This window comes from Pradoshia sp. Z5_111 (assembly GCF_058267535.1).
The window spans coordinates 1-57,671 of record NZ_JBZCPQ010000012.1 but is presented as its reverse complement, the minus strand read 5'-3'; the positions used below and the strand labels follow the sequence as shown (position 1 = coordinate 57,671).

Sequence of the window (57,671 nt, the reverse complement as noted above, 5' to 3'; positions counted from 1 at the left end):
GCTGAAATGATTTACGGGCACACCGCGCAATCCAAAGAAGAGTTTGCTTCCATGATTGAGAAGGGCGAGTGGAATCATTTACTGCGTCGCGTTTCCATAAAGCCAGGAGATTTCTTCTATGTTCCAAGTGGAACGGTCCATGCATTATGTGAAGGGACGCTTGTACTTGAAACCCAGCAGAGCTCAGATACAACCTACCGAGTCTATGACTATGACCGCACAGACCAAAACGGACAAAAACGTGAGCTGCATATTGAAAAATCAATTGATGTGAGCGTGGTGCCGTATCAGGATGCAGAAGTGCAGGTTTCCAAGACAGTATTACCAGGGGCAGAATTGACTACATTTGTGGAAACGGAGTTTTTCTCAGTTTATAAATGGGATATTAGTGGATTATCTCCATTTGACCAGAATCAGCCCTTTATGCTTTTTAGTGTCATTGATGGAGAAGGGACTCTTAGAATGAATGAGGGGACTTATCCGTTAGAAAAAGGTGCTCACTTTATTCTTCCATCGGGTACTGGTAATTTTGAACTTGAGGGGAATCTTTCCTTGATTGTGTCACATCCATAAAGATAAGCGTAAGGGGAATTCCTCTTACGCTTTCATTTTTTCTGTGAATCGCTTTGTGATTTGCTGAGGTCTTGTTATTGCACCGCCTACAACAACAGAATGGGCACCAATCTCCAAACAGCGCTTAGCCATTTCAGGAGTTAGAATATTTCCTTCTGCAATGACCGGGATTTTGACGGTTGATACAAGATCACGCAATAATTTGAAGTCATCATTATAAATGAATTTTCCCTTTGAATAAGGTGTATAACCAACTAATGTGGTTGATATACAATCAAATCCAATTCGTTCTGCTTCAATGGCTTCGCCCAAAGTGGAGATGTCAGCCATAAGTAATTGATTAGGGAAGTGCAGGCGAAGAGATTGGACAAAAAATTCAAGTTCCACATTAGATGGTCTGGGACGATAAGTTGCATCCATCGCGATCATATCTGCCCCGGCAGATACAATCTCGCTTACCTCTCGAAGCGTCGGAGTGATATAGACAGGTGAATCAGGATATTCACGCTTCACAATTCCTATAACAGGTAAGGGGACCTCCTGTTTGATTGCAATGATGTCATCATGTGAGTTGGCGCGTATTCCGCCAGCACCCCCCTGCATGGCAGCAAGCGCCATTTTCCCCATAATCATTGGGCTGTGCAGTGGTTCATCTTCGAGTGCTTGGCATGAAACGACTAAACGTCCTTTGATAGCCTGTAACATATGTAATCAAGACCTCCTGTAATAAATATACGAGTTACTATCCAATTCTATTTTACACAGTTGAGCTAATCATGTTTAGGATAATTAATTAAATATTATCCTGGTTGTAATCTGTTGCAGAGAGGAGTTGATTTTTCATGAAAAATATTCCACTTTATATGAGTGCTACATTAAGAGATATACCAGAAACTATCTTACCAAGCGGCTTTCATTTTCGGCTGTTCAGAGAAGGTGATGAATAATATTGGGCTGAAATCAATACGGCTACAAAGGAGTTTACCAATATGAAATCAGCTCTGAATCGTTTTGAGTCTGAATTTATGCCATATAGGATAGAGACGAAAAAAAGGGTAATCATTCTTGAGACAGACGAAGGAAAACGGTGGGAACCGCTGCTGCCTGGTTTGGCGATTTTAACGGTAAACAAACTGGCAGGCTACATTGGGTTGAAATTATGAATATCAGGGACGGAAATTAGGTAAACCCCTTGTAATAAAGGCACTCGAAATTCTGAGCTCTTTCCATGATGAAGCCTATTTGAAAACCCAGACAACGAGTCTGATTGCTATCCATATTTATCTTAAACTCGGGTTTAAGCCGGTCATCAGAAACGCTGAGGATCAGGAGGGCTGGAATTTAGTATTTTCTCATTTTCAATGTAAAAGGAGCGGTCCTGTTGACTGCCCCTTTTAGATATGGATAAAAAATGTTTCAAAAAGATGATAAATATCTTTTTCGAATATCACTTGCAATAAGTGTACTTGGAATAAATTATTCATACCTACGAGATAAGCTAATGTACATACTATTTAGTGAAACCGCTGTATGGAAAAGAGTTTTATTTCGTGGAAAAGGGTGGAATTGAGGGGCATTCTTTTTTGTAAGAATAGCAGTGATAGAATTAGATAATAGTGTAAAGGAGGGAACTCGTTGAATCAGGAATTTTTATATATTGTCATCATTATTGCGCTCGGTTACCTTCTAAAAAGGACTGGAATTCTAAAGGAATCTGATGGAGAGGTAATTTCGAGAATCATCTTTAACATCACCTTGCCATCCCTGGTCATTGTATCCCTGCAAACTTCCACTATAACGGTATCTTTATTGGGAATCACTCTTATTGTTATTCTTTACGGGATCCTTTCTACAATAGTGGCCCTTTTTGTGTTCAGGAATGAGACACGTGAGATTAAAGGAACTTTTATGATGCTTGCTTCAGGATATAATGTTGGATTGTTCGCCTTTCCGCTTGTTGAAGCCTTTTGGGGCACAGAGGGATTACTGTATTTTGGTATGTTTGATGTTGGTAATTCTTTTATTGTATTTGGATTGGCCTATATAGTAGGAAGTTATTTTTCTGAAAATGGAATGAAGCTGGAGGGGCGCGCCATCCTTATGAAATTTGGTAAGTCCATTCCTTTAATGACATACATTGTTATGAGTGCTCTAAATTTTGGTCATATCCAGCTTCCATCGGTGCTTTTAGAAGTAGCAACAATCATATCTAAAGCGAATATGCCTCTGGCCTTATTGCTGCTCGGAATATATTTGAAATTTTCATTTGAAAAACAGTATATTCGTCCAATTATAAAATACTTATTATTCCGATATGGCTTTGCATTGCTGGTCGGTATTTCATTATATTTTGTTCTTCCAGTTGATGATATGTTTAAATACACGATACTACTCGGTTTAGTCCTGCCAATTGGCCTCGCTGTTATACCGTATGCCCATGAATTTAAATATCGAACGACAATGATGATAGGTACGGTCTCAAATTTATGTATCCTCATCAGCATGATCTTAATGTATTTATTTTCCCTTTTTATTTTATAAAGATAATAGAAAACCCCTTTTTCAGCTATATGAAAAAGGGGGCCTTTACATCTATATTAATTGATGGGGTTTACCAGTTGGAAGCCATCTTGCTCGATTTTTACCGGATGAGCCTGCTCCTTTGTTTTGTGGATAAGAGAGCGGTCTGCCAGCACGCTTTGAATTCCTCTCAGTATGAGGTTCAGAGAAAACAAGCTAAGTATAAAACCAAGTGATGGGCCAAGGACAATCCATTTATTGTAACGCAGTTCATGATAGGAGAGACCGATCATCCCGGACCATTCATGTGAAAGAGAGGTGGCAACATTATAAGGATCACTCATGGGAGCACTAAGGTCTATTGTTTCATAACCCCCAATCACGCACATAAAAGCGCCTAGCTGAACTAGCAGTACTAATGATTGGGCGATTTGCTGAAGAAAAATGACAATCATCCTTGGTCTTAAATGATGCCTAATATGGACCTTTACAATCCACCATTTAGATCCTCCCAACAGACGGGATGCATCAATGAATTCATTTTTTAAGTAATACCGAAGTTCATCTCCTATTACGGAGGTTAAAGGAAGAAAGGTAATCAATGAAAGCATTAAGCATTGCTGTAAAATCACATCTATTCCACTTTCAGATATAAAAAACATCATGGCAATCAATATGGTTGGAATAAAACGAAATGCTCGAGTCAAAGGTTCTATTACCCAGTTGAAACGCTGATGATACAATCCATATAAGATTCCACTTCCCATTCCTAAAAACATCCGCAAAAGTCCAATTAATACAGCAATGAATAATGTATATTTAGCTCCTTCAATTACGTTCCAAAATGTATCCTGACCAAGTCTGTCTACACCGAAGGGATGCGTTAAGCTTGGTGGATAAGCCGGTTGATCAACAAGTTTTCCATGTTCATAAATAAGCTCAGGCGGAGGCTCGAGATGCGGTTTAATCCAAGCGGGATAGAGAAGGCTGGTTACAATAAGGATGAATAAAAATAGAAAACCAATCATAAAAGAAGGATTTTTAAGTAATTTTTTTATCATCCGTGTTCACCGCCCATAACTCGTTTTACAATCGTTTTCCCCCATATATCCAATAAATAGAAGGGGATAAATAAGAAGGTCAATCCTACAGCTATAAACTTGATGTCCAGCCCGTTTATAAAGGAGAATAGTCCATCCATATTTAATAAGCGCTCCAGAATGAGCAGGCTTGAGATGATGAACCACAGTAGATATTGCAGATTTGAAAAAATAGTGATTGTCGTGTTACGAAGGATATGTTTGAAAAATACCTCTCTTTTGGATAATCCTTTTGCATAAGCATATTGCACATACATCTTTTCTTGCTCTTCACTGACAGATAAATCAATCATTTGGAATAGCATAAAAATCGGCAAGATAGATAGGGCGATAATAGGCAGAAGGTAGACATGATCCTCTCCTAAAGCAACGGGATCCAGAATGAGCAAGCCTGTTTTTTTGAAAATCCATATTGAAAATAATTGAATCGCGAAGATCATGATGACATCTGGAATAGACTGAATAAAGAAGGCAATTTCACGAAAAAAATTCTGCAGGATTCTTGGTGAAAAGTAATGGAATACTTCAAATAATAGAGCGGCAATAAATGTTGCTAGTAAAGTGCCTCCTAAAATAAGAAGTGAGTAAATAAACGGGTCTTTGAGACTGACCCAGAACAGTGAAAATTTCGGTATTCCTTGAGAGAAACTATAGTCTACCATGATTTGAATTTGATCGATAAATAAAAATGCCTCATAAATATCTTTGGCCTGGTTTGAGAAAGCCTTCCACCAGCTAATGGATGGATCTGCATTATTCCATACCCATAAAGAACTAAAGAAAAGAATAATAAGGTTTATAGCCAGAATGGTTAATATAAAATCTAATAAATGGGCAGAAATTTTTTTAAACTGTTTCATATGTATATTCACCTACTCCAACATGCTTTCTATATTGGCAAAATCTGAGACCAACTCCCATGACTTGTGTTGGCTTTTGCCATCTGTTTCTTTATCAAAGGTTGTCAAAATTCCATACATAACGATCCCATCCACTTTTTTTCCGTCATATGTATAAGACCTGTATCCCAGACTGTCTTCTCTGATATACTCTCCAGATTCTCCATATATCTCTTTTACAGAAGCGGGTTGCTTTTCAGGTACAAAGAGGACTTCAAGTTTATACTGCTCTGAAATCTTAGGGCGTTTGAATTCATATTTTATGTAGCCGTCTTCTTTGACTTTTGTTTCACCTTCCCATGTGATTTGGTCACTGCCGTTTTCTTTTAAGGTCACATGGAGAATAGAATTTTCATGAAGTGTACTTGAAAGTGACAAAATAACACTTCTATCACTATATTCCTTTATTGATCCCATAATTAAAACATCCTGTCTCAATTGGCCTCTGCATCCTATTAAACTGCAGAATAGGGAAATTATGAAAACTCCCATAACCCACTTCTTAAGCATGTCAATCTATCCCCCTTTTATCCCGGTATGTTGGCACTATAATGTTCATTCTATCCAAAGATTAATCAATATGTAAACAAAATATTTAGAATTTTAAATTAATCAATTGATTAAAAAAATACAGCTTCCATTTGGAAGCTGCATTCCTTTTATCTATTTAAATCGCTTATCCCTGGAGCGTGTTCGTTTGGCATTTCCGGTAATTGTGGAACAGGGAATCCTTGCGGTGGAGGAGTGACTGACAATGTTCCACCGTTTCTGCTTGGTGTTTGTCCCTGGAAAACTTCGGCAATTCTAGTTGGATCTAGTCGGAAGTTAAACTGAGCATTATGGAAGCCCATATCCACAAACTTTTTGCATTCAGGATATTTATTTATATCATAATTTGGAACAGGGAAAATTTTTCCCCAATCCACACCCAAGGTTTCAAGTGCTTTGGCAAAAGCATTTTGATGAGCATTATCCCGGACAATTAAAAACCCGAGAGTCTCACGAAACGTTTGATTATTGCTCATTTCATATATTCTTGTTTTCTGAAGTACACCAGTTGATTCAAGCATCAAATTATTCAGCAGATTAGCAATTAAATTACCATGGTCATAAACCCATGAGCCATTCCATGGATTGCCGCCTGCATCTACTGGAAGAGATGACTGAGCTCCCATAATATAATGGTGTGGATTGGCATGTTTAATTGCTTCATCTAAAGGAGCTCGATCTGAGCCGCCATCACCAGGCTGTGAAGAAAGACCAGAATCATTTAATAGTTGATTAATTGTGTTCTGAACAAGCTCGACATGACTGATTTCTTCTAAAAAGATCCCTCGAAGCAAATCCTTATACTGAGTGTCTTTACCCCTGAAATTGTTGCTCTGAAAGAAAAATTGCATCATTGTGCGCATTTCGCCAAATTGACCGCCTAAGGTCTCCTGTAAGACTTTAGCAGCAGCAGGGTCTGGTTTATCTGGTTTAATAATATTGATTAGCTCTTCTTTGTAATAATACATGTATGCTTCTCTTCTTTCTTAATGAATTTATTAGTCAGTTGTTGTTACAACATGAAGAGGTGGCGGAACTAACCAGCCTTTTTCTTTGTTTATTTTTAATAATGCGGCCCCGAATTGTGCCTTTTTCATATGGAATTGTCCAAACATTAAGCCGATGTCTTCACGAATACATTGAGCCATTGCCTGAGCACAGGCAACAAGTCCAGCGGCAATATCAGCCGATACAAGTCCAGAAACCTCTTGATCTGTAAACCGTGCACCAGGAGGAATAGCCTCGATTTGGCTTTCCGGTTTTTCAGGTGGTGCAGGCGGCAGTGCAATACCATTATGCTTTAATAATTCCTGCATTTGTTTTACATCTGACCTAGCATTGGCGATCATGTCATCTAATAAATCTTTTAAATCATCATCACCAGTATGGTTTTTGAGGGTTTGAAAGCCCGGTATCATGGCTTGTGCACCCATTAATTGTGACCATACAGCAAATACCTCACCATAATGCATTGGTTCTTTTTGCGGATTTCCACTTAAAATACCCATTAATCAGTCGACTCCTTATATTAAATTTGAAGAACTCATCTGTTAATATGAACCAATTAACTGCCAATTATACGTAAAAAGGCAACCGATTGAACGGCTGCCTCTACAATAAATATTTTAATGATGGTGTCCATGTCCGCCTTTATGAGGGTTTGTTATTTCAAAACCTGGTTCAGGGAGATGGAAGTACTTAATCCACACTCCATCCAGGAATTCTTCTCGCTTATCAAGTAAGACATCAATATCCTTATCAGTCTTAACAATTTCGTCATGCTCAGTTGGTGTACTCAATTCAATATCATAGTGAGCATGGTCGCCATGCATATGGGAAATCACTACACGAATCATTTTCCCGTCGGCTTCCTCTGTACTCAATAATTTTTTTAATTCTTTGGCGGCATTCCGATTTATTTTACAATTCATTCTATCTCCTCCAATCTACCAGATCTTTAACAAGTGTAACTTAAAAATTTCTATTATTAAAATAATGAAGTATAATATAACTATAAAACTAGTTTTATAGTTATGTGAAGAGGAGGGGAATATGATTGTCTTGGGAAATGAAAACGGATCATCGAATGCGCTGTATATGCGAAGAAGGTAAACAACAGCTGCCAGCCGTTCATAATGAACAATCATTACTGGAGCTAGCAGAAATGTTTAAGGCACTTGGTGATTCTACTCGCCTGGAGATTCTGTCATTATTAATAATTGAAGATTTATGTAAATGTGAAATTGTTACAGCTCTTTCGCTTCCTAATTCCACGGTCAGCCACCATCTTAAAATTATGGAAAAGGGCGGAGTTATTAAAGGAAGAAGAGAGGGGAAATATACAATTTATCGATTATGCGAGGAAAGGCTGGAGTCAATTATCAGCTTTTTACGTAAGCAGTAAACTAGATAGGGGGGAACAAGGTGAAGGGTGCTTATAACTTAACTGAAAATGCAATCTCCTCATCTCTTCTGAAGCTTTCCGTTCCTATAATAGCAACAAATTTTATTCAAACCACATATGGAATGGTCGATATGATTTGGGTTGGCAAGCTTGGCAGCGGTCCAGTTGCTGCTATAGGTACGGCAAGTTTCTTCGTTAATTTGGCGCTGGCACTTGCAACAATGGTCTCGATTGGGAGCGGAGTCAAAATCGCTCATTGTATGGGGGCGAACCAAAAAGAGGAAGCGACGGAATACATAAAAAACGGGTTTATCATGTCACTGATCCTGGCTATTTTATATACGCTTGTTGTATTTATCTATAAAGATTCATTTATTGGCTTCTTTGAGCTGGGCGATTCTCAGGTGGAGAGAATGGCTGTGCAATTTTTAGTCATCTCAATGATTGGCGTTATATTTTCTATTATAAATTTACTGTACAGTATGGTTTTAAATAGTATGGGAAACAGTAAAACGCCATTTCGCATCTACACTATAGGTTTTCTCGTTAACATGATCTTGGATCCTTTTTTAATTTTTGGGATCGGATTTATACCTGGAATGGGGGTTGTGGGAGCTGCGCTTGCAACATTAACAGCAAACATTATTGTTACGCTTCTTTTCTGGTTTAATTCTAAACGATTCATATCATTAGGGAGCCATACAAATTGGAATGGACGTAAGATGATAGAAGTAATTAAAATGGGGATTCCAATTACAGTCCAAAGAGTTGTATTCATCGGCATATCCATCATTATTGCAAAGATTATTGTGCAATGGGGAGCAGAGGCAATTGCTGTTCAAAAAGTTGGTATCCAAATTGAGTCGATATCCTATATGACTATTGGGGGGCTGCAAGGTGCGATAGCTGCCTTTATCGGACAAAACTATGGTGCAAACAAAATGGACCGAATCCATGCAGGCTATAAAATAGCTTTGGCTATGACCATAGGGTTCGGTTTACTTACGTCACTACTATTTATCCTGTTGCCAGAGCAGCTTTTTTCTATTTTTATCAGTGAGTCTGGCAGTATAAAACTCGGAGCAGACTATATGAGAATCCTTGGATACTCGCAGGTATTTATGTGTATGGAGCTTTTAACAGTCGGAGCATTTAATGGGTTGGGGAAAACCTATATTCCGCCTATTTTTAGTATCACCTTTACAGTGCTCAGAATTCCGATGGCCATCCTTCTTTCCGGTCCATTTGGATTAAATGGGGTATGGATGAGTATCGCAATCAGCAGTCTTTTGAAGGGTGTTGTATTGGTAATTTGGTTTATGTTTACATTGCGAAAAATAAAAAATAAGACAGCAAGAATACACGCATAAGAACGGTTGGTAAGGAGAGTACATACATGACAAATATAGACCATAGACTTCTAACGCTCATGAAAGAAAAACACCTATCGGAAACATTGTTTAGGGGAAATTTTGGCCTTGAAAAAGAAAATAATAGAGTTCATAAAAATGGGACATTAGCTTTAACGCCGCACCCATCTTCATTCGGTGACAGAGCAAAGCACCCGTACATTACAACCGACTTTTCTGAGTCTCAGATAGAGATGGTGACTCCGGTGTTCCCAACGATTGATGAGGCGTTTGAGTTTCTGGAAAATATACATGATATTGTGAGTTTGGAGCTATCAAAACAAGGAGAATACTTATGGTCAGGCAGTAATCCTCCTATTCTTCCCGATGAATGGATGATTCCAATCGCCAAGCTGGAAAACTATCAGGAGACAGAGTACCGATATGAACTTGCACAGAAATACGGACGAAAGAAGCAATTGATAAGCGGTATCCATTACAATTTCTCGTTCTCTGATGAGCTGTTGCACGTGTTGTATAATGAACAATCCAGCCATAAAACATATAAAGAGTTTAAAAATGATATATATTTAAAAATCAGTCGGAATTTTAACCGCTATAGAGATTTATTGGTTGATGTGACTGGGGCGAGTCCAGTGTTTCATGATACTTATAACCAAGACTGCGTCTTAAAGGCAGTGCAATTAAATCAAGGAAGTTATTATCTTCCTCAAGTCTATTCAGTTAGAAACAGTGTATGCGGTTATAAAAATCGAAAGGACTACCAGGTTTCCTATCGATCAGTTGAAGAATATGTTAAGGATATTCGTACTTTGATTCAGAAACATGAGTTGTTGAGTGCAAAAGAATATTATCATACGCTCCGCTTGAAGGCAGGTGCTGGCGAAGATCCCCTGCAAGGTCTTTTAGATAAAGGGATTAAGTATATTGAGATTCGATTGTTAGATTTGAACCCTCTGTTTAAAATCGGTACAAGTAAAGAGATTCTCTATTTCATTCACTTATTCATCTTGTATATGCTTCTGCTTGAAGAAGAGGAAAAGGGCAATTCAAATTATTTATCCATCATAGCTGGGATGAAGGAGATGGCAAGAGAATTATCTCTAGCTGATAAATACATCCGTATACTGGACGAAGTTGAAAATATGCTTATTGATCCTAAACTTTCATATGCAGCAAGAATAAAGGAAGGTATTAAGCACTCATCCTACGAATTGTTTCATATGAAACATTCTTTTGATTATTTACACGAAAGTGAAAAACATTCATTCACCTTATTGGGATATGAGGATATGGAGCTTTCAACGCAAATTTTAATTAAAGATGCCATTAAAAGAGGAATAGGAATCGAGATTGTTGATCGAGATGAAAATTTTATTGCTTTAACAAATGGGAAGAAAACAGAGTATGTAAAGCAGGCGACCAAAACATCGCTCGATTCATACAGTACCGTTTTAGTTATGGAGAATAAGCTTGTTACGAAGGAGGTCCTTCGAAAGGCTGGGATTAGAGTACCAAATGGAGGGGCCTATCAATCTTTAGAGAAAGCAGTTATGGACTATGAGAAATACAAGGCCAAGCAAATTGTGATCAAACCGAAATCAACTAATTTTGGTTTGGGAATTACGATTTTCAAAGATTCATTTTTAAAAGAGGACTATGAAAAAGCATTAGAGATGGCCTTTCTTCATGATCGTACCGTATTAGTAGAGGAATTCCTGAGCGGTAAGGAATATCGGTTTCTTGTAATGGGGGATGAAGTGACAGGTATCCTTCATCGTGTCCCAGCCAATGTGAAAGGTGATGGACAATCAAGTGTTGCCGAATTGGTTACAGCGAAAAATAAAGATCCTTTACGGGGAAAGGGCTATAAAACACCCTTGGAGAAGATTCAGTTAGGGGAAAGTGAAGCACTTTTCCTAAAGGGACAGGGAAAGGATTTCGATTATATCCCTGCGGAAGGAGAACTTGTTTATTTAAGAGAGAATTCTAATATCAGCACTGGCGGGGATAGTCTGGATTTTACAGATTCTATTTCAGAGAGCTATAAGGAATTGGCCATGCAAGCTGCAAAAGCTGCTGGTGCTACCATCTGTGGAGTTGATATGATGATTGATAATCCTACTATAGATGTTTGTGAAGAAAATTATGGAATCATCGAACTTAATTTTAATCCTGCGATTCATATTCATTGTTATCCTTACAAAGGAGAAAATAGAAGAGCCGGGGAACGAATTCTTCAATTACTTTTTGGAAAATAAAAAGGGACCGCAACAGGTTAGTAATATCTGTTGCGGCCTTTTGCTAAATATAAGAAAATAAACTGCTACCATATTGATTTAGGCAGTCATGCTGAAACAAGCATCAGCACATTTAAAGCAAGCCGCGGCACATTTTTGACAATGGTCATGATCGTGTTTTTGACATTCCTCACCGCAAGCTTTACAAATTACTGCACAAAGATTACAGATTTCCTTCGCAAAAGGACTGTTAGATTGCATTGATTTAACTGCCAATGCACAAATGTCCGCGCATTCTCGATCCAGGCGGATACAATCTGCCATCATCTTCATATGATCCTCTTCTAAGCAAGCATCGAAACATACATTACAAGCATCTATACATTCAATACAGGCATCTATACAGACTTGGTACATGTCTTTATTCATAAAAAAACCTCCTCATTAAAAATGGTTATATCCCTATCTATTCACATTCCCTTGCTGGAAGGGAATAAACTCAATACGAATGAATAGTGACTATCGCTCATCTCATTAAAATATCTAAAATGCTTTGACTCTAACGTTACGTCATCATTTACGATATAGGAAAGGAGGGGTGAGAGAGGTGTATAAGATAAAGGAAGTCTCTGAGCTTGCTGGAGTCAGTGTTAGAACTTTACATTATTATGATGAAATTGATCTGTTAAAACCAGCTCATATTGAGGAGAATGGATATCGTTTATATAATGAGGGAAATTTAGCACGCCTTCAGCAAATATTATTTTTTAAAGAAATGGATTTACCGCTAAATAAGATCAAAGCTATTCTGGATGATCCCCAATTTGATCACTTGGATTCCTTGATGAAACATAAAAAGGTTCTGGAGGAAAAGCAGAAGCGGCTGAAGAAGATTATTCAATCCATCGATCAGACCGCCCAGGCAATTAAAGGAGGAAGGGAAATGTCAAAGCAGGATATGTTTGAGCCATTTGATATGAGTAGAGTTGAAGAGCACCTGCTAAAGTATGAAAAAGAAGTTAAAGAAAAGTATGCAGACACGGAGACGTTTCGCCAATCCCAGCAAAAAACAAATGGCTATCAAGCAGATGATTGGAAGACAATTGAAATAGAAAGACAACGAATTTATCAGTCTTTAGCTGAATTAATGGACCGTGACCCTGCTGATAGTGAGGTTCAACAAATAATACATGAATGGCGAATGCATATCTCTAAGTATTTTTATGACTGCACACCGGAAATATTTAAAGGGCTTGGCGAAATGTATATTTCTGACCAACGTTTTACTGATCATATCGATAAAACAAAGCCAGGGCTTGCCCGATATTTACACGATGCTATTCAAATCTATTGCTGCTAATTAAATAAAATGACGTATAGGTGCCTGAAATGATAGGCGCCTATTTTTTATAAAATTTAAAAATCTTACTTTGCTATATATTTTTGTTGATGTTTCCTAAAAATGTTGTATAATAATTTGAGTTTGATAGTAAACATTAAGTTTGATAATAATAAACTTTCTCTAGTTAGAGTTTACTTATAATAAACGAAATTGAGGTCATACCATGTTAATGGAGATTGGAAGCAAAATTAAAAATTTAAGATTAAAAAAAGGTCTGACTCAAGAAGAACTTGGTGAAAGAACAGATTTAAGTAAAGGGTATATTTCACAACTTGAAAGAGGTCTTAGTTCACCATCTATCGAAACATTCTTCGACATACTCGAGGTTCTCGGCTGTACCCCAAAGCAATTTTTTGATGAGGAAGAACGTGAACAAAAAGTAGTATACGGAAAAAATGATACAACAGATTTTATAGATGAAGATCGGGGTTATCAAATCCAATGGCTTGTTCCAGAATCAAATGAAAAAGAAATGGAACCCATACTGCTTACATTGCAGGAAAAGGGAGAGTTCAAAAAATTTGAGCCCTCACTTTCAGAGACATTTGGCTATGTATTAAAAGGGAGAATCATGATAACACTCGGCAGAAGGACATACTTTGCCAAGGCAGGAGAAGCAATTTATTTTAACGCAACCGAAGAACATCAGATCATTAATGATTTCGACGGGATTTCAGAATTATTGCTTGTAGCGACGGATTCTTATCTATAATTAATATCCACAAGAAGGAGTAATGAACATGAATGATCATACAATTATTCGTTTTGAGAACGTCACGAAGCAATATGATGACGATCCAGCAGTATTAAATGATGTTAGCTTTGAAATTGAAAGAGGGAAATTCTATACACTCTTAGGACCATCAGGTTGTGGAAAAACTACGATTCTCCGCTTAATTGCCGGATTTATGCAGCCCTCTGAAGGAAAGATCTACTTTAACGGTAAATTAATAAATAATGTCCCGGCCAATGAGCGCCAGGTAAATACAGTATTTCAGGATTACGCCCTATTTCCACATCTAAATGTATTTGAAAATGTTGCATTTGGTTTACGCATTAAGAAAATGAAAAATGCAGACATTGCCAAGAAAGTAACAGAAGCATTACGCTTTGTTAACCTGGCGGGGTATGAAAACCGTGAAATTAAAGAAATGTCCGGTGGGCAGCGCCAACGTGTAGCCATTGCCCGTGCGATTGTAAACGAACCGGAAGTAATCTTACTTGATGAACCTTTATCAGCGCTCGATTTAAAGCTTCGTACTGAAATGCAATATGAATTGCGTGAGCTTCAACGCCGCCTTGGTATTACCTTCATCTTTGTTACACATGACCAAGAAGAAGCATTGGCGATGAGTGATGAGATTTTTGTTTTAAACAAAGGCAGAATTCAGCAAAGCGGTACGCCAACTGATATCTATGATGAGCCTGTTAACCGATTCGTCGCAGACTTTATCGGAGAATCTAATATAGTACCTGGTAAAATGATTGCCGACTATGTAGTAGAATTTGCGGATAAACGTTTTGACTGCGTAGACGGTGGTTTCAGAGAAAATGAGACTGTAGAAGTGGTAATCCGCCCTGAGGATTTAGAGATTACTACACTTGAACAAGGAAAAATGCAGGTACGCGTTGATTCCCAATTATTCCGTGGCGTTCACTATGAAATTTGCTGTTTTGATGAAGCGGGTAATGAGTGGTTAGTACACTCCACGAAAAAAGCGGTTGTTGGGGAAGAAATTGGGTTGAGTTTTGATGAAGAAGCCATTCATGTCATGCTGCCGGGGGAAACGGAAGAAGAATTCGATAAACGCTTAGAAGCATATAATGAGGCCGGCCATGAAGAATAAAGCGAAAACTCTCTATCTAATCCCATACTCTATTTGGATTGCATTATTTGTTGTATTCCCGATTATCCTGGTTGTCTATTACTCCTTTATTGGGATTGACGGCCAATTCACGTTGGATAATTACAGCAAATTCTTTACACCAGTCTATTTGAAAATGACATTAAGTTCGTTTTGGTATGCTTTCTTAGTTACAGTTATTTCTTTATTAATTGCATACCCAACAGCATTCTTATTAACGAAAACAAAGCATAAGCAATTATGGCTCTTATTAATTATCTTACCAACCTGGATTAATCTACTTTTGAAAGCATATGCCTTTATTGGTATTTTTGGCACATATGGTGCTGCCAACGCCTTTTTAGAGGTTCTTGGAATAGGAACAAAGCAAATTCTATTTACTGATTTTAGTTTCATCTTTGTTTCTACTTATATATTTATACCGTTTATGCTATTGCCAATTTACAATGCGCTAGAGGAAATGAACCAATCCTATGTAGATGCAGCCAGCGATCTCGGGGCATCCAAATGGATGACTTTCCGCCGTGTCATTTTCCCTCTGACGCTCGACGGAGTTAAATCCGGTGCACAGGCTGTCTTTATCCCAGCCCTGTCACTGTTTATGATTACTCGTTTGATTGCAGGAAACCGAGTGATTACATTGGGAACAGCAATTGAACAGCATTTTCTCGTTACGCAAGATTGGGGAATGGGAGCTACGATAGCGGTATTCCTAATTATCGCAATGGCATTAATCATGATTCTGACAGGCAGAAGAAAGTGAGGGATGGACAATGAAAAAGAAATTTAAGTTATCAAATCTATATTTAATCTTAGTGTTTGCCATCCTTTATGCACCAATTTTCTATCTGATGTTCTATTCATTTAACAGCGGCGGAAAAATGCATGGCTTTGATGGTTTTACGCTGCAATGGTATAAAGAAGTGTTTGCCGATACACGATTGCTTATTATTGTGTTGAATACATTGGTTATTGCGCTGCTATCAGCTACAATTTCTACAGTGATTGGTGTATTTGGAGCACTGGCGATACATGAGGTACGCAAGAGAAGGACGAAAAATACATTACTTTCCTTGAACAATGTTTTGATTGTAAGCCCTGATGTCATTATTGGTGCTTCCTTCTTAATTATGTTCACCATTATTGGGATTAAACTTGGCTTTATGTCTGTCCTTTTATCCCATATCGCTTTCAGTGTTCCGATTGTCGTGATTATGGTATTGCCTAAACTTCAGGAAATGAGCCCGACATTAATTGATGCGGCACGTGACTTGGGGGCGAGCCAGTGGAATGTGTTGACAAAGGTTATCCTGCCTTACATCACATCTGGTATTTTTGCTGGGTTCTTTATGGCATTGACCTATTCACTGGATGATTTTGCGGTAACCTTCTTCGTGACAGGGAATGGATTCTCCACACTATCCGTAGAAATCTACTCCATGGCTCGTCAAGGTATATCGTTAACGATTAATGCATTATCAACCTTGCTATTCTTATTTACAATTTTATTGGTTATTGGATATTACTTTATTACACAAAGAAGCACCAAACCGCGAATGGGGGTTAAGGAATGAGCAAGCTAACCCGTACCCTGATTCTGATTTTGGTTGTATCATTCGGCCTTTTATATTTGATCAATCGATTAAATGCACATGAAGGATATGCCGGAGATAATACCTTAACGGTTTACAACTGGGGAGATTATATCGATACGGATTTAATTGAAAAATTTGAAGAGGAAACAGGCATTAAAGTCATATACCAAACCTTTGATTCAAACGAAGCGATGATGACGAAAATCGAGCAGGGCGGTACGTCCTATGATGTAGCCGTTCCTTCAGAATATGCAATCAGCAAAATGAAGGAAGAAGACCTGTTGATTGAAATCGATCACGATAAAATACCAAATTTAAAGCACATTGATTCTCGTTTCCTCGACCTTTCCTTTGATAAGGGAAATAAGTATTCTATTCCATATTTTTGGGGAACAGTCGGAATAGCTTATAATACAAAGCTCCTTCCGAATAAAGAATTCAAAAGCTGGAATGATTTATGGGATGAAGAATTAGAAAATAAAATCTTGCTTGTTGATGGTGCTCGTGAAGTCATTGGGATGGGATTGAATAGCCTTCACTATTCATTAAATGATACGAATGAAGAGCATCTGCAGGAAGCTAAGGATAAACTGGATACATTAACTCCGAATATTAAAGCAATCGTGGGTGATGAGATCAAAATGCTTCTCGCTCAGGAGGAGGCAGCAGTCGGACTGGTTTGGTCCGGTGATGCAGCTGATATTATGTGGGATAATGAAAACATTGATTATGTAGTACCGGAAGAAGGCTCTAATCTCTGGTTTGATAATATGGTCATTCCGAAGACATCCAAAAATGTGGACGGAGCACACCAATTCATTAACTTCATGCTCGATCCTGAAAATGCTGCTCAAAACGCAGACTATGTTGGCTATTCCACACCAAATAATGCAGCGTTAGAAATTTTAGGAGAAGAAGTTTCAGGGGATGAACGCTTCTATCCACCTGCTGAGCTAACAGACCGACTTGAGGTCTACGATAATCTCGGCAAAAAGATGCTCGCGCATTATAATGAACTCTTCCTTGAATTTAAAATGCATAAAAAATGAAACCAGAAAACCGATTTCACCTGAGGGTGGGTCGGTTTTTCTTTGTAGGTTTAAAATTCACTGGGCCCATTGATAATTTGTCCAATGTTGACAATCCATTAAGTTCTTTGGTAGCTTTTTATATATTGAAAAGGAAAATAGAATGAAAGAATTCACCTAATAAGTCCTTATTATTTTCTAAGGGAGTACCTTGATCTGAGGGGAGACATATGAAAATCTTTATTATTAAGTTATTTAAAGTACATCTAAGGATTATCTATTTTTTCATTAAATTAACAACTAATATGAAGAACCGAATAGTATTTATAAGCAGGCAATCAAACCAACCTGGTATTGATTTTCTCATGTTAAAGGAAGAGATACGTAAGGAAAATCCAGATTATCAGGTTGTATTTTTGTGCCAAAAATTAGATAAAGGATTAAAAGCGAAAGTGAATTATTACTTTCACTTATATAAACAAATGTATTATTTAGCTACTTCGGAAATAGGTATTATTGATTCATATTGCATTCCTGTCAGTGTGCTGAAGCATAGAGAAAATTTGGAAATTGTACAGATTTGGCACTCCTTAGGTGCAATTAAGAAGTTTGGTTTCCAAACCCTTAATAAATCATTTGGCAGAAGTGGAGATTTGGCCAAAGCAATGGATATGCATAAAAATTACGATGTGGTAATATGTGGATCAAATGCAATGATTCCAAAATATTGCGAAGCCTTTCAAACAACTGCTGATAAAATAAAGGTAATCAGTCTGCCGAGAATTGATTATCTTATTACAGAAGAAACGGAGATTCAAAAGAAAATAATTACAGCCTATCCATCCTTAAAGCAAAAAAAGGTTATTTTGTATGCTCCTACTTTTAGAGAAGGTGAGCATATCCCGTATGATACGGTCATAAAAAATGTGGATTTAGATGAGTATTCGCTCATTATTAAGGGACACCCTGTCAGAAGTGGTGAATATTTTGATGATCGAGTGTATACCTGTCCGGAGTTTAGCTCACTTGAGTTACTTACGGTTGCAGATTATGTTATAACCGATTATTCTGCTATTTCCATAGAAGCATCTATATTAGTAAAACCTCTTTATTTTTATGTATATGATCATGAGAACTATAAGGATAAAAATGGGTTAAACATGGATTTATATGAGGAAATGCCAGGTTGTGTATATGGAGATATAAATGAATTAATGCGTGCGATTAAACATACAGAATATAATCTTAACCTGGTGAGAGATTATAGAGATAAGTATATTTCACATCAGGAAGGAACAGCGACAAACACATTGGCTAAATATATACTGGATTTGTGTGCTCAAAATCAGGTGAAAAAATCTGCGAATTAGATTATATGAAAAACTTTTAGTTTAAATTGAAAAATAGCACCGTAGCTATTTATTACCCATAATGAGAATGGTGGCTATTAGTCTGATGTATAATATAGACTATCTGAAAATAAGGTGAATAGTCAGGATTATTAGCATATAAGAACAGCGGAGGACTGCGATGAAAAAGACTAAAAAAAACGTAAAAGCCCTTATGGTTGATATATCTAAAAAAAATAGTGCATTTCGAAAAATCTTCCGGTTTGCATTAAATAAGTATCGTGCCATCAAATACAAAAAATATAATAGGATGGTGATAAATGACAAGCATATTATATTTGAATCATTTATGGGCAGAAGTTACACAGATACCCCTAAAGCTATCTATGAATATATGATAAATAGTGATCAATTCAAGGATTATACATTTATTTGGGCATTTAAAAAACCTGAAGATAAGGCACCTTATTTCACTAACTCGAATACGAAGTTGGTGAAATGGGGATCGGATGAATATTATAAATATTACTCAACATCAAAATACTGGATATCTAATTCAATGGTTCCCATCCATGTTGAGAAAAGGCCTGGACAAGTGTATGTTCAAACATGGCATGGAACACCACTGAAAAAACTGAGGTATGACATTGAAGTCAGTGGAAGTGTACTGAACGATATAGATGATATTAGAAAACGAAACGATCAGGATGCTAGCAGATTTGATTACTTCATATCACCTTCACCTTTTGCTTCCGAAAAGTTTATTTCAGCGTTCAATTTGAAGGGGTTAAATAAGGAAGGCATTATTATTGAAGAAGGTTATCCACGTAACGACTATCTGTTTAACTATACTGAAAAAGATATAAAAGACATTAAGGAAAGACTAAATTTACCGGATGACAAAAAAATAATTCTTTATGCTCCGACATTTAGAGATGATCAACATAAATCTGGGGTAGGTTATACGTATAATTTAGAGTTGGACTTCGAAAAACTTCAAAAAGAGATTAGTTCAGATTACATTATTCTATTTAGAACTCATTATTTTGTGTCTAATATGTTTGACTTTGAAAAATATCAAGGCTTCATTTATGATGTTTCCAATTATGATGATATAAATCATCTCTATGTGATAAGTGATTTGTTAATAACTGATTACTCCAGTGTCTTTTTCGATTATGCTAATTTAAACCGGCCTATCCTCTTTTATATGTATGACTTAGAAAATTATCAAAATAACTTACGAGACTTTTATATAAGCTTAGATGAGCTACCAATGCCTATTATAAAAAAGGAAGACGATTTAATCAGAGCTATCAAATCTGTGGAGGATGACTTTAAAGAATACAAAGTCAGATATGCACAATTTAATAAAAAGTTTAATGATTTAGATGATGGAGAAGCAAGTAAAAGAGTAGTGGAGAAGATTTTCAAATAATTATAGAGGCGATATTTAAAAAGGTGGAGAAAAGCGGATTGGTTTTTCTTCACCTTTTTTTGCAGTTATAGATTTATTTGCAGTATAAAGAGCAATGTACGGTTGAGCTAAGATCAAGCCGGATGTACCATCTGCTTGATTGGATTGTAGTATAAATGAATTAATATATGTTTAAAATTTCACATTCATAAAGGAATTAGACTATTCTTAGGCGAAATATTAATATATTACTAAATAGAGGAGGTATTATTATTGCTCGACAATCACAATATGTTTGATAAAAATTCAATATACCATATCACTAATAGAGGGGTTAGAAAGGAGCCGATATTTCATAATATGATCGATAAACATAGATTCATGATTATTCTTGCTGAAGCCCATAGCAAATATGATTTTAAGCTCCATGCGTACTGCCTTATGAACAATCACTTTCACCTTCTCTTAGAAACCTTCAATTCTCCTTTAAGCAAAATCATGCAAACCATTCAACAAAGATATGCCATGTATTATAACTATACCTATCAATCTCAAGGGCATGTATTTCAAGCCAGTTACTATTTCAGAATCGTTGATAGCTCAAATGATTTTTTAAATGTTAGCAAATATATTCATATAAATCCTGTTGCAGCAGGATTGGTTACAAACCCACAGGATTATCAGTGGAGCAGCTATGCCACATTCTCCAATCACTCTCCTCGAAATCATCCACTAATCGAAACGGATACTACCTATTCTTTATACCCAAATAATTCAAAAGAATTATATAAAAAATTCATTGAAAAACAGTCATAATGGTTGTCATATATTAAAAGGTGCCTCATTCATTGGGCACCTTTTTTATGGAAGAGTCATATGGACATTTCTAGTCCACCTTTGTGCAGTCTTAAAAAGTTACCTATATTATGTGGAAGGTCGGTGAAAGGTGGGTGAAGTGTAGGGGGAAGCTGAGCTATCCCCGAGCTATGAGGCACCTATGGACTGGCTATACCGGGGGTAAAGGTGGGTGAAAGGTGGATGAAGTCCAGGTGAAAGGAGCTATGCCCGAGCTATGAGGCACCTATGGTCCAGCTATACCGGGGTAAAGGTGGATGAAAGGTGGGTGAAGTCCGGTGGAAAGGAGCTCTTCCCGACCTATGAGGTACCTATGGACCGGCTATACCGGGGTAAAGGTGGATGAAAGGTGGGTGAAGTCCGGTGGAAAGGAGCTCTTCCCTACCTATGACCCATCTATGCCCCGGCTATACCCCAGTATAGGTGTATCAAAGGTGGATGAAGTCCATGACGAAGCTAGAATACATAAAAAACCCTCCCATTAATGGAGGGTTCAACATAGTTAGGGATCTTATAACTGACTTCCAAAGAACTCTCGTGTCCGTTCTTCTTTAGGGTTTTCAAATAACTGCTCAGGAGTGCCTTTTTCCAGGATGTTTCCTTCGTGCATAAAGAGGATTTGGTCAGCAACTTCGCGGGCGAAGCCCATTTCGTGGGTGACAATGACCATTGTCATTCCTTCCTGGGCGAGTTCCTTCATGGTGGTCAATACTTCACCAACCAGCTCTGGGTCCAGGGCGGAGGTTGGTTCATCGAATAGCATGATATCAGGTTTCATCGCCAGGGCACGGGCGATGGCTACACGTTGCTTTTGTCCACCGGATAGTTTATTTGGGTAAACATCTGCCTTGTCATCAAGGCCAACCTTTGTTAATAGCTCTAATGCTTCTTGTTTAGCTGTATCTTTGGCAATTTTCTTTACCATAATAGGTGCTTCAATTATATTTTCCAGAACAGTCTTGTGAGGAAAGAGGTTAAAGTGCTGAAAGACCATCCCGATTTTTTGACGTACTTCATTAATATCATGTGTCGTTGTTTCGATTTGTTCACCTTCGATAATGATGGAGCCGCTATCCTTTTTTTCAAGATAATTTAAGCAGCGAAGCAATGTACTTTTACCAGATCCGCTTGAACCAAGTAAACAGACAACATCACTTTCGTAGACGGTCAAATTAATATCTTTTAATACATGCAGATCTCCAAAGGACTTATTCAGATTTTCGACTTTAATCATTTCTCGTAGTTCATTCATTTTTGTTTCCCCCTCTTACTAATCGCTAATTGCCATTCTTTTTTCAAGTGCTCGAAGACCCAGTGTTAACACAGCAACCAATAGTAGATAGTAGACGGCAACGATGAGTAAGTAGGTCATCTCGTCAAAATTATTGGATCCGAGTGTGGTCGCCACATTAAACAGCTCATTCAATGAGATGAAGGCAGCGAGAGAAGAATCCTTGAGACCGATAATAAATTGGTTACCTAGTGGTGGAAGGGCTCTTCGTAAGGCTTGAGGGAAAATAATTCGGCGCATGGCGAGTCCGCGTGTCATACCAAGCGAGCGGCCAGCCTCCATTTGTCCTTTATCAATAGATTGAATGGTTCCACGGAAAATCTCAGCAATATAGGCGCCATTATGAAAGGCAAGAGCCAATGATGCTGCCCAGAAATCCGGAATAAGAAAGATGCCGCTGAACCCAAAATAAAGGATGAAGATTTGGACAATTAATGGGGTTCCGCGAACAAGATATATATAAGCATCTGATATGTAACCGAGCAATTTAATTTTCGAGATTTTAAGTAAAGCTACAAATAGTCCTATTATAATTCCGATTATGATGGAGACGACAGTCAATTCAAGAGTTAACAGAAGTGCATCGAAGAATACCCCGCGGGTATCAACTAATGTTTGAAAAAAATGCGATAAATCTTGCAATCGTAACAGCTCCCTTTCATTCTTTATTATCTGGTTTTTGAGTAATGTCTTCACCAAAATACTTCATACTAATTTTTGATAGAGTACCGTTTTTACGTAGTTCCTCAAGTGCTTTATTGACCTCTTCAAGAAGTTTTGGATTATCCTGTGGAAGCACTATAGCCTGCTCACTTCGTTCAATCAGCTGTTGTCCAACAATTTTGAAGCCTTCTTTGGCAGCAGTTTTGCCTGTGACAAAATCAGTGATGACAGCATCATGTCGGCCATTGCTTAATGCCTTGAGTGCAGTCACATCACTATCGTATGTTTTAATATTAGATGTATATCTGCTCGCAGTGTCTGCGTATGTAGATCCTTTGGCGGCTGCAACTTCTTTTCCTTTTAAATCTTTAACTGTTTTGATGTTACTGTCTGGGCGGGTAAAAATTTGTGGACCCGAATAGTAGTAGGGAGTGGAAAAGAGGACGAATTTTGAACGTGCCTCATTAATGGTATGGCTGGCCACTGCAGCATCAGCTCTCCCTGTCTTTACACCTTCAACAATTCCTTTAAATTTCATTTGTTTTTGAACAGGTTCAAGTCCCAATTGTTTAGCGATGGCTTCCCCAACTTCAATATCAAATCCAGTCATTGTCATATCATCGTTCATATAGCTGAAGGGCTTAAATTCCCCGGAAGCGGTGAAAACGAATTGATTTTTATTAATCAATTCTGCCCCGCTGGCCATTTGCTCCTTTTCTGCGCAGGCAGTCAAGGAACCTAGCAGGAGGAGTAGAAAGATAAACGGAAGAATATTTTTTTTCATTCCAGTTGAATCTCCTTTCAGTGTCAATAGAGCTTGCTTTCTAACTAAATACCCATAAATGCCAGTAATTAACCAAAATACTAAAAAACAACTTTATTGGAATAGTAAACAGTAAGAAGAAGGACCTGTATGTCATCGTAGAATACGCTGAGATTTTCAGGTATACTGATACTAATTAATGGGGGATAAATGGTATAAAGAAGAGGCTGAAGAATGAATTTTTCATTGATATAGATTTGAGTAAGTTAAGGAGTGATTTTCAGATGGAATATGATGATAAAGTTAAAAACCGTATTAAGAGGATGGAAGGTCAATTACGCGGGATACTTAAAATGATGGAGGATGGAAAGGATTGCAAAGAAGTCGTGACTCAGCTGTCTGCGGTACGTTCTGCAGTAGACAAGACAATTGGAGTCATCGTCAGCAATAACCTTATAGAGTGCGTGAAAAATGCGGAGGATGTAGAGAAGGAAAAGTTAGTGAATGAAGCAGTGCATTTGTTGGTCAAAAGTCGCTGAGAGTTCCGGTTGGCTTTTTTTATTAAAATTTGATATACCTATAGGGGTAATGGGATAGGGAATTTTAAAGGAGGCGGAATCAGTACAATGAAAACAATTGAGCCACAAGAAGTGGAAGCGAAACTGGCTGAAGGGCAGTCTTTAAATATTATTGATGTTCGAGAAGTAGATGAAGTACGCAACGGGAAAATTCCAACCGCGGTTAATATTCCTTTAGGCCTGCTTGAATTTCGGATGAATGAGTTGGATAAATCAAAAGAATATATAGTTGTTTGCCATGCAGGAGGAAGAAGCGCCAGAGCTGTTCAGTTTCTTGAATCTGAAGGATATGATGTAACCAATATGAATGGTGGCATGCTTGAGTGGGAAGGGGAAACTGAATAATAAGAAAAGACGAGAATTCAGGGTCTATCCCATTCTCGTCTTCTTTTTTTGCAATCCATTTCTTGAAATTTATTAAATTCAGATGGATTTATAGAATCCTAATATTTTATTGATGTTCATATTGATTTACTGGATCCGATTAAATACTTTGCTGCCACATCATAGGAAAATCCAAATATAATCATCAAAGCCTCGATAATGAGGGGCTCATAATACTACCTTATTATTCTGGCATTAAGCATACAACCTTTCAACCATTCAGTGTGCATGCTCCTTTTAGTATTTATTCGGTTGCTTTTTTCACTTCAATATATAAAAGATGGTGATCTTCTGCATCCTCTACTGTAAAGATAAATCCATTCTCTTCCAATGTATCCCCAATGGCTGCATCGATTTTATGAGTTAAAAACCAACCCCCTAATGTGTCTACATCCGGATAGTCCATGTGTATTCCAAGCAAATCCTCAATCTCAGACAATAGCATTTTAGCATCTAGAATATAATGATAGTCACCTATTCTACGAATCTCTGGTAGCTCATCTGTATCGAACTCATCGCGGATTTCCCCAACGATTTCCTCAAGAATATCTTCAACTGTGACAATACCGGAAGTACCGCCGTACTCATCAAGTAACACGGCTATGTGTATGCGTTCCTTCTGCATTTTCACAAGTAAATCATGTATAGGAATCGTTTCAATCACCGTGATAAGTGGTTTAACATAATCACGGATAGGCATATCTGTTTTCAAACCGCTTCTAAGACTGGCTGTTAGTAATTCCTTAACATTCACAAAACCAATAATCGTATCTTTATCTCCATCCGTAACGGGATAGCGCGTATATTGTTCATTATTTAAGGAAGCAACAATATCTTCTAAAATATCATCCTTTTGAAACGTTTGAATCTCTGTCCGCGGCACCATAATTTCTCTGGCAATCCGATCATCAAACTCAAAGATATTGTTTACATATTTAAACTCAGATTGATTGATTTCTCCCTTTTTATAACTGTCGGTCAGAATCATCCGCAACTCTTCTTCAGAATGGGCAATGTCTCCTTCGCTAGCCGGTTTTATGCCAAATAGGCTGGTGATAAATCGGGCAGAATGGTTCAGCGCCCATATAATCGGAAACATCACTCTATAAAACATAATAAGCGGCCGTGCGAAATTCATTGTAATCGTTTCGGCTTTTTGAATCGCAACGGATTTAGGCGCCAATTCTCCCACTACCACATGTAAAAAGGTAATAATAGAGAACGCAATCACAAAGGAAATGATGCTTGCTACCGATTCCTGGATATGCAATTTTTCAAATAGGGGATCAATGAGATGTTTAACAGTGGGCTCCCCTAGCCAACCGATTCCTAATGAGGTAATCGTAATCCCAAGTTGTGTTGCTGATAAATATTCATCTAAATGTGTTACGACCCTCTTGGCTGCTATTGCTTTTCGATTTCCTTCTGCAACAAGCTGATCTATTCTGGTCGCACGGACCTTAACAATGGCAAATTCCGATGCCACAAAGAACATCGTACTTGCTAATAAAAATAAAAGTAAGACTATATTAACTATGTCCATCGTCTCCATTCAATCTCTTTACTCGTCCGGAGTAAAGATTCACCTCCTGACAAATATCCCTTTGTATATTTCTTCACCATCAGGAACCGGTTTAAACTTTTTTGCGACATGTGGGAAAAAATACACGTATATACAGGATACTCCTGTGAGTGACTTTGCTCAATCTTTATGATACTCTTTAAATAGAAAGAATCATGAATGGTGGGCATTCATGATTCTGCAAAAGCCACTCCTTAACGGAGACGAGTATTGATTTTTTTTAGGCCTCACTATCTTTTTAGAGCAGTGAGGTCTATTTTTTATTATTTATCGTGATTACTGTCAGAAGTAAGGTGGCAAAGCTGAATGTTACCATAAATGTCTCAAAGATTGACATGGGACATCACTCCATTTCGGTTGGTTGGTGTCTGCTTAATGGAAGTGACTTTTGCTAGTTCATTATAGCATACATTTAGCAATAATAAGAACAAGTGTTCGTTTTAAGCGGAAATAATGACTTTCGACTCATCAAAAAAGCCGAGATATATTTTATCCCGGCTTGGATTCCAATGGTTTTTCTGAAATAATAATCCCATCATCATCAGCATACACAAATTGTCCAGGAGACCATTCTACGTTTCCGAATGATAGGGTTCCGCCTTTTGTACCTTCGCCTCTCTTTTTACTTTTAAATGGGCATGTCCCAATGGCTTTTATTCCAATTTCTATATGGGCCAAATCAGCTGAATCCCGGACACATCCATTAATAATGATTCCATTTATTTTTCTCTCAGCTGCAATGGCTGCCAACTGGTCACCCAATAATGCGCAATTCAGAGAGCCTCCGCCATCTACAACTAAAATAGTTCCAGGCTCAATTGTTTCCAAGCTTTCTTTTACCAATGAATTGTCTTCATATACCTCAACGGTTCGTATTTCGCCCTGAAATTCCTTTTTCTTACCATAAGAATAGAAGGGGGTTTTACATAGCCTTAACCTGTCAGCGTACTCATCACATAAATCAGCCGTTTTCATGGAAAACATCCTTTCAAAATTTAGTTGTAAGTTTATTATATTGAATTTTCTGTAAATTTTCCATTTATTAAGAGTTGAATGTTTCTAAATATCGGCTTCATGGGAATATAAGAGATACAAGTTTTTCCGAAGATAAGGAGAAAAAATAATGAGTATGTTTAATAAGGTACTATTTATTTACAATGGCGCTGCTGGTCAGACGGAAACAGATCGGGCACTTGCTGCCGTACTTCCTGTAATTAGTACTGAAACGAAAGAATTAAAAGTGGTGCAAACGGAAGAGGCAGGAGAAACTAAAAAAATCTGTTTTGAGCTTGGTGAAGGGTATGACCTTGTTATTATTCTGGGTGGAGATGGAACGGTTCATGAAGCTGTCAATGGGCTTGCTGCTCTGGATAAGAGGCCTGTTTTAGCTATTTTGCCGGGAGGTACATGCAATGATTTCAGCAGAATGCTCAATATCCCGCAAAATCTAAAAAAAGCGGCAGAGACAATCATGAATGGTCAACAAGTTCCGGTAGATGTAGGGAAAGTTAATGCTGACCACTACTTTCTTAATTTCTGGGGAATTGGCCTAATCACTCATACATCAAGTAATATTGATGAAAACCAAAAGAGATTAATGGGGAAAATGAGTTACTTTATTAGTGCATTACGAACGGTGAAAGAGGCGGAGACTTTTCGTTATAAAATGAAGACTGATCAAGGTGAATATGAAGATGAGGCAGTGATGATCATGGTGCTGAATGGGAGATACATTGGATCCAATCAAATACCTCTGCCATCCATTAATATAGATGATGGACTATTTGATGTATTAGTAGTAAAAGAATCATCATTTGGTGCTTTTCTTGATCTGTATTCTCTTAATTCTCCTGATGTAAACCTAAATGATGCTGAAACAAGGCTGTTCCATTTGCAGACGAAATCATTGTCAATTGAAACAGAAGAAGTGCTGGAAGCGGACACAGATGGCGAAATTTATTTGGAAACTCCCGCAACTATGGAAATCCTAAAGCATCATATACACATGATCAAGGGTTATTAGTATCTTGGGGTTACAAAGTATACCTTTTCCTTTAAAATGGTAGAAAAGCCAGAATCGGAAGTGAATTTATGTCTAAGTTGATAGAAAATACACCATTCCCCCGTACAAGAGAGATGCTACGTACTGATATGCGCAAAATGGGGTTAAAAAGAGGTATGAATGTCCTTGTTCATTCCTCGCTATCATCAGTTGGATGGGTGAATGGAGGAGCTGTTGCCATTATTCAGGCATTGATGGATTCTGTTACAGAAGAAGGAACCATTATCATGCCGGCTCAATCTGCGGATTTGTCAGACCCAGCTGAATGGTTGAACCCACCAATCCCTTGGGAATGGTGGGAAACCGTGAGAAATACAATGCCAGCTTTTGAACCTGCTGTTACACCTACATATGGCATGGGAAAAATTGCAGAGCTATTTCGTACATATCCAGGTGTTTTAAGAAGCAACCATCCAAATGTTTCGTTTACTGCATGGGGTAAGCGTAATGGTGAAATCCTTGCCAATCATCAATTGGAAAATGGATTGGGTGAAGGATCTCCACTAAGAAAACTCTATGATTTAGATGCTCATGTCCTGTTTATCGGAACGAGCTATGAAACGAACACCTGCTTTCATTTGGCAGAATATCGATCTGGTACCAGAGAAGTAATTCAAAAAGGTACTCCAATCCTTGTAGATGGAGAGCGGAAATGGGTGGAGTATACGGATATTGAATATGATGATACTGAATTTGATACAATCGGAATTGCATTCGAACAACAGTACTCCGTTACTAAAGGTAAAATTGGCAGTGCTGATTCCAAGTTATTTTCCTTTTGCGAGGCAGTTGATTATGCAGTGGAATACTTTAAGAATGAAGCGAAGGCGAAGGTTTAGCTTTATAGCAGATTATCGAAGAATGAGATCGTTCTTTTATTTACCGTAATGTGTTCTTTTCTTGATGGCTTGTTTCCAACTTGATCAAATATCCTCACTGATCTTTACATTGATTATGTACATAAAGAGGCTTTCCCGAAAACTTGTTTGGAAAAGCCTCGTTGGATTATTTATTCTACGTGCTGCATATCATTTTCGAATAGAAGCTCCAATTTGCCATCATGAAATTCAAGCTTCGTTAAACTTGTATTCCCTGGCGGTGTCGCTTTAAAGACGTCTGAAAGTGGTGTGTTTTTAATATGCGTAAGCAGAACACGCAGGAAAATAGAATGGGTCACAATAAGGATGGTACCGGAAGGGTTTTCGTTTATAATTCTTTCGAACACATCGACAGCTCTTTTCTTGAGCTGATTAAAGGTTTCACCTGTCTCTGTCTCAAATAAATGTGGGGTTTCCCAAAAAATTTTAAATTCCTCTGGAAATTCCGCCTCAATTTCATCTCTGATGCGCCCGTCCCAATCTCCAAAATGCATTTCACGTAAGTCATCATCCTTAATCAGGCTAATCTCACGTTCACCGATAATATATTGAGCTGTTTCATAGGCACGTTTTGATGTACTGCTGTACACTTTATCAAGTTTTACATCAGCAAGCCTCTTTCCAAGAGCTTTTGCATCATTAATACCTTTTTCGGTCAGTTCGCCATTTCCCCAGCCTTGCATAATACGATTGACATTCCATTCTGTAAGTCCGTGTCTAGTTAAGTAGATTGTTAGCAACGTACATGTCTCCTTTGCAATTTGTGAATAATCATAAGTATAACGCAATCATGGTTGGATAGAAAAACAATGGATTGCCAGTCTAACTTTGAATAGATCGATCATAAGTGATAAACATTGATGAATATACTATAGGGGGGTATAGTATATTTAATGATAGATAATCGGAGGGAGGTCACTATGAGCGAGATAGAGATTACTGAAGAGATGGGTAATCATTGCCATCATGATCAAGAACGAAAAAGCCATCATTCTGATAACGTGAAAAAAAATTTAATCAGTCGTTTAAATAGGGTTGAAGGGCAGATTAGAGGGATTAAAGGAATGATTGAAAAGGATGTATATTGCGATGATATTATAACCCAGATTGCAGCTACGCAATCAGCTCTGAATGCTGTTGGAAAGTTGATGCTAGAAGGACATATGAAATCATGTGTAGCAGAAAGAATTCAACAGGGTGATATGGAAGTACTCGATGAAGTATTAATTACCATACAAAAATTAATGAAAAAATAGGAGGAATTTAGAATGGAAACAACGATCTTAAATGTAAAAGGTATGTCTTGCAGGCATTGTGTGAAAGCAGTTGAAGGCAGTGTAAGTGAGTTGAACGGAGTGAGTTCTGTGAAGGTTACATTGGATACGGGAAAAGTGGAAGTCCAATATAATCCGGCAATGGTTAATCTAGAAACCATTAAAGATTCTATTGATGAACAAGGGTATGATGTCGATTAATATGTGAATTGAATTAATGGGCTATGCCATGCCCTATTCAAATAGATGCAAGTTCAACAACAAGGTGGTGAATTTATGAAGCATGTCCATTTGCAGATTACTGGAATGACCTGTGCCGCCTGCTCGGCAAGGATTGAAAAGGTGCTTGGAAAAATGGAGGGTGTAAAAGAGGCGAATGTGAATTTAGCCACTGAAACATCTACTATTCTTTATGATCCTAATCTCGTATCAGCGAACGATTTAAGAGAAAAAATAGAAAAGATAGGGTACGGAGTTACAACGAGAGTAGCGGAACTAATGATTACCGGAATGACCTGTGCCGCCTGTTCAGCCAGAATTGAAAAGGTACTGAACAAGACGGAGGGTGTCTTAAATGCCAATATAAATCTTGCCTTGGAATCAGGCACGATTGAATATTCTAGCAGTGAGTTATCTGAGAAAGATCTCATTGCCAAAATAGAAAAATTAGGCTATGGTGCTTCACCAAAGGAACAGCATAAACAGGAAAGTGAAGACCCGAGGCAATCGGCTATCAAAAAACAACAGCTTAAGTTTATAGCAGCTGCATTCCTTTCATTGCCACTATTATGGACGATGGTAGCCCATTTTTCTTTCACTTCCTGGATGTATATACCGGATATTTTACTAAACCCGTGGGTTCAGCTGGCTTTGGCGACGCCCGTTCAGTTCGTTATTGGTTGGCAATTTTATAAAGGGGCCTATAAGGCTCTGCGAAATGGCAGTGCCAATATGGATGTATTAGTGGTGCTTGGTACATCTGCTGCCTATTTTTATAGTTTATATGAATCTATAGTAAAGAGCGGGCATCATTATGCTGAGATGCCGCATCTCTATTTTGAAACAAGTGCCATTTTAATTACTTTAATTTTGCTGGGTAAATTATTTGAGGCTAAGGCAAAAGGCCGTACATCAGATGCCATTAAGAAGATGATTGGCTTGCAGCCCAAGACGGCAATTGTCATTCGTGATCAAAAGGAAGTGAAAGTTTCGCTTGCCGATGTGATCGTAGGAGATTTAATCCAAGTGAAACCTGGAGAGCGCATTCCTGTGGATGGTGAAGTACTCGAAGGAAGTTCAGCTGTAGATGAATCCATGTTAACGGGTGAAAGTGTCCCAGTTGATAAAAATCCAGGGGACCAAGTCTTCGGGGCTACCATAAATAAAAATGGTGCATTAAAGATGAGGGCTATTAAAGTTGGTAAGGATACAGCCCTATCCCAAATTATTAGAGTGGTCGAACAGGCCCAGGGTTCGAAGGCTCCAATTCAGCGTTTAGCGGATAAAATATCAGGTGTTTTTGTTCCGATTGTAGTAGGAATAGCCGTTTTGACATTTATAGCATGGTATTTTATCGTGGACCGGGGAAATTTCACTACGGCTCTAGAAAATATGATTGCTGTTCTTGTAATAGCCTGTCCATGTGCGTTAGGGTTGGCTACACCGACATCCATAATGGCTGGGTCTGGCCGGGCAGCTGAATTTGGTATTTTATTTAAAGGCGGAGAGCATTTAGAGACCGCTCATCAGATTAATACCGTACTGTTGGATAAGACAGGGACAATAACAAATGGTAAACCGATTTTAACGGATATTGTACCAATCGGAAATTGGGATCAGGAAGAACTGTTAAAACTCATAGCGGCAGCGGAGAAACCATCCGAGCATCCTCTGGCTCAGGCTATAGTCGAAGCGGCCCATGAGCATAATCTGGAGCTTACAGAAGCAATCGATTTTCAAAGTACTCCGGGATTTGGAATTCGCGCTTCTGTTGGGCAGGATGAAGTCCTGGTAGGAACGAGAAAATGGATGACGGCTAATCAGCTTGATATCACCTCTACTCAACCGTTTATGGAGGATCTTGAGAAAGAAGGGAAAACAGCGATGATTGCTGCGGTGAATGGAAATGTTGCTGGTATCATTGCTGTGGCTGATACGATTAAAGAGACATCCCGACAGGCGGTGCAACGTCTAAGGGAGATGGGCATCGATGTGTGGATGATTACAGGAGACAATCAGAGCACCGCGCAGACCATCGCAAAGCAGGCTGGTATTCAACATGTGATTGCTGAAGTTCTTCCAGAAGGAAAGGCAAATGCAATTAAAAAATTGCAATCTGAAGGAAGAAAAGTAGCGATGGTCGGTGACGGCATTAATGATGCTCCGGCCCTGGCGTTGGCCGATATCGGTATTGCTATTGGCACAGGTACAGATATTGCAATTGAAGCGGCTGATATTACATTGATGAAGGGCGACTTAAATGGAATAGCAGATGCATTTTATTTAAGTAAGCAGACGATGCGTAATATTAAGCAAAATTTATTTTGGGCTTTTGGCTATAATACGCTCGGAATTCCAGTGGCGTTTATGGGACTGCTCGCCCCTTGGCTGGCAGGTGGTACTATGGCATTCAGTTCGGTGAGTGTGGTCTTAAATGCCCTGCGTCTTCAACGAATTAAGCTAAAGTAAATAGAATAGGGAAGTGCCGACATGGTAAGTGTCGGCATTTTTTTGCGTTTTATAACAATAAGCGGCTGGGTAATGGTTTAAAACAAATAAAGGAAACTCTCATCTTTTATAGAATGTAAAAAGTATGAGGGGTGGGATATTATGGAAATAGAGATTCCGAGGAAACGGATGTCAAAGGGGAAGAAAATTAGTTTATGGGTCCTTGCTATTTTAGTAGTCATTCTTTTAATTGGTTCGCTGGGAGCAGTTTATTTTGTTAAACGGTCTTTACCGAAAATAGAAGGTGAACTTGAGCTGGTGGGGTTACATAATGAGGTGGAGGTTTTACGTGATCAAGAAGGAGTTCCGCATATAAAGGGCGATGATACACAGGATTTATTTTTTGCCCAAGGTTATGTACAGGCTCAGGATAGGATGTTTCAAATGGATTTATCAAGAAGGCAGGCATCAGGCAGATTAAGTGAAGTAATAGGAGAAGCCATGCTTAAAAACGATAAATATTTCCGAACTCTAGGTTTGAGAAGAGCTGCTGAAGATTCTTATGAAGCCTATTCACCGGAGGCAAAAGAAATACTTCATTCATTTGCTGAGGGTGTAAATACCTACATAAAAGAAAAAAAGGCCAATGGGAAATGGCCGATAGAGTTTACCTTTCTTGGGTATGAGCCAGAGGAGTGGACTCCGATTGATTCACTGACGATTGGTAAGTATATGGCCTTTGATTTAGGAGGAAACTGGAACAGTCAGGCTTTTCGCCATTATTTGCTGCAAAGTTTCCCGAAGGAAAAAGCATATGAATTATTTCCAAGTTACCCTGCAGGAGCACCAGTGAATATAACGAAAGATGAACTCGACATAGAAGGCAGTTTATCTTCTTCTGTTGTCCCGAATGAATATAACGGAAGCAATAATTGGGTAGTCTCAGGTGAGAAGACCCAATCAGGAGAACCTTTATTGGCAAATGATCCACATTTATCATTGGCCACCCCCTCTGTCTGGTATCAAAATCATTTGGAAGGGCCTGGCTATAATGTTAGTGGTGTCATTTTTGCGGGCATTCCAGGAATCATTTTAGGTCATAATCAAACTATTGCATGGGGAGTTACGAATGTGGGACCTGATGTACAGGATTTATATATTGAGAAGAGAAATCCTGAACAGGAAGATGAATTTCTTTATAAGAAAGAATGGGAAAAAGCTCAAGTTATTCATGAGAAGATAAAGATAAAAGGACAGAAATCGGAGGATTTTAAAATAACCATTACACGTCATGGGCCTGTCATCTCTGAATTTTTAGGAAGTGTTGGCAAGGAGCATGTTTTAGCTTTAAAGTGGACTGCTTTGCAGCCTTCAAATGAGTTGGAGGCCGTGCTAAATATGGGTAAATCAAAAGATTGGACCGAATTTGAAAAGGCGCTGGAGGATTTTGAATCGCCGGCACAAAATTTTGTCTTTGCCTCAAAGGAAGGGACAATTGCTTATAAGGCTAATGGGAAGATTCCTATTCGAAAAGATAAGCAGGATGCTCTTTTACCGGTAGAAGGCTGGACAGGAGATAATGAGTGGATTGGGTATATTCCCTATAACGAGTTACCGCGTACAATTAATGCTGAAAAAGGCTACATATCAACGGCTAACAATAAAGTAACAGATCAACACTATCCGTATCATATAAGCCATGATTGGGCCCAGCCCTATCGCCAGATGAGGATTGATAAAGTTCTTTCAGGTAACGATAAATTAACGATTAAAGAGATGAAGAAATTACAAATGGATCAGCAAAATCTGCAGGCTGAGGAATTCCTGCCGAAGTTTATAGAAGAAATATCAGAGACTAAAGAAACAGAGGCCATTGGTGTTTTAGAGGACTGGAATTACATGGATGACAAAGAAAAGGCAGCTCCGTTACTCTTCCAATTGTGGATGGCAGAAATATCGGACACCTTATTCGCAGATGATATATCTCAAGAAATGCTCACCCTTTTCAGAGGCAGAAAGCAAGCTGTTGATCAGCTTCTTAGAAAATCGTTAAATGGTGAAAAGAGTATTTGGATTGAAGAAAAGGGTGGTTTAAAGACGGTGCTGGAAACCAGCTTGAAGAAAGCTATTGCAAAAGGGAAAGAGATGCAGGGAGGGGATCTTTCTAATTGGAGGTGGGGGGATTATCACCAAATTCAATTTAAGCATCCGCTATCCTCAGTCAGTCCTCTTCAACATGTGTTTAATTATAAGGGGGGACTAGAGAGTGGGGGAAGTGCGGTTACGGTTCAGGCAGCTGGTTACGATACGAAAGGAACAATTAATCATGGAGGATCATGGAGGTTTATTGCGGATCTCTCTGATTTATCCAGGGCCTCACATATAGTCGGACCTGGACAGTCCGGGCAATTAGGAAGCGAATGGTACCAAAACCAAATGGAAGATTGGGTTACAGGGACATATCATTTAACGAAACTAAATGAAAAGAATGGAGTCAAGCTGCTGTTAACACCAAAAAGAAAAAGGTAGTTTTTTCCGAATAAGTAAAATAATTAAAAAATAGGTGCGTAAGTTTAGTAATGTTGGGAAAAAAGTCTTATAATTTTATACGAGAAGTTTACGTGAACGTTTGAATTTTTTAAAACAGTGGGATTAATTTTAATCTGTATTTATAAAATAAGGCTGGTGCCTACTCACTTTTTGCTAAGGGTTGGATTAAAGGATTACCAATGTTACAACAACTTTACAATATAATTTTTTTACGGTTTTTTGAATCTTTTTTGGTTTAATATCGTCTAGAATAAAGGAGAAACAATTTATACCGATAGGATAAGCGGGAAATAGGTAATTAGATATAGGCTTGACTAATCAAAATAGTCTAATAGCCACCTAACATCGTATTGATGAAGACATGCCGGAGGGGTTTGTATTGAAACATGGTAAAAGAGATTTTATATACCTTCATAAACAAGAAGCTGAGCATTTTGTAGCTTCATTTGGCATAGACTTTTTTAGTTTTATGCAATCATTGAAAGAGCCGCCGCCAAATGTTTTATTATTGGATCATCCTTTTATGGATGTTGAATATGATATGCATACACAGTTTAATTATGTTTCCTTTCCCTCATATAAAAAATATTATAAGGAGAGCGGGAAGGAGTATGGGCATATAAGCTGGATTGATTTTGAGGATATTGAGGGGCTGGAAGAATTAGCTCCATGGGAAATTGCTGAAATATTGTATATCAGACATACATTTAACCATCTAAGATCTCCCTTTTATCCAAAATTAAATAATCGGTTTGTCTATTTAACATTAGAGGATGGTTTTTATAATAAAGTTTATTACCGGTATTGGAATGATTTTTACCAGTTAATTTCCAAGCTAATTCCTGAGCATGTGGAGACAAATAAGCCGGATCGATTATGGCTTGGCGGTAGAAAAAGAACAGAGAATACAATAATCCCTATAGAGATTCTGAAACAGTTGTCCCCTTTGTTTAATGAGGGTGTAATCATTAGCTTTCATAAGTCAATTCAAACAAGACAAACTATCGAGATTCCAGTGTGGGTTGTTGGAGATTATCGGCATGAAGATGAGCTGAGAGATGAGTTAAGGACGATTTATCAAAAGCAGCAAACTGTTAATCTCGTTTATCAGAAGAAAATGAAAGAGTGGGTCATAGATGGAAAATAAACCTCCTGTAAAATTAAGGAGGTTTTCCTAATTTATTATACAGATATTCAGGTTCACAAATTATGTTCGAATATGCATATAATAAGAAGAATATAAGTTTTGCCTATAAGAGGAACCTGTCACATATTAATTTAATGTTCTGAAAAGGAAATGATACAATATATTATGTATCAATTAACGGAGGGTAAATTCAATGAAAATTAAACTAGGATTATTATATGGTGGAAAATCTGCTGAACATAAAGTGTCCATGCAAACTGCTATGGCAGTCATCAAAGCATTGGATTCATCTAAATATGAGATACATCCGATTTACATAAATGAAGAGGGAGAATGGATTAAAGGACCGCAATTACAAGGGCCGGTTGAATCTGTTAAAGAGCTGGAATTTGACCACAGAAGTCAGGCTGTTCAAACAACTGGTTTTAACAGTATTATCGCTCACGGATCTGATGATGCATTCGATGTTATTTTCCCATTATTACATGGCCCTAATGGTGAAGATGGTACAGTACAGGGGTTGCTCGAGTTGCTTAATATTCCATATGTAGGAAATGGTGTTCTTGCTTCTTCAGCAGGTATGGATAAAGTAATCATGAAGAATATATTTGCCCAGGCTGGGTTAGGGCAGGTTGGTTATGTTTCTTATTTACGTTCAGAATGGAGCGGAAATGAAGAAAAGGTATGCCAAGAGGTAGAAAAAGCATTGGGATATCCATGTTTTGTTAAACCGGCAAACTTAGGTTCCAGTGTTGGGATTAGTAAATGTGAAAATGCAGAAGAGCTGCATAAAGCATTTGAAGAGGCATTCCAATTCGACCGAAAAGTAATCATTGAAGAAGGTGTTACTGCAAGAGAGGTTGAGATTGGCGTTATTGGAAATGATTATCCTGAGTGTTCTGTTGCAGGGGAAATTATTCCGAAAAAAGCGTTTTATGACTATAAAGCTAAATACGAAGATGGCGATACAGCATTGGTAATACCTGCAGAGATTTCTCAGGAAGAATATCAAATGCTGCATGACATGGCAATTAAGGCATACAAAGCATTGGATTGTTCCGGGCTTGTGAGAGCAGATTTCTTCCTTACACATGAAGGAAAAGCTTATATTAATGAAGTAAATACAATGCCGGGATTTACACCATTTAGTATGTTCCCATTACTTTGGAGCCACACTGGAGTGGAGTATCCGCAATTAATTGAAAAACTGATTAATTTAGCTATTGAAAGACATGCTGAAAAGCAAAAAATTAAATATACTATTTAATACACTGTAGCCTGGCTGTACAAATGAGAAATGTAAGAGTCAGCGTATTAAGCTGGATGGGTTGATTTCATCATATCCGGCTTAATACTAATGATAGGACTATGCATACTCAATTAAACGGCAGAGGAATGCTGTACAGCCGATTTTTCTTTAATTGGCTGTATCTGTTTCAGGGATGATAAAGGGTAATGGAGGATTAATATGATCAAACGTACATTGGCTGAAATTGCAGCTATGGTAGACGGGAGTATAAATGAAGGTTTCGAAGATATACTTGTTTCAGGAGTAACAAATGATACAAGAAAAATCGAGGAAGGCAATCTATTTGTTCCTTTGCAGGGTGAAAATAGCAATGGGCATAATCATGTAGAGGCAGCTTTCGCTCAGGGAGCAGCTGCTTCATTCTGGGAATCAGATGCACCGAATCCTCCTGAAAGCAGAGCATTGATTTTTGTTAAGGATAGTTTAAAGGCATTACAACAGTTATCCAGAGCATATTTACATGAGTTGGATACGAAAGTAATCGGGATTACAGGAAGTAATGGGAAAACGACTACTAAAGATATGACTGCCTCGATCATGAAAACAAAATATCGGGTACATAAAACAAGTGGAAATTACAACAATCACATTGGATTGCCACTTACGATTTTGTCTGCTCCGGAAGATACAGAAATCCTGATACTAGAAATGGGAATGAGCAGCAGTGGGGAGATTTCACTCCTTTCACAGATTGGACAACCTGACGTAGCGATTATTACTAATATTGGTGAGGCACATTTACTAGACTTAGGTTCTCGCGAGGGAATTGCAGACGCCAAAATGGAAATTGTCGAGGGTTTAAAGAAGGATGGAACACTCATCTTTAATGGAGATGAACCTCTTCTGTTAAGTAGGGTATCCAAGCATGCTTATAAGCAGATTACATTTGGCAGCAGTATGACAAATGACTATTATCCTGTTCAAAGCAAAGCAGGAGAGAATGAAATGGAATTTACAATTGATGTAGATGGTAATCATTCTTTTGTATTGCCGCTCTTAGGCAATCATAATGTGTTGAATGCATTGGCGGCGATAGCTGCCGGCAGAACGATGGGAGTCTCCTGGGAACAAATCACTACAGGACTTGCTGAAGTAAAACTATCTAATATGCGGATGGAAGTATCCTTTGGAGCGAGAGGCGAAAAAATCATAAACGATGCTTATAATGCCAGCCCGACTTCAGTTAAAGCAGCTATTGAATTAGTGAAAGGGATGACAGGTACGGGCAAGAAGATTCTTGTACTAGGCGATATGCTTGAATTGGGACCAGAGGAAGAGATGTATCACTCCAAAATGGGTGAATTAATCACAGAGGAGATTGATTATGTCTTTACGTATGGTAAATTGGCTGAAAAGATTGCCGAAGGTGCTGCAGAAAATTTGAATAAAGAACGCATTTATCATTTCAGTGATAAGGATCAATTATCATTGAAGTTAAAAGAAGTCATTGATGAACATTCTATTGTGTTGGTCAAAGCTTCGAGAGGGATGAGACTTGAAGAAGTCGTTCGTAGCCTTCAAGACTAAACCTTAAAGATATACTATCCCACGATGTCATTCATTCTTTAAGGATGAATGACATTTTTAAAAATTTTATACATATCTGCATGATTTGAATGAAATCTGGGTAATATATAACTGTATGTAAATAGAGGTTATTTACTAGTTAATTGGCGTTTTTATGCTGCACACTAAACTAGGTTAGTTAATCAATCGATTGATTAGTAGGTAAATGTAATATTTTATTTAATTTTGATACCAAGATCCGATTGCTTTGTATAAATCGAGTCCTGGCATAAATCATCTATGTGTACTACAAACAAAATTCTGTAAATATGTTTATAAACCTCTATTTTATTTAAAACAAATCGTGACTATAACGGCTTATCGTGTACAAGATTAGTGTGCAGCGCCTATTCTTCACCCATCAACGGCTTTAAAAAGGGAGAATACAGTTCTTAAATTAGCTAATTTAGAACCACAAAGGTATCTGTTAATAGCTTGAAGATTTGAAGCAGGAAAAATAGCATAATAGAATATTGCAAGTGCGATTATTTGCAATCCCGGTCTGTTTTTGTTAACATAAGTTAAATACATGCGTTTCATGAAAATTTTCCAAATGAATTGGACTTATGAACTCATGCTGCCGGGATACTGACGGCCGCTTTTTTTTGTGAGATCGAACCCTGTGCAACAGGCATGATTAAATTGACCGTAATCCTGTTTTACAGGAATGAAAAATATATTGAAGCAATTGTTAAAATAACACCTATCTTGGGGGTAGAAAAATTAATGACATTATTTAGTGAATTAGGAATTAGCAGCGACACATTAAGAGCAGTAGAAGGCATGGGGTTTGAAGAAGCAACTCCAATCCAATCTGAAACGATTCCACTTGCATTGCAGGGTGGGGATTTAATCGGACAAGCTCAAACAGGTACTGGTAAAACTGCTGCGTTTGGAATTCCGATGATTGAAAAAATCGATGTAAAAAGAGACGAAATTCAGGGATTAATCATTGCACCGACACGTGAACTTGCTATTCAGGTTTCTGAAGAGCTTTACAAAATCGGAGCAGGCAACCGTTCCCGCGTTCTGGCAGTATATGGCGGTCAGGATATAACTCGTCAAATCCGTGCGTTAAAAAAACGTCCGCATATCATCGTGGGTACACCAGGAAGACTATTGGATCATATTAACAGAAAAACAATTCGTTTGAACAATGTTCATACTGTAGTTCTTGATGAAGCAGATGAAATGTTGAACATGGGATTCATTGAAGATATTGAATCTATTCTATCTTCTGTTCCAGATAATCACCAAACTCTATTGTTCTCTGCAACTATGCCTGATCCAATTCGTCGTATAGCCGAAAGATTCATGCATGAACCAAAAACAGTTCGTGTAAAAGCGAGAGAAATGACTGTACCGGCAATCAGCCAATATTATGTACGTGTTCCGGAAAGAGAAAAATTCGATGCATTAACTCGTCTAATTGATATCCATACGCCGGAATTAGCTATTATATTTGGCCGTACTAAACGTCGTGTTGATGAATTAGCAGAAGCATTAACAGTACGTGGTTATACAGCTGAAGGAATCCATGGTGATTTGACACAAGCACGTCGTATGTCAGTCTTACGCAAGTTTAAAGAGGGAGCAGTCGATATATTGGTAGCTACGGATGTGGCTGCACGTGGTCTTGATATTTCCGGTGTTACTCATGTTTATAACTTTGATATTCCTCAGGATCCTGAAAGTTATGTTCACCGTATTGGACGTACAGGAAGAGCGGGTAAAGAAGGTATGGCAGTTACATTCGTAACTCCACGTGAAATGTCTTATCTTGAAGTGGTTGAACGCACCACTAAAAAGAAAATGGAGCGTATAAAAGCTCCAACTGTTACAGATGCGCTTGAAGGACAGCAAAGAACTGTAAAAGAAAAATTGTACAATGTTGTTTCTTCTGAGGACTTAACGGCATATCTTCCGTTGGCTAAAGAAATGATAGAAGATCATACTGCAGAGGAATTAGTTGCTGCAGCATTGAAATTGTTCATTAGAGAGCCGGATGAAAAGCCTGTAACCATCTCAGAAGAGAGACCACTTCCATTCCGCAAAGATGGCTATAAAGGCGGAAAAGGTGGCGGAAGCAAACGTCCATATAACAGAGGCGGAGACAGAGATAGCCGTGGTGGCGGAGACAGAAGACGCAGCAGCAGCACCAATCAAGGTGGACGCAGAAAGTCTTACTCAAACTCTAAACCAAAAAACACAAGTAAATAAGATTTAAATAAAGGCCAATCCTACACATTAGGATTGGCCTTTTTGTAATGAATTACCTTCTATTGTTCATAATAAGCATAGGAGGTGAGTAAATCTTATGACTATTATTCGCTTAGGTTATGTAGCTATGAGTATGGAATTGAAAAATGCATCCCCCTCAAAAACAATGACATATGCGCAATTCAGCAAGCTGGCAAATAGAGAAGCCGCTATAAAAAGACTGGAGAAAATTGCAAAAACCAATCTTAAAAACTGCCTTCGTTTATTAATTCATAATGAAGTAAATGGTATCCAATTCTTTCGATTTTCCTCAAAATTAATACCACTTGCCAACCATCCGGATTTAGAAGATTGGAACTATATGGCCGGTATAAAAGAGGAAACAAGTGCGATTAAAGAATATCTAAAAAAGCATTCTCATATGAGAATTGATTTTCATCCGGATCACTTCGTTGTTTTAAATAGTGAAGATAAGAATATCTTGAAAACATCAATTAAGACATTAAGGATGCATTTTCGATTACTAAAAGCTTTTGGATTATCGCCAAAACATCGTTGTGTATTACATATTGGTGGTTTATATCAAGATAAGGAACAAGCTCTTGAACAATTTATTCATAATTGGGGATATGTGCCTGCGGATATTCAGGAAATGATTATATTGGAAAATGATGATACGCTATTTGGCATACAGGATACCCTTTACCTGTGTGAAAAACTATCTATTCCCATGGTATTTGATTTGCACCATCATAAACTAAATAGTCAGGGAGATTGGAAAGAGCAATGGCCAAGGATTGTACAAACCTGGGGTAATTCAAGCTTGCCTGTTAAAGTACATCTTTCATCTCCGAAGAATGAAAAAAATAAAAAAGCACATGCTGATCATGTGCAAAAAGAAGAAATGATTGAATTAGTGCGGGGCAATAATCATTTGACAAGCCAAATTGATTGTATGCTGGAGGCAAAGCATAAAGATTTCGCTGTTTTCAAGTTAATCGAGCAATTAAAATTGCTGGATGGCTTTAAAATAATGGGTGGTGCTATATTTTCGTATGAGCCTGTGACAAATGAAAGTCAATAAGCTTGGCATAATAGTAATTACGGCTATGTATGAAAAGGTGCTGTGCCTCTCGTAATTCTTGAGGACCTTTACCAATAGCTAAATAAAAGTGTTCAAAAAGGGTGAGAGATCCTTTTTCTGTTTGCAATGTCTCTAATAACTTGCTTCCCTGATTCGTTTGGCCAGTTACCATATAACGATAGGCTTTTTCGGATGGTGATGTCGGTTGTATATCCAATTCTCTGCGCCATAAGCTCCTGAATATATCCAAAGAACAATTAAGTGAAGCCTCTAAATAAGGTCTGCGTTGCGTATGGACATTTTTCAACAGAGTCAATCCCGTCATAACCCATTCTTTTGCTATAAGGAAACTATCGAACATATAAGAATGAGCTATGATGTGAGACAGGCTGATTTCCAGAGTAGGGAATTGTTGCAATAAATCTTTATTGTTAAAGTATTGTTGGCAGGCGTTTCGAACGTTCTCTGGATTTGTGCTGCTGCATAACATAGAGACTAAATACATTTCTCCAAGCTGTATTTTAAAGATAGACAGTAAATCCTTCTCCTTACACAGTAAAAGCATGGGTTCGACGGCTTTTATTAATTTATTGAGTGGCTCTTGCAATCTTAACTGACTAATACCATACATATGTGAAATGATAGAAGCAATATTAATTTCTAAACAGCTCGATGACAGATTAAATACTTGATCAATAAGCTCTGAGTTATCGATCTGACCTTCTGCCTGAGCAATATAAATAGCAAATACCTTTCTTAATTCATTATTTTCTGGGTTGGAGGAATCTTCGAGTATTAATGTTTTAATCCAATCCATGCATCCTAAACGGAATAAATATTCCAGGACAAAGAGTCTCTGAACTACTCCAGATGTACATTTGCAGTAATATAATTTTACAATTTTGAAGGCTTCCTTTTCATTTGTCAGTGATAAAGAAGCCATAGCCTGCATGACATAGATTGGATGATACTGTTCATATGTATGAATAGAGAAGGTGTCAGATAAATTTATCCATTCAGGGATAGAAAATGTAAGGCATTCTTGGCCATTTCCTTTTATGGGTTGAGGAATCAAAAATTTACTGAATGATAAATCCATAGCTTCTACCTTCTCTCTCTAATTTAAAGATACTATTTCTATTATAGTTAATTTTTCCTAGAGAGGAAATAGATTCATCCAATTATCGGTTAACTAAAAAAAGACGGGAGAGTGCGAAGCCCATTATAAGACCGCCGAGATGCCCAGTAATATTAATAGATGATTGAAAAAAAGACATGACTACACCGATTATAATTAAAGCTAGTATCACCTGTGAATTTTGTGGTGAAATTAAATCTTTTCTAAAAAAGATAATATAAACAAAACATCCAAATAATCCATAAATGGAACCACTGGCCCCCACATGAGCATACATTAAAGGTTCTGCAAAGAATGTAAGAACATTTGCAAGGGTGCCAGACAGTATAAAAAGTAGAATGAATCGAAATGTACCTAATATATTTTCCAATCCAGGACCAATGATAATTAAGGAGAAACTATTGAATAATAGATGGGAAAAGCCAATGTGAAGAAAGATTGGTGTGACCAATCTCCAATATTCACCCTCTGCAATGAAAAGGTTAACTCCACTAAATAAGGTGTAAAGATCTCTTCCAAGAGAGATTGGCAAAGAAGTGATAATAAAAAGGACTACACAAACAGCTGTTAAAAGACTGACTCCTGGATAAAAACGAATAAATTGCCCGAAACTTTCGGTACGAGTGAACAAAAGACATCATCCTTACATAATAAGATTTGGTAAATCATTTATAATGAGGTAGTGTTTAAACGTAAATAGCTATATTAATTGTGAGGGTGTGAACCAATGATTGTTGGAATTGGTATCGATATTATTGAACTTGAGAGAGTGAGAGATATTCTTAAACGGCAGCCTAAATTTGTTGATCGTATACTAACTGAAGATGAAAAGGAATACTATCTGTCACTTGGCGAAAATCGGAAAATTGAGTGGTTTGCCGGACGATTTTCTGCTAAAGAGGCATTTTCGAAAGCAAATGGTACAGGTATCGGCGGTAAATTATCGTTCCATGATATTAGTATTATTCCTGATAAGAATGGTAAACCAATGATCAAACATCCTTTAGAGGTAAAGGCACACTTAAGTATTACCCATACTAAACAATATGCGGCTGCTCAGGTTCTACTCGAAAAAAGATAAAAATAAAATGTTTGTCCCCTGCAAGCACATAATCAGAAGGTTTGTCTCATATATTCAATTAACGAATTGGAGAGACAAGGCCTTGTTTTGGACATTTATTACCCATACGTATTTAAGATATAACACTCTTTGTGGGCATTCAGGCAGCGATAATGAATTAACATAAGAATAGCAGAAATAAAGAATGTTTTGAAAAGATGTATCTTAAAATGTACTGGAATGTAAATGAACGAACCGGATCGGGCTTTCCTCTCCCTTTTACTTACTACTGTTAAAAGGGGATGAGATCTTGAGGAGGTTAATGATGCTGACGCTGACATTGGGATTTATGTTGGTCTTAGCAGGCTGCGGGGAAAAATCGCAAACTGAAGTTGTAGACGCATTAACGGAAAAGATGAATGAATTAAAGGGATACAAAGCAGATGCGAAAATGACCTTAAAAATGGGCACGGAGCCACAAGTGTATGATGTTGAAGTGTGGTATCAATCTCCATCCAATTACCGGGTAAACTTGAAAAATGCTCAAAAAGATCAAAGTCAAATCATCTTGCGGAATAAAGAAGGGGTATTTGTATTAACACCAGCGCTTAATAAAAGTTTTAAGTTTCAAAGTGAGTGGCCAAAAAATAGCTCTCAGGCTTATCTGTATGAGTCTTTAATTACGGATGTAACTGTTGATGAGGATGCAACCTTTAAGGCAACAGAGGATAATTATGTGTTTGAGACAAAAACAAGATATCAGAACAATAAGATGCTCCCGCTGCAGGTTGTGAAATTTGACCGTAAAACACTGGAGCCGGTAAGTGTAGAGGTAATGGATTCTGATCGTAATACATTAGTTCAAGTTGAATTTGAAAAAACGAAGTTCAATCCGAATTACAGCAATAGCGATTTTGATGTGAAAAAGAATATGACAGGAGCACAATTGGAAGTGCCGGTCATGTCTTCTGAGGAAGAGATTGATTTTGTAACTCAATATCCAACAGCCGAGATACAGGGTGTGGAGCCTGCAGGCGAGAAACTGATTGAAACAGAGGATGGGAAACGAGCTGTTCTGACATTTGCGGGTGATGAAAAACAGTACACGTTAATAGAAACTAAATCAAAGATTGTCAAAGAAGCTGCGGTCACCATAGCAGAAGGTGAGCCTGTTGATTTAGGTTTCACGATTGGCAATATGACCGAAAACTCCATATCCTGGTCTTATGAAGGGATCGATTTCATGCTGGCAGCAAAAAATCTCACAGCAGACGAGATGGTCATGGTTGCGAAATCAGTGCAGGAAACAGCAGAAAAATAGGAGTGAATGGACCTGTTAATAAAGGCAGGTCTATTTCTTTTTAGTTTCTGAGGAATGAATTGACTATCCTTTCATTAAGGGGAATAATCAAATTATAATCATCTAAAGGTAGGTAAACCTCTTATGAAAAATAGTCAATTATCGTATAGAGATACATGGGCAGAAATCAATTTAGATCATATAAAGCATAATGTTGAACAGTTTAGATATCTTTTGCCTCCAACTACTGACATCATGGCGGTTGTAAAGGCAAATGCGTATGGGCATGGAGATCGGCAAGTAGCTGAAATGGCATTAAGTGCCGGAGCAACCAGTTTGGCCGTAGCTTTCTTGGATGAAGCGATCAGGCTGCGTCAGGCAGGTATAAAAGTACCGATTTTAGTACTTGGTTCCACTAGAGCGAAAGACTCGAAGGTAGCCGTGCAGTACAATATTTCATTAAATGTACATGACATTGATTGGATAGGGAAAGCTATAGCATATTTACAGGAAGAAAATATAAAGAAACCGCTAAACATACACGTGAAAATTGATACAGGCATGGGCAGGCTTGGGATAAGAAATATACAAGAAATGAAAGAAATTGAATATATGCTTAAGAATCAAGATTATATTCATCTTGAAGGTATATTCACTCATTTTTCCAGTGCAGATGAGTTGGACTTGGACAAAACCCAAAACCAATTGTTGAAATTCAAGGAGATTCTTGATAATATGGAATACTTGCCGCCTTACATTCATACTAGTAATAGTGCGGCAGCTATGAGATATCCTGATGCCTATTTCAATACAGTAAGACTCGGTATTTCTATGTATGGCTTAAGCCCATCACCGGAAATAACAAACGATCTCCCTGTAACGTTGAAGCCTGCTTTATCTCTTTATACAAAGATAAAGCAAATCAAGAAGATTGCAATGGGGGATACAGTAGGGTACGGTGCGACGTATACAGCGGGTGAGCCTGAGTGGATTGCCACTTTGCCTATTGGATATGCGGATGGATGGATCAGAAAATTATCTGGGCAATCTGTACTGGTTAATGGACATAGGGCGCCTATTGTTGGACGCATCTGTATGGATCAATGCATGGTTAAATTAGATCAGGGCGTTCCTGAGGATACAGTGGTTACTCTCATCGGAAGCGATAGTGATGAGACAATTACGGTTGATGAGATAGCTGAGAAATTAGAAACGATTAATTACGAGGTTATTTGTCAACTATCAAGCAGAGTCCCTCGAGTGTATAAGCAGGATGGTTTAATTGTTGAAACTGTAAATCAGTTATTTCATTATTAATTATTTAGCACATATGTGCATGAATAATGAATAAAGGGCAACTATTTAGTCTCATAATAAGAAAGAAATGTACTAGACACCTTTGCATGCAGAAGTAATAATGGTAAGATATAATAGTAAAGAACTATGTGGTTTGTAGTGATGGTGGAGGTGTTTGCCTGTGTCTGAGTCCAGTGCAACTACGGAAATTCTAATACGCTTGCCCCAAAATTTGCTAAGTGAGTTGGATGGATACGTGAGAGAAGAAAATGTGAATCGAAGCGAATTTATTTATCAAGCAACTAAAATGTACTTGCAAGAACGTAAAAAGAAAGAGTTTCGCGAATCCATGCGCCGTGGATATATGGAGATGGCCAATATTAATTTAACTATGGCTGCAGAAGCTTTCCAGGCAGAGTATGAAGCTGAACATGCTGTGGAGCGTTTAGTTAGCGGTGAATAAGGGTTTAAATGTTAAACGTGGTGATGTGTATTTCGCTGATTTGTCTCCAGTGGTTGGATCTGAGCAAGGAGGGGTAAGACCTGTACTTGTTATTCAGAATGATATCGGTAATCGATTTAGCCCTACCGTAATTATTGCGGCAATTACGGCTCAAATACAAAAAGCGAAACTGCCTACCCATGTAGAAATTGACGCCCAAAAATATGGATTCGAGCGCGATTCTGTTATTTTACTTGAACAAATTCGAACAATTGATAAGCAGAGATTGACAGATAAAATAACACAGCTGGATGATGAAATGATGCGTAAGGTTGATAATGCGCTCCAAATCAGTCTGGGACTCGTGGAATTGTAATAGTAAAAAGATTATTAATAATTAATATACTTCTGTGTTGAAGGTTAGACTGCCAAGAATCATGAATTCTTGGCAGTTTTTTTGTGCTTTTTAACTTAGAAAGACTTATTTTTAGTTTAAGTTAATAACAAAAAGGGAATGAAGTATAGGTTATAGAAATTACAAATAGGTGGTAGCGCTATTAAGGCAATATTACGAAGGGATTTAAGATTTCCTATTTCCTTTTTAAGTGTTTATAATAGTTTGTGAATATGATTTTTTTGAAATTATTTAATAAATTAAAGTACATGTATCCATATAAAATGATCAAACAGAAAACTTGATGGAGGAGGAACTAATGAATAAACTTGTGCAAAACTATATCCAGAGTCATAAAGACGTCATTTTGCAGCAATGGATTCATCGTGTAAAGGATAAAGCGGATGATCGAGTCATTAAGATTGTTTCAGATCAAATGTTTATTCACACAAGCAATGAATTTATTGAAGTGTTGATTTCTAATATTAAAGATTCTGATGAAGAATTTAAAGTGAAACTTAGCGATTTTGCAGCTAAAATTATTCGTTTAGGATGGCCGTTAACATTTGTGAATGAAGGATTGAAAGCATTTAATGTGGTTGTTACAGACGGTATGGTAAATGAAGGGGTAATGACAAGGGATAACCAGCTTGAGATTGTGCTGGATTTTGACGAGTGGATTACCCCTTTAAATAATGAAATTCTGAATGTTTATACATCTACGTGGGAACGAACAGTTTCTTTGCAAAAAATTGCACTTCAGGAATTATCAGCACCACTTATTCCAGTATTTGAAGGGATTACTGTAATGCCTCTTATAGGCACTATAGACACAGAGCGTGCGCGACAAATTATGGAGAACCTTTTAGATGGTGTAGTGAAGCATCGTTCAGAGGTAGTCTTGATTGATATTACTGGAGTGCCTGTCGTTGACACCATGGTGGCTCATCATATTATTCAGGCAGCAGAAGCTGTTCGTTTGGTTGGTGCCCGTTGTATGTTGGTAGGAATACGTCCGGAGATTGCTCAAACAATTGTCAACCTCGGCATTAATTTAGATGAAATCATCACTAAAAATACATTGAAAAAGGGTGTAGAGGCTGCCCTGGAAATTACAAATAGAAAAATTATCGTAACACCGGAGGAATTAGTATGAGGATTCCAATATTAAAATTGCATGATTGTCTCCTGATTTCTATTCAATGGGAATTGGATGACGCAACAGCACTGCAATTTCAGGAGGATTTACTGCATAAGATACATGAAACAAATGCAAATGGAGTGGTGATCGATCTAACATCAGTAGATATCATCGATTCTTTTATAGCAAAAGTCCTTGGCGATGTCATTGACATGTCAAAATTAATGGGAGCAAAAGTAGTGATTACGGGAATACAGCCTGCAGTTGCCATCACATTAATTGAATTAGGCATTACATTATCCGATGTTATGACAGCGTTGGATCTTGAAAAGGGTTTGGAGAAATTACAAAAGGAACTGGGGGACTAGCATGATGAGCACCCAATCCTACGTAAAAATTCTTAATGAGTGGGATATTGTTGCAGCCCGACAAGTGGGCAGAAATGTGGCCAAAGAGCTGGGGTTTGGCACCGTGGATCAGGCAAGAATAACCACAACCATAAGCGAATTAGCAAGGAATATCTATCTCTATGCAGGGCAGGGCCAAATATGCATTGAAAAGGTCTATGACAATGGGAGAACAGGTCTTAGAGTCATAGCAGAGGATAATGGTCCTGGAATAAGTGATATAAGAAGAGTAATGGAAGATGGATATACAACATCAGGAGGTCTGGGAGCTGGTTTGCCGGGAGTCAAGAGATTGATGGATGACTTTGATATTGACTCTGATGTTGGAAAGGGTACGCGAATAATGTCTACTAAATGGCTCCGATAGGGGGAAGATATGTGGAAAATAGAGAGTGCATGGAGGAAAGATACCGTGAAGCTCTCTCGAATTACTTGAAAGAGCATACGGAAAAAGCGTTATATCTCGGGCATAAAATCAGCAAAGAAGCTATAGAACAGATGGTATCACCTGAAGAGATAATAAGTTTGCATAAAAATACGCTAAAAGAAATACATCCTGATATTTCGGAGGAAGTTAGCCACTCTTTTGATTTTTTATTGGAAATTATGATGGAGTATGGTGTGGCATTTCGTGAATTGCAGAGCCTCCGCCATCAACAAAGAGAACTGAAGAGTGAGATGGAGATAGCGGCTAATGTTCAGCAGACTTTATTGGAAACGCGAGTTCCTGTACTAAAAAATCTTGAAATTGGAGCCATAAGTGTTCCGGCTAAGCACATGAGCGGAGATTATTTTCATTTTGTTCAGGATGAGCATAATCGAGTGGCTGTAGCGATTGCTGATATTATTGGCAAAGGGATACCGGCGGCATTATGTATGTCCATGATTAAGTACGCGATGGATTCCTTACCAGAGCATCGCACATCCCCAGCGAGTGTTCTGGAAAGCATTAACCGTGTTGTGGAGCAAAATGTTGGACCGAGTATGTTCATAACGATGTTCTATGGTCTATATGATCCCTCGAATCATATTTTTACATATGCTTCAGCAGGCCATGAACCGGGATTTTTCTATAACTACGAAAAAAATGAATTTACCGAGTTAACTGCTAAGGGTCTGTTGCTTGGTGTAGATAAAAAAACAGTATACAGGCAATATGAAAGAAAGATTGAAATAGGCGATATGATTATCCTTCTATCAGATGGGGTAACAGAGTGCAGGACAAATGAGGGATTTATAGAAAGAGATACGTTGGTTCAATTTATTCGGGAATCTATTCATTTAGATGCCCAAACCATCGTAAACAATCTCTATAAAAAGTTGGAAAAGATGCAACATTTTCAATTGAGGGATGATTTTACCTTGATAATTATGAGACGGAAGTTTTAAATGGATAATTTCGGGTAAAGAAGGATAGCGGAACATGACTTTTTGAGGAGAGGTACAATTCATGAATATTTCTATTGATGTACAAAATGTGAATTCTGAAATACATGTAAATGTTAAAGGCGAGATAGATGCATACACGGCACCGAAGTTAAGGGAGACATTATTTCCTTTGTCGGATCAAGATAAAGTAGTCATGATTATTGATTTAACCGATGTTTCTTATATGGACAGCACGGGTCTTGGAGTATTTGTAGGATTATTTAAAAATGTTCGAGCGCACAATGGAGATTTTAGAATCATCGGACTATCAGAGAGATTACATCGTCTTTTTGAAATCACTGGTTTAGCGGATATAATCCATATAAAAAGCCATGCAGAGGGTGGAACGCAATGAGTGAAACATACGAATATATTGAAATGAAGATACCTGCAAAACCTGAATTTATCGGGGTAATGAGACTAACTTTATCGGGAATAGCCAGCCGTATGGGTTTTTCATATGATAGTATAGAAGATTTGAAAATTGCTACGAGTGAGGCTTGTACAAATGCAGTTCAGCATGCGTACAAGGGCGAGCGTGATGGGGAAGTTATCATTGGCTTTGGATTATATGAAGACCGACTTGAAGTAATGGTGGTCGATAATGGAGAAAGCTGTGATTTTGAAGAGGTGCGACAAGGCTTGGGGCCTTATGAGAGAGACCAATCAGTGGAATTCTTAAGAGAAGGAGGATTAGGTCTATATCTGATTGAAACGCTCATGGATGAAGTGAAAATACACCATAATGAAGGTGTTACAGTGTTCATGACGAAGTTTCTTGAGGGAGAGCAGGTGGAGAGTGATGCAGAAACAATCTCAAACTAGTGATGAGAAAAAGGCACAAATGAGAGACCAAGTCACGGAATGGATTAAAGCCTATCAAATCCATGGAGATGAAGAAGCACAGGCTCAACTTGTTCAGCACTATACGGGGCTAGTTGAAACGATTGCGAGAAAGTACTCAAAGGGAAAATCGTATCATGAGGATATTGCTCAGGTTGGTATGATTGGATTGCTGGGTGCGATTCGCAGGTATGATGATTCCTTCGGAAAAAGCTTCGAAGCTTTTGCTGTCCCGACGATAATTGGGGAGATTAAACGCTTTTTACGGGATAAAACATGGAGTGTCCACGTTCCTCGCAGAATTAAAGAACTTGGCCCGAAAATCAAGTCGACTGTTGAAGAACTTACCTCAGAGTTACATCGCTCCCCTAAGATTGAAGAAATTGCTCAGTACTTAGAAGTTTCTGAGGAAGAGATTTTAGAAGCGATGGAAATGAGTAAAAGTTATCAAGCTCTATCAGTGGATCACTCAATCGAGGCAGATTCAGACGGTGGAACAGTCACGTTATTAGATATTTTCGGAAATGTCGACGAGGGGTATGAAAAGGTGAATCAGCGATTGGTCTTGGAGAAAGTTCTCCATGTATTATCAGATCGCGAAAAGAAAATCATACAATACACCTATTTAGAGAATCTAAGTCAAAAGGAAGCTGGAGATCGATTAGGTATATCTCAAATGCACGTATCCCGTCTTCAACGCCGTGCGATAAAAAAATTGCAGGAAGCTATTAATGCTGAGAATTCGGAGTATATACGGTGAATCACGAAGTGCTAAGGGATAGTAGAGTACAATTAATTGTGTCTCAGTCACCTAAACAAGGAAAGCTGTTATGTGGAGATGACTATTTTTATGAAGTGACGGATGATTACTTTGTATGTGTCATCGCAGATGGATTGGGTTCAGGGGAGTTTGCTCATGAATCTTCTCGGGCGGTTACTAATGTAGTCCGGGAATATCAGAGTGAGGATGTTGGAGCTATTATGGAACGATGTAATCAGGCTTTGTTAGGAAAGCGAGGCGCCGCTGTCGCTATTTTAAAAGTAGATTTCAAAAAGAAAGAATTCCAGTATAGCTGTGTTGGTAATATTCGTTTCTATCTATATCCTCCAAATGATAAAATGATTTATCCCCTACCTGTAACCGGATATTTATCTGGAAGAAAACAGAAATTCCATACTCAACAGTTTACATATACTCCGGCCACTAAATTTTTCATTCACTCCGATGGATTTGAAATGAAGGGAACGAAAAATTTCTTGCGAAATGCTAGTTCTCTTGAAGAAACTGCGAAAAAATTAGAAAGTCAAAATAGTGCTTTGAACGACGATATTACATTTATTTTTGGGAGTCTTTTATAATTATAAGAGACTTCTTTTTTGTGTTATTTGGGATAGTCCAGTATTTGAAGCAGAAAAGGTTATGATACTATAAAGGTAATTATTTGCAGAGGGAAGGTTTGTTAATGAAGTCAAAGAATGAATTGGTTCAATATATAGCGGCAGAGCTTTCGGTTAAGGGGAGTCAAGTATCTAATGTATTGGCGCTTTTAGAGGATGGTAATACTATTCCTTTTATCGCTCGGTATCGAAAAGAAATGACTGGCTCATTGGATGAGGTTGAAATTAGAACGATTTCTGAACGGTGGAGCTATCTCGATAATTTGGAAAAAAGAAAGGAAGAAGTCCTGCGTATTATTGAGGAGCAAGGGAAACTCACAGACGAGTTATCGCGTCAAATCATCAAGGCAGTAAAACTGCAAACTGTTGAAGATTTGTATCGTCCTTTTAAACAAAAGCGTCGTACAAAAGCAACGGTTGCAAAAGAAAAAGGATTAGAACCGTTGGCGAAATGGATTATGGAAGCTCCTCAAACTGCAAATCCGCTTGAAAAAGCTGCTCAATTTGTTGATCTGGAATTGGGAGTGGCAACGCCAGAAGAAGCTATAGATGGTGCGAAAGATATTATAGCAGAGAATATATCTGATAATGCCTCTTTTAGAAAATGGATTCGGGATGAGACATTTAAGTTTGGTTCGATTAAATCTGTAAGTAAAGATGAAGAAAAAGATGAGAAAAAGGTATTTGAGATGTACTATGACTATGAGGAAGCAATTGGAAAAATAGTTCCTCATCGAATTTTGGCGCTTAATCGTGGTGAAAAAGAGGGAGTGCTCCGAGTTTCCATCAAAAACGATACACAAAAAATAATGGAATATCTCGCCAGAAAAATGAATTTGAATCCAACCAACCCGAGTGCAGGGATTATAAAGGAAGCAATAGAAGATAGCTATAAGCGATTGATTCAGCCCTCTATTGAAAGAGAAATTCGCAATGAATTGACGGAAAAGGCTGAAGATCAAGCTATCTATATTTTTTCTGAGAATCTCAAAAATTTACTGCTTCAGCCGCCTTTAAAGGGAAAAATGGTATTGGGTGTAGATCCTGCTTATCGTACAGGCTGTAAATATGCAGTAGTCGATCCTACAGGAAAAATGCTTGAGGTAGGAGTGATTTATCCGCATCCTCCAGTAGCTAAAAAGAAAGAATCAATGGAGACTATTCTGACTATACTCAAAAGATATAATATAGAAATTATCACAATCGGGAATGGAACAGCATCTCGAGAGACAGAACAATTCATTGCAGATACGTTGAAGAAGCAAAGTGAAAAAATCTATTACGTAATTGTAAATGAGGCCGGGGCAAGTGTTTATTCGGCGTCGGATATCGCAAGAGAAGAGTTTCCAGATTTACAGGTCGAGCAGCGAAGTGCGGTCTCGATTGCAAGAAGACTACAGGATCCCCTGGCTGAATTGGTGAAGATAGATCCTAAATCTGTAGGTGTTGGCCAATATCAACATGATGTTTCAGAAAAAAAACTGAATGAGTCACTTGGTTTTGTGGTTGAAACGGCAGTAAACCGAGTGGGGGTTAATGTGAACACAGCTTCTCCTTCCCTATTGCAATATGTGGCGGGTCTTTCCAAGTCTGTAGCTCAAAATATCGTAAAAAAGAGAGAGGAAGAAGGAGCATTCCGAAATCGGGCTTCTTTAAAAAAGATTCCAAGGCTTGGTGCGAAAACTTATGAACAAGCCATTGGGTTTTTAAGAGTAATTGGTGGGGAAGAGCCGCTTGATCGAACATCAATACATCCTGAAAACTATCAGTCCGTTCGTTCTTTGTTGAAAATGCTCGGTTTCACAACGGATGATTTAGGAAGTGAACGATTAAGAGAAGCGCTAACCACGGTGAAGAAAAGTGAGATAGCGGAGAAATTGAATATTGGCGAAATCACACTAGGAGATATTCTGGATGCCTTGATGAGACCAGAACGAGATCCGCGTGACGAATTGGCTGCACCTCTATTAAAATCCGATGTGCTCAAGATGGAAGATCTTAAGCAAGGGATGGAGCTTCAAGGTGTTGTTCGTAATGTCGTTGATTTTGGTGCATTTATTGATATTGGCGTAAAGCAGGCTGGTTTAGTCCATATCTCAAAATTGAGCAATCGATATGTAAAGCACCCAATGGATGTTGTATCAGTTGGGGATGTGGTTACTGTCTGGGTTGATCAAGTAGATATACCTAAAGAACGAATTGCCCTTACAATGATAAATCCGACTGGCTAATATAAACGTGAAGCATTGCCTTAATCATATTGGGCAATGCTTTTTTTATAAAAAAACCAACATTGATTCAATAGCTGTACTTGCTTGCTGTTTTTTTCAAGAAAGGCTCTTTGAATTTGGTTTTGTAACCAAGCAGGCATGTTTAGACCTCCTTTCATAAATGTTGTACTATGAATAGGTGATAAGCCCATGGTTAGTTTATTGTATGTAATAGCCGTCGGGTTTGTTACTTTAAAAGTGTGGAGGTTTAACTTATGACGGACCGGGAATTACAGAAATTAGTTGAAAAAATATCCATAGAGGATTTTGGAATGCCATTCACTCATAAGGCGATTTTTAATAACAGGTTAAGAACAACAGGGGGACGGTATTTATTAGTCAGCCATAATATTGAGATTAATCGAAGATACTTAGATGAACTAGGAATGGAAGAGATAAAGGGAATTATTAAACATGAATTATGCCATTATCACCTACATCTCCAAGGGAAGGGATACAGGCATGGTGATCGGGACTTTAAACAATTGATGGCAAAGACCAACTCACCTCGTTTTTGCTCGACTTTGGAAAGTAATATCCGAGCTGTACGACCTGTGAAATGGATTTATGAATGCCGGTCTTGCGGCCTGGAATATAGACGAAAAAGACAGCTTGATACGAAGAAATATGTATGTGGAAAATGTCGCGGAAAAATTATTTTAAAAAAATCGTTGACATAGACCTTGCTAACATGGTAACTTATTTGAGCGGCCTTATTAAAGCCGAAAACAAAAATGACATCGAAACTTTAACAAAAAAACTTTTTTAAAAAAAGTGTTGACATGTTAAAAGAGATTCATTATAATAGATAAAGTCGACAAGGGCACTTGAAGTTTTAGAGAGATGAGAAAGTGCTTGAGAGACTGAAAGTAATGAACGGCCCCTTGGTCAAGCGGTTAAGACACCGCCCTTTCACGGCGGTAACACGGGTTCGAATCCCGTAGGGGTCACCAATCAAACCTCAGATTGTTTGAGCGAGATTAATATCGTCGCGGGGTGGAGCAGTCTGGTAGCTCGTCGGGCTCATAACCCGAAGGTCGCAGGTTCAAATCCTGTCCCCGCAATAAATGGTCCGGTAGTTCAGTTGGTTAGAATGCCTGCCTGTCACGCAGGAGGTCGCGGGTTCGAGTCCCGTCCGGACCGCCATTTATAAAATAACACTTATCTTACAAGAGAAAAGTGATTATAATAAAAAGTGTGTTATAAAACACCTTTGGGCTATAGCCAAGCGGTAAGGCAACGGACTTTGACTCCGTCATTCGTAGGTTCGAATCCTGCTAGCCCAGCCATTTAGAGCCATTAGCTCAGTCGGTAGAGCATCTGACTTTTAATCAGAGGGTCGAAGGTTCGAGTCCTTCATGGCTCACCAT

General features: G+C 38.1%; 60 protein-coding genes, 5 tRNA genes and 1 pseudogene (1 of these 66 running past the window's edge). 49 read left to right on the top strand and 17 right to left on the bottom strand.

The window, feature by feature from the left end:
* A protein-coding gene (gene manA, locus AC4D4A_RS17435) for a mannose-6-phosphate isomerase, class I (RefSeq protein ID WP_490997026.1) crosses the window boundary here: on the top strand, positions 1–573 show its 3' portion. The gene continues 375 nt to the left of window position 1, outside the view; the window shows 573 of its 948 coding nt (coding positions 376–948); its start codon lies beyond the left edge, outside the window; its stop codon occupies positions 571–573.
* 24 nt (positions 574–597) lie between these two features.
* On the opposite strand, the gene AC4D4A_RS17430 is transcribed toward manA, so the two are convergent.
* Complete coding sequence (locus AC4D4A_RS17430) at positions 598–1,278, bottom strand: N-acetylmannosamine-6-phosphate 2-epimerase (protein ID WP_490997025.1); 681 nt, start codon at positions 1,276–1,278, stop codon at positions 598–600.
* A 284-nt stretch (positions 1,279–1,562) separates the two neighbouring features.
* On the opposite strand from AC4D4A_RS17430, the gene AC4D4A_RS17425 reads away from it, so the two are divergent.
* The 3 genes and pseudogenes from AC4D4A_RS17425 (at position 1,563) to AC4D4A_RS17415 (ending at position 3,114) form a co-directional block, all read left to right on the top strand.
* The gene (locus AC4D4A_RS17425; RefSeq protein WP_490997024.1) at positions 1,563–1,736 is read left to right on the top strand and encodes a hypothetical protein; all 174 of its coding nucleotides are present in this window, start codon (positions 1,563–1,565) and stop codon (positions 1,734–1,736) included.
* A gap of 10 nt (positions 1,737–1,746) precedes the next feature.
* Positions 1,747–1,971 (top strand): annotated as a pseudogene (locus tag AC4D4A_RS17420) (GNAT family N-acetyltransferase); the annotation flags it as partial.
* A gap of 237 nt (positions 1,972–2,208) precedes the next feature.
* The gene (locus tag AC4D4A_RS17415; RefSeq protein ID WP_490997023.1) at positions 2,209–3,114 is read left to right on the top strand and encodes an AEC family transporter; all 906 of its coding nucleotides are present in this window, start codon (positions 2,209–2,211) and stop codon (positions 3,112–3,114) included.
* 56 nt (positions 3,115–3,170) lie between these two features.
* Here AC4D4A_RS17415 and AC4D4A_RS17410 read toward each other — a convergent pair whose 3' ends face one another.
* From AC4D4A_RS17410 to AC4D4A_RS17385, 6 genes are all read right to left on the bottom strand, one after another.
* Complete coding sequence (locus tag AC4D4A_RS17410) at positions 3,171–4,154, bottom strand: ABC transporter permease (protein WP_490997022.1); 984 nt, start codon at positions 4,152–4,154, stop codon at positions 3,171–3,173.
* The gene (locus AC4D4A_RS17405; RefSeq protein ID WP_490997021.1) at positions 4,151–5,053 is read right to left on the bottom strand and encodes an ABC transporter permease subunit; all 903 of its coding nucleotides are present in this window, start codon (positions 5,051–5,053) and stop codon (positions 4,151–4,153) included. Before AC4D4A_RS17405 ends, AC4D4A_RS17410 begins: the two co-directional genes overlap by 4 nt.
* A 12-nt stretch (positions 5,054–5,065) precedes the next feature.
* A complete protein-coding gene (locus tag AC4D4A_RS17400) occupies positions 5,066–5,602 on the bottom strand; it encodes a hypothetical protein (RefSeq protein WP_490558953.1) in 537 nt (178 codons plus the stop codon).
* Between the two features lie 149 nt (positions 5,603–5,751).
* Positions 5,752–6,609: a manganese catalase family protein gene (locus AC4D4A_RS17395; RefSeq protein WP_490558952.1), complete on the bottom strand. Its 858-nt coding sequence runs from the start codon at positions 6,607–6,609 to the stop codon at positions 5,752–5,754.
* A 30-nt stretch (positions 6,610–6,639) separates the two neighbouring features.
* Entirely contained in the window at positions 6,640–7,149 is a 510-nt protein-coding gene (locus AC4D4A_RS17390) for a DUF3231 family protein (RefSeq protein ID WP_490997020.1), read from the bottom strand.
* 117 nt (positions 7,150–7,266) lie between these two features.
* The gene (locus AC4D4A_RS17385) at positions 7,267–7,572 is read right to left on the bottom strand and encodes an iron-sulfur cluster assembly accessory protein (protein WP_066102565.1); all 306 of its coding nucleotides are present in this window, start codon (positions 7,570–7,572) and stop codon (positions 7,267–7,269) included.
* A 125-nt stretch (positions 7,573–7,697) separates the two neighbouring features.
* Here AC4D4A_RS17385 and AC4D4A_RS17380 point away from each other — a divergent pair, with 125 nt between their 5' ends.
* From AC4D4A_RS17380 to gshAB, 3 genes are read left to right on the top strand one after another with little or no spacing between them, the layout of a single operon-like run.
* The gene (locus AC4D4A_RS17380) at positions 7,698–8,045 is read left to right on the top strand and encodes an ArsR/SmtB family transcription factor (RefSeq protein WP_490997019.1); all 348 of its coding nucleotides are present in this window, start codon (positions 7,698–7,700) and stop codon (positions 8,043–8,045) included.
* Positions 8,046–8,065: 20 nt separating this feature from the next.
* Complete coding sequence (locus AC4D4A_RS17375; protein ID WP_490997018.1) at positions 8,066–9,415, top strand: MATE family efflux transporter; 1,350 nt, start codon at positions 8,066–8,068, stop codon at positions 9,413–9,415.
* Positions 9,416–9,441: 26 nt separating this feature from the next.
* The gene (gshAB, locus tag AC4D4A_RS17370) at positions 9,442–11,676 is read left to right on the top strand and encodes a bifunctional glutamate--cysteine ligase GshA/glutathione synthetase GshB (RefSeq protein WP_490997017.1); all 2,235 of its coding nucleotides are present in this window, start codon (positions 9,442–9,444) and stop codon (positions 11,674–11,676) included.
* Positions 11,677–11,754: 78 nt separating this feature from the next.
* Here gshAB and AC4D4A_RS17365 read toward each other — a convergent pair whose 3' ends face one another.
* Entirely contained in the window at positions 11,755–12,084 is a 330-nt protein-coding gene (locus AC4D4A_RS17365; protein ID WP_490997016.1) for a four-helix bundle copper-binding protein, read from the bottom strand.
* Between the two features lie 178 nt (positions 12,085–12,262).
* Here AC4D4A_RS17365 and AC4D4A_RS17360 point away from each other — a divergent pair, with 178 nt between their 5' ends.
* The 9 genes from AC4D4A_RS17360 to AC4D4A_RS17320 all read left to right on the top strand — a co-directional run bounded on the left by AC4D4A_RS17360 (position 12,263) and on the right by AC4D4A_RS17320 (position 21,127).
* Complete coding sequence (locus AC4D4A_RS17360; protein ID WP_490997015.1) at positions 12,263–13,015, top strand: MerR family transcriptional regulator; 753 nt, start codon at positions 12,263–12,265, stop codon at positions 13,013–13,015.
* 211 nt (positions 13,016–13,226) lie between these two features.
* Complete coding sequence (locus AC4D4A_RS17355) at positions 13,227–13,769, top strand: helix-turn-helix domain-containing protein (protein WP_490997039.1); 543 nt, start codon at positions 13,227–13,229, stop codon at positions 13,767–13,769.
* A gap of 28 nt (positions 13,770–13,797) precedes the next feature.
* Complete coding sequence (locus tag AC4D4A_RS17350; protein ID WP_490997014.1) at positions 13,798–14,904, top strand: ABC transporter ATP-binding protein; 1,107 nt, start codon at positions 13,798–13,800, stop codon at positions 14,902–14,904.
* Positions 14,894–15,685, top strand: coding sequence for an ABC transporter permease (locus AC4D4A_RS17345; RefSeq protein ID WP_490997013.1), 792 nt, complete (start codon positions 14,894–14,896; stop codon positions 15,683–15,685). Before AC4D4A_RS17350 ends, AC4D4A_RS17345 begins: the two co-directional genes overlap by 11 nt.
* A 10-nt stretch (positions 15,686–15,695) precedes the next feature.
* A complete protein-coding gene (locus AC4D4A_RS17340; protein WP_066102542.1) occupies positions 15,696–16,496 on the top strand; it encodes an ABC transporter permease in 801 nt (266 codons plus the stop codon).
* Positions 16,493–17,566, top strand: a complete 1,074-nt coding sequence (locus tag AC4D4A_RS17335) for an ABC transporter substrate-binding protein (protein WP_490997012.1) — start codon at positions 16,493–16,495, stop codon at positions 17,564–17,566. Before AC4D4A_RS17340 ends, AC4D4A_RS17335 begins: the two co-directional genes overlap by 4 nt.
* 209 nt (positions 17,567–17,775) lie before the next feature.
* Positions 17,776–18,915, top strand: coding sequence for a CDP-glycerol glycerophosphotransferase family protein (locus tag AC4D4A_RS17330; protein ID WP_490997011.1), 1,140 nt, complete (start codon positions 17,776–17,778; stop codon positions 18,913–18,915).
* Positions 18,916–19,075: 160 nt separating this feature from the next.
* The gene (locus AC4D4A_RS17325; RefSeq protein ID WP_490997010.1) at positions 19,076–20,332 is read left to right on the top strand and encodes a CDP-glycerol glycerophosphotransferase family protein; all 1,257 of its coding nucleotides are present in this window, start codon (positions 19,076–19,078) and stop codon (positions 20,330–20,332) included.
* A gap of 252 nt (positions 20,333–20,584) precedes the next feature.
* Entirely contained in the window at positions 20,585–21,127 is a 543-nt protein-coding gene (locus AC4D4A_RS17320) for an REP-associated tyrosine transposase (protein ID WP_490997009.1), read from the top strand.
* Positions 21,128–21,677: 550 nt separating this feature from the next.
* On the opposite strand, the gene AC4D4A_RS17315 is transcribed toward AC4D4A_RS17320, so the two are convergent.
* The 3 genes from AC4D4A_RS17315 to AC4D4A_RS17305 are packed head-to-tail and all read right to left on the bottom strand — an operon-like array spanning position 21,678 to position 23,904.
* Positions 21,678–22,418 (bottom strand): amino acid ABC transporter ATP-binding protein, encoded by a 741-nt coding sequence (locus tag AC4D4A_RS17315; protein ID WP_490997008.1) that lies wholly within the window; start codon positions 22,416–22,418, stop codon positions 21,678–21,680.
* Positions 22,419–22,436: 18 nt separating this feature from the next.
* On the bottom strand, positions 22,437–23,099 hold the full coding sequence (locus tag AC4D4A_RS17310) for an amino acid ABC transporter permease (RefSeq protein WP_490997007.1): 663 nt from the start codon (positions 23,097–23,099) through the stop codon (positions 22,437–22,439).
* A 16-nt stretch (positions 23,100–23,115) separates the two neighbouring features.
* Positions 23,116–23,904 (bottom strand): transporter substrate-binding domain-containing protein, encoded by a 789-nt coding sequence (locus AC4D4A_RS17305; RefSeq protein WP_490997006.1) that lies wholly within the window; start codon positions 23,902–23,904, stop codon positions 23,116–23,118.
* A 263-nt stretch (positions 23,905–24,167) separates the two neighbouring features.
* Here AC4D4A_RS17305 and AC4D4A_RS17300 point away from each other — a divergent pair, with 263 nt between their 5' ends.
* Together AC4D4A_RS17300 and AC4D4A_RS17295 are read left to right on the top strand one after the other, a co-directional pair.
* Complete coding sequence (locus tag AC4D4A_RS17300; protein ID WP_490997005.1) at positions 24,168–24,422, top strand: metal-sensitive transcriptional regulator; 255 nt, start codon at positions 24,168–24,170, stop codon at positions 24,420–24,422.
* 87 nt (positions 24,423–24,509) lie between these two features.
* A complete protein-coding gene (locus AC4D4A_RS17295) occupies positions 24,510–24,806 on the top strand; it encodes a rhodanese-like domain-containing protein (protein WP_490997004.1) in 297 nt (98 codons plus the stop codon).
* A gap of 283 nt (positions 24,807–25,089) precedes the next feature.
* Here AC4D4A_RS17295 and AC4D4A_RS17290 read toward each other — a convergent pair whose 3' ends face one another.
* Together AC4D4A_RS17290 and rraA are read right to left on the bottom strand one after the other, a co-directional pair.
* The gene (locus AC4D4A_RS17290; RefSeq protein WP_490997003.1) at positions 25,090–26,388 is read right to left on the bottom strand and encodes a hemolysin family protein; all 1,299 of its coding nucleotides are present in this window, start codon (positions 26,386–26,388) and stop codon (positions 25,090–25,092) included.
* 528 nt (positions 26,389–26,916) lie between these two features.
* Positions 26,917–27,402, bottom strand: a complete 486-nt coding sequence (gene rraA / locus AC4D4A_RS17285; protein WP_490997002.1) for a ribonuclease E activity regulator RraA — start codon at positions 27,400–27,402, stop codon at positions 26,917–26,919.
* A gap of 148 nt (positions 27,403–27,550) precedes the next feature.
* Here rraA and AC4D4A_RS17280 point away from each other — a divergent pair, with 148 nt between their 5' ends.
* Together AC4D4A_RS17280 and AC4D4A_RS17275 are read left to right on the top strand one after the other, a co-directional pair.
* A complete protein-coding gene (locus AC4D4A_RS17280) occupies positions 27,551–28,450 on the top strand; it encodes a diacylglycerol/lipid kinase family protein (protein ID WP_490997001.1) in 900 nt (299 codons plus the stop codon).
* Between the two features lie 68 nt (positions 28,451–28,518).
* Positions 28,519–29,328 (top strand): AAC(3) family N-acetyltransferase, encoded by an 810-nt coding sequence (locus AC4D4A_RS17275; protein WP_490997000.1) that lies wholly within the window; start codon positions 28,519–28,521, stop codon positions 29,326–29,328.
* Positions 29,329–29,498: 170 nt separating this feature from the next.
* On the opposite strand, the gene AC4D4A_RS17270 is transcribed toward AC4D4A_RS17275, so the two are convergent.
* The gene (locus AC4D4A_RS17270) at positions 29,499–30,107 is read right to left on the bottom strand and encodes a histidine phosphatase family protein (RefSeq protein ID WP_490996999.1); all 609 of its coding nucleotides are present in this window, start codon (positions 30,105–30,107) and stop codon (positions 29,499–29,501) included.
* Between the two features lie 180 nt (positions 30,108–30,287).
* On the opposite strand from AC4D4A_RS17270, the gene AC4D4A_RS17265 reads away from it, so the two are divergent.
* From AC4D4A_RS17265 to uvsE, 9 genes are all read left to right on the top strand, one after another.
* Positions 30,288–30,623, top strand: coding sequence for a metal-sensitive transcriptional regulator (locus AC4D4A_RS17265; protein WP_490996998.1), 336 nt, complete (start codon positions 30,288–30,290; stop codon positions 30,621–30,623).
* A 12-nt stretch (positions 30,624–30,635) separates the two neighbouring features.
* Positions 30,636–30,842: a copper chaperone CopZ gene (copZ, locus tag AC4D4A_RS17260; RefSeq protein ID WP_490996997.1), complete on the top strand. Its 207-nt coding sequence runs from the start codon at positions 30,636–30,638 to the stop codon at positions 30,840–30,842.
* Positions 30,843–30,917: 75 nt separating this feature from the next.
* Entirely contained in the window at positions 30,918–33,329 is a 2,412-nt protein-coding gene (locus AC4D4A_RS17255; protein ID WP_490996996.1) for a heavy metal translocating P-type ATPase, read from the top strand.
* 141 nt (positions 33,330–33,470) lie between these two features.
* Positions 33,471–35,837, top strand: coding sequence for a penicillin acylase family protein (locus AC4D4A_RS17250; RefSeq protein ID WP_490996995.1), 2,367 nt, complete (start codon positions 33,471–33,473; stop codon positions 35,835–35,837).
* Positions 35,838–36,237: 400 nt separating this feature from the next.
* Positions 36,238–37,005: a hypothetical protein gene (locus AC4D4A_RS17245; protein ID WP_490996994.1), complete on the top strand. Its 768-nt coding sequence runs from the start codon at positions 36,238–36,240 to the stop codon at positions 37,003–37,005.
* Positions 37,006–37,198: 193 nt separating this feature from the next.
* Complete coding sequence (locus AC4D4A_RS17240; protein ID WP_490996993.1) at positions 37,199–38,272, top strand: D-alanine--D-alanine ligase; 1,074 nt, start codon at positions 37,199–37,201, stop codon at positions 38,270–38,272.
* A 201-nt stretch (positions 38,273–38,473) separates the two neighbouring features.
* Positions 38,474–39,841 (top strand): UDP-N-acetylmuramoyl-tripeptide--D-alanyl-D-alanine ligase, encoded by a 1,368-nt coding sequence (locus AC4D4A_RS17235; protein ID WP_490996992.1) that lies wholly within the window; start codon positions 38,474–38,476, stop codon positions 39,839–39,841.
* Positions 39,842–40,606: 765 nt separating this feature from the next.
* Positions 40,607–42,100, top strand: coding sequence for a degradosome RNA helicase CshA (cshA, locus tag AC4D4A_RS17230; protein ID WP_066102485.1), 1,494 nt, complete (start codon positions 40,607–40,609; stop codon positions 42,098–42,100).
* Between the two features lie 97 nt (positions 42,101–42,197).
* Complete coding sequence (uvsE, locus tag AC4D4A_RS17225) at positions 42,198–43,184, top strand: UV DNA damage repair endonuclease UvsE (RefSeq protein ID WP_490996991.1); 987 nt, start codon at positions 42,198–42,200, stop codon at positions 43,182–43,184.
* Here the strand turns inward: uvsE and AC4D4A_RS17220 are convergent.
* A complete protein-coding gene (locus AC4D4A_RS17220) occupies positions 43,144–44,283 on the bottom strand; it encodes an AimR family lysis-lysogeny pheromone receptor (protein WP_490996990.1) in 1,140 nt (379 codons plus the stop codon). The two genes, uvsE and AC4D4A_RS17220, sit on opposite strands and share 41 nt — an antisense overlap.
* 82 nt (positions 44,284–44,365) lie before the next feature.
* Positions 44,366–44,953, bottom strand: a complete 588-nt coding sequence (locus AC4D4A_RS17215; RefSeq protein ID WP_490996989.1) for a rhomboid family intramembrane serine protease — start codon at positions 44,951–44,953, stop codon at positions 44,366–44,368.
* 96 nt (positions 44,954–45,049) lie between these two features.
* On the opposite strand from AC4D4A_RS17215, the gene acpS reads away from it, so the two are divergent.
* From acpS to AC4D4A_RS17145, 14 genes are all read left to right on the top strand, one after another.
* The gene (gene acpS, locus AC4D4A_RS17210; RefSeq protein WP_490996988.1) at positions 45,050–45,403 is read left to right on the top strand and encodes a holo-ACP synthase; all 354 of its coding nucleotides are present in this window, start codon (positions 45,050–45,052) and stop codon (positions 45,401–45,403) included.
* Positions 45,404–45,692: 289 nt separating this feature from the next.
* The gene (locus tag AC4D4A_RS17205; RefSeq protein ID WP_490996987.1) at positions 45,693–46,703 is read left to right on the top strand and encodes a LolA family protein; all 1,011 of its coding nucleotides are present in this window, start codon (positions 45,693–45,695) and stop codon (positions 46,701–46,703) included.
* Between the two features lie 123 nt (positions 46,704–46,826).
* The gene (gene alr / locus AC4D4A_RS17200) at positions 46,827–47,999 is read left to right on the top strand and encodes an alanine racemase (RefSeq protein WP_490996986.1); all 1,173 of its coding nucleotides are present in this window, start codon (positions 46,827–46,829) and stop codon (positions 47,997–47,999) included.
* A 160-nt stretch (positions 48,000–48,159) separates the two neighbouring features.
* Positions 48,160–48,441 (top strand): CopG family ribbon-helix-helix protein, encoded by a 282-nt coding sequence (locus AC4D4A_RS17195; protein WP_049672447.1) that lies wholly within the window; start codon positions 48,160–48,162, stop codon positions 48,439–48,441.
* Positions 48,434–48,796 carry a type II toxin-antitoxin system PemK/MazF family toxin gene (locus tag AC4D4A_RS17190; RefSeq protein ID WP_066102464.1) on the top strand — a complete coding sequence of 121 codons (363 nt, stop codon included), beginning with the start codon at positions 48,434–48,436 and terminating at the stop codon, positions 48,794–48,796. Before AC4D4A_RS17195 ends, AC4D4A_RS17190 begins: the two co-directional genes overlap by 8 nt.
* A gap of 337 nt (positions 48,797–49,133) precedes the next feature.
* Complete coding sequence (locus AC4D4A_RS17185; RefSeq protein WP_490996985.1) at positions 49,134–49,970, top strand: RsbT co-antagonist protein RsbRA; 837 nt, start codon at positions 49,134–49,136, stop codon at positions 49,968–49,970.
* Complete coding sequence (locus AC4D4A_RS17180) at positions 49,967–50,323, top strand: STAS domain-containing protein (protein ID WP_066102458.1); 357 nt, start codon at positions 49,967–49,969, stop codon at positions 50,321–50,323. Before AC4D4A_RS17185 ends, AC4D4A_RS17180 begins: the two co-directional genes overlap by 4 nt.
* A gap of 4 nt (positions 50,324–50,327) precedes the next feature.
* Entirely contained in the window at positions 50,328–50,729 is a 402-nt protein-coding gene (locus tag AC4D4A_RS17175; RefSeq protein WP_066102671.1) for an anti-sigma regulatory factor, read from the top strand.
* Positions 50,730–50,740: 11 nt separating this feature from the next.
* Positions 50,741–51,751, top strand: a complete 1,011-nt coding sequence (locus AC4D4A_RS17170) for a PP2C family protein-serine/threonine phosphatase (protein WP_490996984.1) — start codon at positions 50,741–50,743, stop codon at positions 51,749–51,751.
* 61 nt (positions 51,752–51,812) lie between these two features.
* The gene (locus AC4D4A_RS17165) at positions 51,813–52,145 is read left to right on the top strand and encodes an anti-sigma factor antagonist (protein ID WP_066102453.1); all 333 of its coding nucleotides are present in this window, start codon (positions 51,813–51,815) and stop codon (positions 52,143–52,145) included.
* Positions 52,142–52,615: an anti-sigma B factor RsbW gene (rsbW, locus tag AC4D4A_RS17160; RefSeq protein WP_066102448.1), complete on the top strand. Its 474-nt coding sequence runs from the start codon at positions 52,142–52,144 to the stop codon at positions 52,613–52,615. Before AC4D4A_RS17165 ends, rsbW begins: the two co-directional genes overlap by 4 nt.
* A complete protein-coding gene (sigB, locus tag AC4D4A_RS17155; protein WP_490996983.1) occupies positions 52,593–53,393 on the top strand; it encodes an RNA polymerase sigma factor SigB in 801 nt (266 codons plus the stop codon). Before rsbW ends, sigB begins: the two co-directional genes overlap by 23 nt.
* Positions 53,390–53,992, top strand: a complete 603-nt coding sequence (locus tag AC4D4A_RS17150; protein ID WP_490996982.1) for a PP2C family serine/threonine-protein phosphatase — start codon at positions 53,390–53,392, stop codon at positions 53,990–53,992. The genes sigB and AC4D4A_RS17150 overlap by 4 nt, the downstream gene beginning before the upstream one ends.
* Positions 53,993–54,096: 104 nt before the next feature.
* Positions 54,097–56,262 (top strand): Tex family protein, encoded by a 2,166-nt coding sequence (locus AC4D4A_RS17145; protein ID WP_490996981.1) that lies wholly within the window; start codon positions 54,097–54,099, stop codon positions 56,260–56,262.
* A gap of 20 nt (positions 56,263–56,282) precedes the next feature.
* Here the strand turns inward: AC4D4A_RS17145 and cmpA are convergent, their stop codons facing one another.
* Positions 56,283–56,402 carry a cortex morphogenetic protein CmpA gene (gene cmpA, locus AC4D4A_RS17140; protein WP_139063802.1) on the bottom strand — a complete coding sequence of 40 codons (120 nt, stop codon included), beginning with the start codon at positions 56,400–56,402 and terminating at the stop codon, positions 56,283–56,285.
* Between the two features lie 114 nt (positions 56,403–56,516).
* Between cmpA and AC4D4A_RS17135 the strand changes: the two genes are divergently transcribed.
* The 6 genes from AC4D4A_RS17135 to AC4D4A_RS17110 all read left to right on the top strand — a co-directional run bounded on the left by AC4D4A_RS17135 (position 56,517) and on the right by AC4D4A_RS17110 (position 57,670).
* Complete coding sequence (locus AC4D4A_RS17135; protein ID WP_490996980.1) at positions 56,517–56,981, top strand: SprT family protein; 465 nt, start codon at positions 56,517–56,519, stop codon at positions 56,979–56,981.
* Positions 56,982–57,179: 198 nt separating this feature from the next.
* A tRNA-Glu gene (locus tag AC4D4A_RS17130) sits at positions 57,180–57,254 on the top strand.
* A 37-nt stretch (positions 57,255–57,291) separates the two neighbouring features.
* Positions 57,292–57,365 (top strand) — tRNA-Met (locus tag AC4D4A_RS17125).
* A gap of 5 nt (positions 57,366–57,370) precedes the next feature.
* Positions 57,371–57,447: transfer RNA gene (locus AC4D4A_RS17120), tRNA-Asp, on the top strand.
* A gap of 68 nt (positions 57,448–57,515) precedes the next feature.
* A tRNA-Gln gene (locus AC4D4A_RS17115) sits at positions 57,516–57,590 on the top strand.
* A gap of 4 nt (positions 57,591–57,594) precedes the next feature.
* Positions 57,595–57,670, top strand: a tRNA-Lys gene (locus tag AC4D4A_RS17110).
* Position 57,671: the final 1 nt, after the last annotated feature.

Excerpts from the sequence above, each read along its gene's own strand:
- AC4D4A_RS17430 (WP_490997025.1), bottom strand. The coding sequence starts at position 1,278 with ATGTTACAGGCTATCAAAGGACGTTTAGTCGTTTCATGCCAAGCACTC.
- AC4D4A_RS17425 (WP_490997024.1), top strand. The coding sequence starts at position 1,563 with ATGAAATCAGCTCTGAATCGTTTTGAGTCTGAATTTATGCCATATAGG.
- AC4D4A_RS17410 (WP_490997022.1), bottom strand. The coding sequence starts at position 4,154 with ATGATAAAAAAATTACTTAAAAATCCTTCTTTTATGATTGGTTTTCTA.
- AC4D4A_RS17405 (WP_490997021.1), bottom strand. The coding sequence starts at position 5,053 with ATGAAACAGTTTAAAAAAATTTCTGCCCATTTATTAGATTTTATATTA.
- AC4D4A_RS17400 (WP_490558953.1), bottom strand. The coding sequence starts at position 5,602 with ATGCTTAAGAAGTGGGTTATGGGAGTTTTCATAATTTCCCTATTCTGC.
- AC4D4A_RS17395 (WP_490558952.1), bottom strand. The coding sequence starts at position 6,609 with ATGTATTATTACAAAGAAGAGCTAATCAATATTATTAAACCAGATAAA.
- AC4D4A_RS17390 (WP_490997020.1), bottom strand. The coding sequence starts at position 7,149 with ATGGGTATTTTAAGTGGAAATCCGCAAAAAGAACCAATGCATTATGGT.
- AC4D4A_RS17385 (WP_066102565.1), bottom strand. The coding sequence starts at position 7,572 with ATGAATTGTAAAATAAATCGGAATGCCGCCAAAGAATTAAAAAAATTA.
- gshAB (WP_490997017.1), top strand. The coding sequence starts at position 9,442 with ATGACAAATATAGACCATAGACTTCTAACGCTCATGAAAGAAAAACAC.
- AC4D4A_RS17365 (WP_490997016.1), bottom strand. The coding sequence starts at position 12,084 with ATGAATAAAGACATGTACCAAGTCTGTATAGATGCCTGTATTGAATGT.
- AC4D4A_RS17355 (WP_490997039.1), top strand. The coding sequence starts at position 13,227 with ATGGAGATTGGAAGCAAAATTAAAAATTTAAGATTAAAAAAAGGTCTG.
- AC4D4A_RS17350 (WP_490997014.1), top strand. The coding sequence starts at position 13,798 with ATGAATGATCATACAATTATTCGTTTTGAGAACGTCACGAAGCAATAT.
- AC4D4A_RS17345 (WP_490997013.1), top strand. The coding sequence starts at position 14,894 with ATGAAGAATAAAGCGAAAACTCTCTATCTAATCCCATACTCTATTTGG.
- AC4D4A_RS17340 (WP_066102542.1), top strand. The coding sequence starts at position 15,696 with ATGAAAAAGAAATTTAAGTTATCAAATCTATATTTAATCTTAGTGTTT.
- AC4D4A_RS17335 (WP_490997012.1), top strand. The coding sequence starts at position 16,493 with ATGAGCAAGCTAACCCGTACCCTGATTCTGATTTTGGTTGTATCATTC.
- AC4D4A_RS17330 (WP_490997011.1), top strand. The coding sequence starts at position 17,776 with ATGAAAATCTTTATTATTAAGTTATTTAAAGTACATCTAAGGATTATC.
- AC4D4A_RS17325 (WP_490997010.1), top strand. The coding sequence starts at position 19,076 with ATGAAAAAGACTAAAAAAAACGTAAAAGCCCTTATGGTTGATATATCT.
- AC4D4A_RS17315 (WP_490997008.1), bottom strand. The coding sequence starts at position 22,418 with ATGAATGAACTACGAGAAATGATTAAAGTCGAAAATCTGAATAAGTCC.
- AC4D4A_RS17305 (WP_490997006.1), bottom strand. The coding sequence starts at position 23,904 with ATGAAAAAAAATATTCTTCCGTTTATCTTTCTACTCCTCCTGCTAGGT.
- AC4D4A_RS17300 (WP_490997005.1), top strand. The coding sequence starts at position 24,168 with ATGGAATATGATGATAAAGTTAAAAACCGTATTAAGAGGATGGAAGGT.
- AC4D4A_RS17295 (WP_490997004.1), top strand. The coding sequence starts at position 24,510 with ATGAAAACAATTGAGCCACAAGAAGTGGAAGCGAAACTGGCTGAAGGG.
- AC4D4A_RS17290 (WP_490997003.1), bottom strand. The coding sequence starts at position 26,388 with ATGGACATAGTTAATATAGTCTTACTTTTATTTTTATTAGCAAGTACG.
- rraA (WP_490997002.1), bottom strand. The coding sequence starts at position 27,402 with ATGAAAACGGCTGATTTATGTGATGAGTACGCTGACAGGTTAAGGCTA.
- AC4D4A_RS17280 (WP_490997001.1), top strand. The coding sequence starts at position 27,551 with ATGAGTATGTTTAATAAGGTACTATTTATTTACAATGGCGCTGCTGGT.
- AC4D4A_RS17275 (WP_490997000.1), top strand. The coding sequence starts at position 28,519 with ATGTCTAAGTTGATAGAAAATACACCATTCCCCCGTACAAGAGAGATG.
- AC4D4A_RS17265 (WP_490996998.1), top strand. The coding sequence starts at position 30,288 with ATGAGCGAGATAGAGATTACTGAAGAGATGGGTAATCATTGCCATCAT.
- copZ (WP_490996997.1), top strand. The coding sequence starts at position 30,636 with ATGGAAACAACGATCTTAAATGTAAAAGGTATGTCTTGCAGGCATTGT.
- AC4D4A_RS17255 (WP_490996996.1), top strand. The coding sequence starts at position 30,918 with ATGAAGCATGTCCATTTGCAGATTACTGGAATGACCTGTGCCGCCTGC.
- AC4D4A_RS17250 (WP_490996995.1), top strand. The coding sequence starts at position 33,471 with ATGGAAATAGAGATTCCGAGGAAACGGATGTCAAAGGGGAAGAAAATT.
- AC4D4A_RS17240 (WP_490996993.1), top strand. The coding sequence starts at position 37,199 with ATGAAAATTAAACTAGGATTATTATATGGTGGAAAATCTGCTGAACAT.
- AC4D4A_RS17235 (WP_490996992.1), top strand. The coding sequence starts at position 38,474 with ATGATCAAACGTACATTGGCTGAAATTGCAGCTATGGTAGACGGGAGT.
- cshA (WP_066102485.1), top strand. The coding sequence starts at position 40,607 with ATGACATTATTTAGTGAATTAGGAATTAGCAGCGACACATTAAGAGCA.
- uvsE (WP_490996991.1), top strand. The coding sequence starts at position 42,198 with ATGACTATTATTCGCTTAGGTTATGTAGCTATGAGTATGGAATTGAAA.
- AC4D4A_RS17220 (WP_490996990.1), bottom strand. The coding sequence starts at position 44,283 with ATGGATTTATCATTCAGTAAATTTTTGATTCCTCAACCCATAAAAGGA.
- acpS (WP_490996988.1), top strand. The coding sequence starts at position 45,050 with ATGATTGTTGGAATTGGTATCGATATTATTGAACTTGAGAGAGTGAGA.
- alr (WP_490996986.1), top strand. The coding sequence starts at position 46,827 with ATGAAAAATAGTCAATTATCGTATAGAGATACATGGGCAGAAATCAAT.
- AC4D4A_RS17185 (WP_490996985.1), top strand. The coding sequence starts at position 49,134 with ATGAATAAACTTGTGCAAAACTATATCCAGAGTCATAAAGACGTCATT.
- AC4D4A_RS17180 (WP_066102458.1), top strand. The coding sequence starts at position 49,967 with ATGAGGATTCCAATATTAAAATTGCATGATTGTCTCCTGATTTCTATT.
- AC4D4A_RS17175 (WP_066102671.1), top strand. The coding sequence starts at position 50,328 with ATGAGCACCCAATCCTACGTAAAAATTCTTAATGAGTGGGATATTGTT.
- AC4D4A_RS17165 (WP_066102453.1), top strand. The coding sequence starts at position 51,813 with ATGAATATTTCTATTGATGTACAAAATGTGAATTCTGAAATACATGTA.
- rsbW (WP_066102448.1), top strand. The coding sequence starts at position 52,142 with ATGAGTGAAACATACGAATATATTGAAATGAAGATACCTGCAAAACCT.
- sigB (WP_490996983.1), top strand. The coding sequence starts at position 52,593 with ATGCAGAAACAATCTCAAACTAGTGATGAGAAAAAGGCACAAATGAGA.
- AC4D4A_RS17145 (WP_490996981.1), top strand. The coding sequence starts at position 54,097 with ATGAAGTCAAAGAATGAATTGGTTCAATATATAGCGGCAGAGCTTTCG.
- cmpA (WP_139063802.1), bottom strand. The coding sequence starts at position 56,402 with ATGCCTGCTTGGTTACAAAACCAAATTCAAAGAGCCTTTCTTGAAAAA.
- AC4D4A_RS17135 (WP_490996980.1), top strand. The coding sequence starts at position 56,517 with ATGACGGACCGGGAATTACAGAAATTAGTTGAAAAAATATCCATAGAG.